The organism is Pantoea sp. MT58, from assembly GCF_014495885.1.
Taxonomy (GTDB): Bacteria; Pseudomonadota; Gammaproteobacteria; order Enterobacterales; family Enterobacteriaceae; genus Pantoea; species Pantoea eucalypti.
In genome coordinates this window covers 228,627-285,141 of record NZ_CP061084.1, presented here as the reverse complement: position 1 = coordinate 285,141, position 56,515 = coordinate 228,627, and the positions used below count along the sequence as shown (strand labels likewise).

Genomic DNA, 56,515 nt, shown 5'->3' with positions numbered 1-56,515 from the left:
CAAAAGCGGCAGAACAGCGGCAAAGAGATGTTTGTGGCCATTACTCGCGTGCTGAACGATGAAGAGTCAAAAGCGTTCTTTGAGGAGAACCGGCATAAGCATCCGAAAATGGACATCAAAATCCCGTTTTTAACCGTACGGGAAACGCTGCACTACAAACCCGCGATCAATGCCGCGAAGGTCACCTGTCCGACACTGGTCGTGGTCGCTGGTCAGGATAGCGTGAATCCGCCGGAACAAGGGCGTGCGCTGTTTGATGCGGTCGCCGCAACCAATAAGCAGCTCTTTGTAGCCGAAGAGGCCCGTCACTACGATATTTACAGCGGTCAGCACTTCGCGTCAGTGATTAAGGTGCAGACGTCGTGGTTCGCGGCGCATTTGTAACCTGAAGCAGGCTCGCTTTTGCGTGGTGTTCGCAGACCTCTGTCGCTCGCCGGCAGGAGCGAGTTGATTCCGTGCTGAACATTGCGCAGGTTCACACCCCTCTCTTCAGCCTCAAACACCTCATGCCGTTCTTTATCACGCTTTTATTCCACGACCCGCGTTGCGATTTCATGCCATTTAGCCACGATAAATCGCGCCGTTAAAACCGGTCAGCCCGGCCTCCGGATTCATGGCACAGCCGCTAATAAATGCCTGATCAGACAGAATTCCCGGGATCTGGTCGATCGCGGTTTGTCCGGCCACGCCGTCCGTGATCTTCTGTCTCTGCCCGCCCGGCATAATCCTGACGGAAACCTGATTGAGCTGGTTGCAGAGTAATAAACAAAGTCATTACTTTCCCAACTGAATCCAGCGGCGTCCGGCCAGCACCGTCAGCGCCACAATAGTAATGCCTGCGGCCAGATGCATAGAGAAATCAATAATATGCAGATGAGTGTCATGACACAGCGACAGCAGCATTGATGAGGTAAACGCGCAGCCGCAGCCGCTCAGCGCGAGACTGCGCGCGGGATAAAGTGAACGGGTGCGTTTCAGGGCGATCACCGACATCAACATCATCGGCACGCTGGCCGACAGCATAAACAGATAGCAGTGTATCCCCTCACCAAACCGACCAGCACCTGCTGGCGGGGCTTCAGGTGACATATTGATCAGATTTAGCCCCAGCCACAAAACAGCCAGCAGTAGCGGCCAGCGCGGACTGATCGGTTTCCTGCCTGCAATGCTCAACGTAAAGGCTGCCGCAAGTGTGCTTCCCGCGATGATGAGAGACAGCAGTACGGCAACCAGCGCGAAAAACGCGCCGGGCTGCGACCAGTCAGTAAACCGGCTGTGAAACGCCCAACTGGTCAACGCGCCACAAGGGAGGGCAAGCGCGATCCAGCCCGCGACGCGCCAGGCCACAGGCCAGACGCGCTGCACCGGCTGCGCAGAGGCGCTGAGCTGATCAATTAACTGGTCATGATTTCTCATGCACACCCCGTCCATATTTTCTAAGATTGACCATTGCGCGATGCAACAGGGATTTAACCGCTGAGAGAGACTGATGGGTTTCAGCAGCTGCCTGCGCCAGACTCTGCTCACGCAGATGTACGGATTCGACAATCTCCCGCTGGCGTAGCGGAAGGATATCCAGATAACCGGAGAGGATATCGTTATCAGACTGGAGTTCACTGCTTTCAGCCGGGCGTTTTTGCAGCGCTTCCTCATCCTGTACTTCCTGACGTCGACCATGCTGACGCAACGTATCAATGGTCCGTGCAGAAGCAATTGCTGCGACCCAGGGCAGTATCGGGCGCTGCGGATCGTAGGTGTGGCGAACCCGATGGATCGCCAGCAGCGTCTCCTGAATCACATCTTCGACCAGCACCTCGTCACGGATTTTTTTGCACACTAATGCACGGATGGCCGGAACCATCGCTTTCAGTAACTGGTTATAGGCTGCTCTGTCGCCCGCCTGCGCCCGTGCCATCAGGGCAGGCCACTGCTGTGCGCGTGGATCAGTCTCTGACATTCGTCATCAGCAGTTCAGCACACAGTGACAGTGGCCTGGAAACGTCCCAGGAAATCGCTTAGTCAATCGTCTCAGGTTTTCTTTCCTTTTTCCGTTGCCTGATCGAGCGCTGAAATGACAATGCCCGGCGTCAGGACCTGCGGTAGTACTACCGGTTTTCCGCCGTCAGCCGGGTAGACCACGTAGAGCGGCAATCCGCCGCGTCCGAAATCACTCAGCGCCTGTTCAACATCAGGATTATATTTGGTGGAGTCTGCAACCATGTAAATGGTATTCGTCCGCGCCATTGCGGCCTTGACCGCCTGCGTCGAAAGTGAAGTGCGATCGTTTACCTGGCAGGTAATACACCATGACGCCGTAAAATTCACCAGGATAGGCTTGCCCTGACCTTTAATAGCGTCGACATTCTGCGGCGACCAGGAGACAGTCGCTGCAGCCTGTGAAGCGGTTTCCGTTTCAGCAGGCGCGCTGGCAAAACGGTTCAGGTTCAGCAATGGCACGACGACGAGAGCCAGGAAGAACACAGTTGCAACATGCAGTACAACATGGCGCTGTCCCATCATACGGCGTTTCTGTGCCATGCCATACAGCCAGGCGGCAAAACTAAACAGCAAACAACAGACCAGAATCGCCGCCAGCGCTGCCGAGCCAGCCTGACGTTCCAGAACCCAAATCAGCCAGCCCACCGCGCCCAGCATAGGAAACGCCAGGCCCTGTTTCAGCGTGATCATCCAGGCCCCCGGTTTAGGCAATATGCGCGCCAGCACCGGGAAGAACGATATCAGGGTAAAAGGCGCAGCAAAGCCCAGCGCCAGCGAAATAAAGATAATGAGACTAATCAGCGGAGGCTGGGTGAGGGCATAACCCACCGCGCTGGCCATGAATGGCGCACTGCAGGGCGTCGCGACGATGATGGCCAGTGCACCGGTCAGGGCTGAACCCATTAACCCTGCACGATTGCCGCCCACTTCGCCCACGCGTTGAACCGACAAGCCGACTTCAAACAGACCGAGCAGATTCAGTGCTGAACCGAGCATCACCAGAATTAACGCGGCGATGACCAGCGGCGATTGCAGCTGAAATCCCCACCCAACGGACGCACCACCTGCTCTGGCCAGCAGTAATAGTGCTGCCAGGGCGACCATCGTCAGGACCACGCCCAGCAGAAATGCCAGGCCCTCTGCGCGGGCGTGAGAGGGCGATTCGTGATGGCGGATCAGGCTCAGTGCTTTCAGCGAGATTACCGGAAACACGCAGGGCATGAGGTTCAGAATAATGCCACCCAGAAAGGCAGCTGCAATCGCAGTCAGCATGATATACCTGCTCAGAAGATGAAGTTATGCCGGATTGGCCTGACGATATTTTTTAACAGCATCCATCGCTTTCTGAATATGCGTATCAGGATTTTTGTCGGTGAAGCTCAGCAGAATCTTGCCATCCGGCGCGATCACATAAGAGGTGCGGTCGGACAGTTTCTGACCTTTCATCTCCATGGTGCTTTTGTATTCAGCCGCCACTTTAGCGCCAGGATCGGCTGCCACGGTGAACTTGTCACGGCATTCCAGCTGAGAGAATTTAGCAATCTGATCGGTATTGCCGGCGGTGACACCAATCACGGTCGCCCCCTGTTTTTTAAATTCATCGGACGCTTCGGCAAAATCATGCGCTTCAAGCGTGCAGCCAGCGCTGAACGCCGCCGGGAAGAAGTAGAGTACAACCGGGCCTTTCTTCAGGGCCTGCTGCAAAGAGAAGGTGGTCGATTTACCCGCCAGTGCGGCGTCAAGTTTGAAGTCTGGCGCTTTTTCACCGACCTGTAACGCCGCAAAGGCAGATGTTGCCGGAACACTCAGTGCCAGCAGTGTAGCGACGGCCAGGGTTTTCAGGGTGTTTTTCATTGGCATTTCTCTCTCCATTGACGAACAGACGGGGTTGCCTGACGTCTCTGATAAAAGGTTCGTTCAAAAATGGAAAAAGTTGCGGGGTTTTGAAATTTTTTTACGATTTATTCGATTTAGGTGGTCTGGCTGAAAGGGTCAGGGAAATGCTCAAAAAGCTGAATCGAATACAGCTAAGTCCGGATTTAACATTAAATTGGTCGCGATTATTCCTTTTTGGCTGCTTATTTATGTGATTTAACCCGCATTTATTCCTCTGGACGCTGCCGATTTACCGGCAGGTGAGCGTCGTCACGTTTCTGGTGAGCCTCAACCAGTAAATTCCGCTTAACGTATGAAAAAACGATTCAGCAAATGAGGTAAATAATGAAAATTAAACTGGCGTTAACGGTAGTAGCGGTTCTGGTTTCTGGTTCTGCAGCCGCAAAAACATGGGTGCTGACGAGTGCTGAAGAGGGCACAGATCAGGGAAACTGGCAGATTTCCAGTAGTGAGCTGAAGTTTCAGGGCAAGCCGTTCAGCATCGAGCAAAAAGTTCTGCACGGCGGCAAACAGGAAGGCAGTAAAACGCTGACGATTCGCAGTCAGGATGGCCTGACTATCACGCTCAGTCCCACCCGTGGCATGAACCTGCTGCGCGTCGAAGGCTTTGGTACGCGTATGGGCTGGGATTCACCGGTCAAAGAGGTGGTCAATCCTGCTTATATCAATCTGGAAAGCCGCAACGGCCTGGGCTGGCTGGACGGTTTCAATGAGATGATGGTGCGCTGCGGCTACGAATGGACCGGTCATCCGGTGACTGACCAGGGCCGCATCTACACCCTGCACGGTAAAGCAGGTAACACGCCGGTTTCACAACTGGAAGTTGAAGTGGCAGATGCAGCGCCCCATGAAATCCGTATTCGTGGCCTGATTAAAGAGAGCACCTTCAAGAAAACCGATTTGCAGACGATGACCGAACTGCGTTACGTGCCGGGCAGTAACAGCTTCAGCCTGCATGATGTGTTAACTAATCACGCTGACTATCCGCACGATTACCAGATCATCTATCACAGCAACTTCGGTAAGCCTATTCTTGAAGAGGGTGCACGTTTCCTGGCACCGATGTCCGGCATCAGCCCGTTTAATGATTACGCAAAAGCCGGATTAAAAGACTGGCAGACTTACAAAGGGCCGACCAAAGACTTCGATGAGATGGTATTCAACATCAAACCCCTTTCTGACAGTAATCATCAGACCGTAGCTGCAGTGATAAATAAAGCCGGAAACAGCGGCGCATCCATTCAGTTTGATACCCGCCAGCTTCCAATGCTTACGCTGTGGAAAAATACCGACACCTTAAAACAGGGCTACGTGACCGGTATTGAGCCGGGCACCAGTTATGCTTATCCGGTCACGATTGAGCGCGAACAGAAACGCGTTAAGCAATTGCAGCCCGGTGCCAGCACCTCGTTTGATCTGACCTATACCTTGCTGCATAACAGCCAGCAGGTGAATGACGTTGAGAAACGCATTAAAACTATTCAGGGTGAGACAAAGATTGATGTGAGTGAGACGCCGATAGCGAAAGAGTAATAGCAGAACGCCCCGGCATATTGTGTCGGGGCTTTTTTCAGGAGAGGGTCAATGATTTCTGTAACTTCATAATTACTACTGCTGGAAGATTCTGACCCGCCATGGTGTATTGTCGCCGCTATCAAGTTTGGATGGCTGCATAATTAACCGCCATTTTTGCACTTTTAAAGACCTGGATCGTGTAAAAGGACGCATCGGTGCCTTGCTGCCCGTTATTAATAGGGCTCATTCATCACAGCAGGGCATTCATCATGTTGTTCAGAGCAGCGTTTATCGCATTATCGGTTTTAATCATCTCTTTGCAGGCTCATGCAACGCCAGGCTTCCGCCAGGTGACATTAAAAGGGGATCAGGGAGTGCCCCTGAACGTAGCCGTTTGGTATCCGGCGGCGGTGCAAAAAGGAGTCAGTGAAACGGTTGGAGGGAACGCCGCCTTTGTCGGCACGGACATTATCCGAGATGCTGTACCCGCATCTGGAAAACATCCACTTTTACTCATTTCACATGGGTTTAATGGCAGCTGGAGGAATCTCTCCTGGCTTGCTTCAGCAATGGCCGCGCAGGGATATATTGTGGCTGCACCTGATCATCCCGGCACGACGACTTTTAACCACAATCCCGAAGATGCCAGAAAACTATGGCGGCGCCCTGGTGAAATTTCAAGGGTAATTGATTTCGTCAGTCAATCTTCAGAATTAACTGGCACAGCAGACCCGGCGCGCATAGCTGCAGCAGGTCATTCACTTGGCGGATGGACAGTCATGTCGCTGGCTGGTGCACGTTTTGATCCGTTACGCCTCCTGCATGACTGTCAGCGACACGTACTTCGCGGAGACTGTAAACTGACAACCAGGCTTGGAATAGATGACGCTTCAGCCCGCAACGTTTTTTTATCTGACTGGCAAGATAAAAGAATTAAAGCCGTCGTGTCACTTGATGCGGGTTTAGCACCAGGTTTTACGCCCGTAAGCCTTAGCAAAATTAACATACCCGTACTTATTCTGGCGGCTGGAAACGGTATGATGGGCGAACTTCCAGCGCCTGAGGAATCTGAATATCTTGCTAATCAAATGCGTGTATCATTGCGGAAATACATCCTCATTAAAGGCGCAACACACTTCAGTTTTATGCAGATATGTAAACCCGGGGCAGAGAAAATTATTGATGATGAATCTCCGGGCGATGGCATTGTTTGCCATGACGATAAGGACGCGGACAGAACCGCGCTGCATCAGACGATAACGACTGAAATTACAGTTTTTCTGAATTCTGTACTGAATTATCAAGCGCCTGCTGGCGAAATAAACGCGGAGAAAGTCCTGAAAGCCGCTGAAACTCACGATTAAAATTCGATTTAGTCATAAATCCGGACTCCAGCATGATATGGGTAACGGGTAATGATGTGCTAAGCAGGAGTTCTTTTGCCCGTTCAACCCTGAACCCATTGATCCACTGAGAAACGTTGCATTGTTTGACAGAGTTAACCGCTGCAGAAAAATTGCGGGCGGGTACGCCGGTTTTTCTTGCCAGAAGAGCCAGGGTCAGATTGGGATCAAGATAGAGCTCAGATTCATGGATCTTTTTTTCCAGCACAATATATAACTCAGTCATATCAGCTGCTGGCGCTTTTTCATCGGTGGTATCTTTTTCCTGCCTGATATCTGGCTCAAATTGTTGATGCGAATTTATGAAGTTGTAAATAATCACACCAACAATCGGTAAGAGCAAAAGTTGAGTGATGAGAATTATTAAAGCGGCATGCTTTCCGCCACTGATATCAAAATCAATTGCGATGAGAAGATCTGTCAGTGCCGACAGGCAGAGAAAGCTTCCTGCGAAGAACGTCAGGCTAGCTTGCTGAGGGATCTCTTTCAGGCGATTGAATTTTAGTTTTTGCTCATTCACAAAAGCTTTTTTGAGCAGTCCAACGCCGTAGCTGAAAAAAAGCAGGCTGAGAATGAAGTCAGTCGCAGGAGCCCAAACCAATCTGATCGCCAGCGATACGAGGACTGGCACAATCATGACGAATAAGTCATGTTTGCGTTTGTTGTCGTTAAGTGGGACAAAACTGTGCCATGCAATCGCAGGTAATAGCATGGCCATAACAGACTGCAAATCCCTCAGAAAGTGAGAATCGTATTCCCAGCGAATGGTATTCAGTGAAACCAGGATGATGCAGGCCGAAAGGAAACGCAGTGCGCCGTTATTGCATGGTTTGCCAGAAAAGACTGTTGCCATCAGCAAAAATAAAGCAAGCAGGGTAATGACAGGAAAAGGCACTGAGAGCATAGGTACAGAACCAGAGCTGTAAATTTCCTGAATCATTACATAATCGACCACAAGTTGTCTTGTCTGGCCTCGGGTGTTAAGTAAGGTCCTGACTCAGAAGAAACCGGCCTTAGTCAGTTTTGAACGTCATTAAGCTATTCAGGTATGGAAGGGTAACAGGGGTTAAGCTGGCATCTGTAATTTAACATAAGATAGATTGTGCGCATCAATGGTATAGAGGCAAAGCTGACCTGGGCAACCTGCTGATAACCCCCGAACATGAGCTCTGAATGCCCTCTGAAAAAGATTCGTTTTTAAATCCTACTTTCTGCGTAATCTATCTGCTTTGATAAATCCGCTACTGCCTGACAAAACAAACCTCTTCTAAAACCAGAATTCTGAATCAGAGCTTTGATTTTTGCTGTTGCCTGACCTGAGCAGGCCCAGACCCTCATCCCGATTTATATCTGAAATTACCATCAGCATTAAGCAAAATTTAACGCCGTACAAAGATTCGCTAACTCACTTAATATTATAAGATTTTACTCTGGATGAATGCTGCTTATCTCTGGTGGGAAATGAACCTGCATGTTATTTGATTAAGGTGTCGTGCTTAAATTCACCAGCCTTCGGGAAATAAAACATGAAAAAGAGCTTATCTCTCGCATTACTGTTTTCGCTTACCGCGTTCACCCAGGGTGCATGGGCACAGCAAACGCTGCGCTTTGGTGTGGACCCTACATTCCCGCCGTTTGAATCTAAAGCGGCTGATGGGTCATTACAGGGTTTTGACATCGATATTGGTAATGCCATCTGTGCTCAGGCAAAGGTGAAGTGCCAATGGGTGCAAATGGGTTTTGATAGCAGCATCCCTGCTCTTCAGGCGAAGAAATTTGATGCCATCCTGTCGGCTATGTCGATGACCGATAAGCGCCGTCAGCAGGTGGCGTTTAGCGACATGTTGTATAACACGCCAAGTGCCCTGCTGGCGCCGGCTGACAGCAAGCTGACGACCGACGTTGCTTCTCTGCGCGGTAAGACCATCGGTGTGGCCCAGGGCACTATCCAGGAAACGTACGCCAAAACTAAATGGGAGTCACAAGGCGTCAAAATCGTCTCGTATCCTAATCAGATGGAAGTTTATCCCGATTTGGTCGCCGGACGTCTTGATGGCAGCCTGGCGAATGCGGTCTCCGCTGAACAGGGATTCCTTACCTCACCGGAAGGCAAGACGTACGCCATTAAAGGAACACTGGTGGATAAAGTCATTTTTGGTGATGGCGTAGGTATTGCGTTACGCAAAGGCGATGAAGCGAATCTGAAGATGATCAACACGGCACTGACTGAGCTTCATAAAAACGGAACTTATGATCAGCTCACTAAAAAGTACTTTAAATTCAAGGTTTATCCCTGATTACTGTTGTGTGACGAATTCGGGAAGGTAGAGACTATGGCATTGCCCGACTACCGCGTTCAGCGTGAACGCTTTCTGGCCGCAGTGGAGCGCAAAGGTGCTGCGATAACCTCATATCGGCATCCTCTTCCGGGTCCGCAGGGCGAAGCGCTATATACGGATGTGGCACGACTGGGACCCGCCAGCGCATCGCGTCTGATGCTGGTCGTCTCTGGCACACATGGCGTTGAAGGCTATTATGGTTCGGATTGTCAGATAGCGTGGCTCAATTCGCTGGATAAAATACCTGCTGACACCGCATTGCTGCTTGTTCATCTGCTCAATCCATGGGGTGCGGCGCATTTACGGCGCGTGAACGAAGACAACATCGACCTCAACCGTAACTTTATCAACTTCAGTCAACCGGTTCCTGATAACCCGGAATATGCGCAGTGGCACGGTATTTATCATGGCGACCGTGTCAGCGCAGACCGGCAACTGGCTGAGGCGATGGACAACGTGGGCTGGCAGTCAGTTAAACGCGTGGTGGAAGCGGGACAATATACGTTTGCAGATGGATTTTTCTTCGGCGGGCATCAGCCCGGCTGGTCTCATCTTACGATGAAGGCGATCATCGAACAGCATCTCTCGGTTGCGAAAATCATTGTCAGCTTCGATCTTCATACCGGCGCTGGCGCATGGGGCCATCCGATGCTGCTCTCAATTGCAGAGCAGCGTTATGCTGCTCACGACTGGGGCAAAGTCATTTACGGGGAGTGGCTGACGTTGTTATTCACCGGTGCCGGACGTGACAGCGTAACGGGCGTGACGGCAACGGCGACCGGATATCTGTCGCAATATCTGCTGACGTCGCTGGCGGAGACGCAAATATTGCCGCTGGTCGTGGAGTGTGGAACTTACGAGGGCCAGGATATGCATCAGCGGGTGCGTGAAGATCACTGGTTGCATCTCTATGGCGAACCCGCCAGTGCGGCAGGTCAGGCAGTGAAGCAACAACTGGTAGAGGGATTCTGGCCCGCCGATGAGGACTGGCGTGCGTTAGTGGCGTTTCGTACGCAGCAGATTTTCCAGCGTGGCTGGCGTGCCCTTACAGACACGCCCCGAGGTTATAATTTGCCGTAGAAAGTCATACGCGCAGTTTCGGATAAAGCAATGTCGGGCTGGGTATTGTAGGCCAGTACCGCCAGCATCCGGGTGACCTCGCCTTCAGTTGGGGTCACCCGGTGCAGTGAATTACGGCCACGAAACAGCACCAAATCCCCGGCATCAATCTCCAGCTCATTAACCGGCTGGCGTTCATCAAGAACGGCTTCAACCCCTGCAAAGTTCATCTCACCGGCATCGGCATCCCGCAAATCTTTCACGTATTGAAATATGCCGCCCGCCAGCGGTTTCTGGACCAGCAAGGTGATAGCAAAGGAGGAGTTGTCGAAGTGCCAGCCCAGCTCCTGTCCGTGAGGCGCATAGTGCAGGTTGATCGAGGAAAGCGGGTCAGCGTAGGGATAGAGCGCGTCCTCACCCAGCACATCGCACAGAAAACGCTGGAACAGGTCATCATTATAAAGCTGACGCAACGGCGAATCGGCAGCGATCAGATCATCAGTAATACAGCCTTTGGTGCTGAGCACATCCCGATTACGCGGGTGATTGGCTGAGAAAGCCTCATCAGGCTTCATCAGATACACATTGTGTTTGCTGCGGGTATGATAGGCCAGATGACGTTGCGCATTGCCCTCTTCGATGATCGCCTCTAAAGCCTGTGGTTTTAAAAACTGACGCAGTACCAGCGCGCCAGACTGGTTTAATTGCTCACGACAGCGTTGACGCCAGCCGTGGTCGGCCAGCGGATGAAGATCGAGACGAACAAGGGAACCAGACATAGCAACATTTCTCACGATGGGCAGGTGTAATGTTACTCTACCTGTCGCCTGCCACACTGCGTAACGATAAAAATTTACTGCCCTGATAAGGAAGCGTTAATGCCTGCCCAAATGCCAAGGTTGCCAAAAATCAGCGTCATACAGTCATTCAAGGTGGCTGCCGAGCTGGGAAGCCTGGCAAAAGCCGCCGCCCAGCTGGCCTTAACGCCGGCGGCGGTCAGTCAGCAGATTCGCCAGCTGGAGGAGCAACTCGGCAGCGCCCTGTTTTTACGCACGCAGAGCGGTGTCATGCTGACCGAAACCGGAAAAGAGTATCTGCGCTATGTCACCGAGGCCTTTGATATCCTGCATCTTGGCCAGCAAAATATTCGCCATGCGGCCAGTGCACCAAAACTCACGGTTTACGCATTACCGGCGCTGGCATCCAAATGGCTTTTGCCTCAACTGGCGAGCTGGCGCGATCATTGCCCGAATATTGATCTCTCATTACATGGCACGCATTCTCAGGTCGATTTCACCGCCATGCCCGCTGATTTCGTGATCTGTTTCGGTGAAGATCGTTACCCGCAACTGGATAAGCTGAAACTGTTTCATGATGAGGTGCTGCCGGTGGCAAGTCCGGCGCTGCTGCAACGCTTTGCGCCGGAAACGGTTCTGAGTCAGGCACCGCTGATCCATCTCGACTGGGGAAATGAAGGCCGTTTTCTGCCGGACTGGCCGGGTTGGTTTCAGACCAAAGGCATGGACGAACCGTTGCCGCAGCCCGCCTTTAGTTTTAATCTGACTTCACTGGCGATTGATGCGGCTGTTGCGGGTATGGGATTGCTGCTGGGACAACGACGCCTTATCGCGCCCGAACTGGCGCGTGGCGATTTGGTGGTAGTGGATGATCTTTGCCTGCCACTGAGCAAACCCTATTTCCTCGCCTGGCCACAACGCACGATGAGCCAGCCTGGCAGTGAAGCACTGATCGGCTGGTTAAACGAACAGGCTGCAGGTCACTGATAGCCGGTGAACGTAAATGCCTGCGCCCGCCAGAGGTAACCGCCGACGGGCGCAGGATAGGATTGTCACACCTTTATGTCACTACGCTATAAGCATTGTTACGCATTGTCCTCAGTGATGACTGCCACGCGCTGCCCTGCACGGACTGCGCTGCCTGGCTGTACGCTGACCTGCTGAACAATACCATCGCACGGGGCCAGAAGCGGGATCTCCATCTTCATCGACTCCAGCACGACCAGGACATCCCCTTCCCGAACCCTGCTGCCCGCCGTCGCCTGTACCTGCCATAAATTGCCGGATACCGGGCTTTCAACCCCCTGCTCACCCGGCTGCAGCGGTGCATCGCCGCCTTCATCCGCCACCGTTTCCTGACTGTCGAAATGCGCCTGGCCGCTGGCTATCCAGCGATCCCGTTCAGCATTGAATGCGTTTTGCTGATGATCGCGAAACTCGCCGATACTCTCCGCTTCACGCATGAGGAAGTCCTGATACTCCGCCAGCCGCAGCGTGCTGTGCTCAATACGCAGCGGATAGCGACCAAGTGGAAAATCGCGGCGAATCTGCAACAGTTCCTCCGCAGAGACCGGATAAAAACGGATCTGATCAAAGAAGCGCAATAGCCAGGGTTTGCCACCGAAATCGGCGACTTCATGATAGCGATTCCACATCTGCAGTGTGCGCCCCACAAACTGATAACCACCCGGCCCCTCCATGCCATACACACACAGGTACGCGCCGCCGATGCCAACCGAGTTTTCCGCCGTCCAGGTGCGGGCCGGATTATATTTCGTCGTCACCAGACGATGGCGAGGATCCAGTGGTGTGGCGACTGGCGCACCCAGATAGACATCCCCCAGTCCCATCACCAGATAGCTGGCGTCAAACACCGTGTTCCAGACAGCCTGCTCATCCGGCAGATCGTTTATCCGGCGGATAAACTCAAGATTACTCGGGCACCAAGGCGCGTCCGGGCGCACGGTAGTCATATATTTTTCGATGGCTTTCTGACAGGCCGGGTCGTCCCAGGAGAGCGGCAGATGCACCACGCGTGTGGGCACCTGCAGGTCATCACTCATGCAGACCGTCTCCCACTCACCCCGCACCCACGTCAGCAGTACGTCAAGCGTGAGCGTTTCCGGCTGGAAGTGGATTTGCAACGAGCGGATCCCTGGCGTGATATCAATAATGCCCGTACGGGATTGCGCTTCCAGCGCCTGCATTAATGCATGAATGCGAAAACGCAGCACCAGATCCAGCTCAGGCTCGCCGGCCTCCAGCAGCAGATGCGTATCGCCAGAGAGACGCGCCACCAGACGTTTATCCGCTTCGCCGCAGGTCATTACGATGGGCGACGTCAGCGGCGCAGGCTGCCACGCTGTCTCGTGTGGCTTAAGCGTTGCGAGCTCGCTGCGACGGCTCTGGGCCAGTCTCCGCGCGGTCGGGATATCCACCGCTACAAACTGCACTTTGTCACCGGCTTTAAGCTGCCCCAGTTGCCACAGATCCGCTTCAATGACCGTCACCGGACAGACAAACCCGCCGAGACTAGGGCCATCCGGCCCCAGGATTACCGGCATATCGCCGGTAAAATCGACTGCGCCGATGGCGTAAGGGTTGTCATGAATATTCGAGGGATGCAGCCCTGCCTCGCCGCCGCTGTCGCGGGTCCAGATCGGCTTTGGCCCAATCAGACGTACGCCGGTGCGGCTTGAGTTAAAGTGCACTTCCCATTCTGTGGCAAAGAAGGTCGCGATATAATCCGGTGCAAAGAACTCCGGTGCACCGTGAGGGCCATAAATGACACGCAGTGTGCGTACTTTGGCGAGATTTGTGCGCAGTGCAGCGGGCAGTTCTGCGCCGTCTGGGATTGCGGCTTGCGGAGCCAGATGCAGCACGTCGCCGCTACGCAGCGCACGTCCTGCGTGTCCGCCAAACTGGCCCAGAGTAAAGGTGCTTTTGCTGCCCAGATAGTCAGGCACCTGAATGCCACCACGCAGGCAGAGATAGCTTCTGACGCCCGCGGCTCTCATCGCGCCCAGCTTCAGGGTTGAGCCAGCCGGGATAGTAAATACAGAGTCCATCGCCTGTTCAACACCATCCAGCGTAACGCTCAGCGATGCGCCACAAATTACCGCCTGAATCTCTGTATTAAATTTCAGTGAGGGTCCGTTGAGGGTGATCTCCAGCGCGGCGTCCCCCTCGGCATTGCCCAGTAGTCGGTTGCCGAGACGCAGAGCACGAGCATCCATCGGTCCCGACGGCGGCACACCGACCGCCCAGTATCCCAGACGTCCGGGATAATCCTGAACACTCGTCTGGGTTCCGGCACTAAGCACTTCAACCGTTGCCGCCTGATAGCTGAGTTGCTCCAGGCAGCGGGTCCAGGGTTCCCCCGCTGTGAAGGGAGAAAAAGCTAAAATCTGTAACAGATAGAGGCGGTTGGTTTCAACGCCATAGAGACGGGTTTCCGCGAGTGCCTGTGCCAGGGTCGCGATGGCTTCATCGCGTGTCGGTCGCCAGGCGATGGCTTTTGCCAGCATCGGGTCGAAGAATGGCGGAACTTCGCACCCCGCCTCCACCCAGCGGTCAATGCGCAGGGTTTTACCGTCTGCCGCCGGAAAGGCGACCTCGGTTAACAGGCCAGGCGATGGCTGGAACTGGCGGCCCGGATCTTCCGCATAGATTCGTGCCTGAACGGCATGGCCCTGTGGATTCAGCGTGGCGGCTAAAGCAGTCAGTGAGGGGAGATCGCCCGCGGCCAGTTCAATCATCCACTTCACCAGATCAACGCCCCAGACCTGCTCTGTCACGCCATGTTCAACCTGCAGGCGCGTATTCACTTCGAGGAAATAGAATTGCTGCGCCGCGCTGTCATAAACAAACTCCACTGTGCCGGCGCTGCGGTAATTCACCGCTTTTCCCAGGGCGATGGCCGCCGAACACAAGGCCTCAGCCATGCCTGCGGGCAGATTCGGGGCTGGCGTCTCTTCAATCACTTTCTGATTACGTCGCTGAATAGAGCAGTCGCGGACGCCCAGCGCGATGACCTCGCCCTTGCCGTCACCAAATATCTGCACTTCAAGATGCCGGGCACGTTCGATATATTTTTCGAGAAACACCCCGGCATCGCTGAAGTTGTTCTGGCCCAGCCGCTGTACGGTTTCAAACGCATCTGACAGCGCCTGCGCATCACGACAGACGCGCATACCAATGCCGCCGCCGCCCGCCGTGCTTTTGAGCATCACCGGATAGCCAACACTCTCTGCGGCATGATGCGCTTCGCTGAGATCCGCCAGTAATTCACTGCCTTCCAGCAACGGCACGCCTTCTGCTTTCGCCAGTGCGCGGGCGGTGTGCTTCAGGCCAAACGTCCGCAGCTGCTGAGGCCCAGGACCGACAAAAATCAGTCCCGCAGCTTCACACGCTTCGGCAAAGGCGGCGTTTTCTGACAGGAAACCGTAGCCAGGATGAATCGCTTTGGCCCCGCTCTGCTGCGCGGCGGCGATAATTTTATCCGTCATCAGATAAGTTTGTGCGGCAGGCCCCTCGCCCAGGCTCAGCGCCACATCGGCTTCGCGGATATGTAAACTGCTCAGGTCAGCTTCGGAGTAAACAGCAACGCCTTTCACCTGCATGGCACGCAGCGTGCGCAGAATACGACAGGCGATAGCACCGCGATTGGCAATCAGTAAGGTATCAAACATAAGCGAACTCTCAGGGATGCGGGTCGTCCCGCAACATTCGATATTCCCTGGGGCCGTCCCCGGGGCTGACTGGCTCAAAACGTGCGGCCGGCAACATGCTCAGCCTCAGCAGGCTGGCTTAGTTCCAGACCAGCACTTCTGCGGGTGTCGGGTTCCAGCCGTTGCAGGGGTTGTTCAGCTGCGGACAGTTGGAGATCAGCACCATCACGTTACACGCCGCCACCAGTTCAACGTATTTGCCGGGCGCAGATAACCCATCCTCAAACGTCAGGCCGCCTTCGGGTGTCACCGGAACGTTCATAAAAAAGTTGATGTTGGCGCCGATATCGCGCTTATGCAGACGACCATCGTGCAGGCAGGCGCAAAGGAAGTTATCCCGACAGCTGTGCATATAGCGCTTATCCTGGGCATAACGCACAGTGTTGCTCTCCTGCGAACAGGCACCGCCGAGCGTATCGTGGCGACCACAGGTATCAGCAACGATCGTCAGCATCGGATTACCCAGATTTGAATAGAGTACGCTGCCGGTAGTCAGATAGACCTTTCCCTGACGACGCAGGGTACGCTGAGGATCGTAGCGTTCCCGCGGGTTATCGGTGTTGTAAAACAGGGTATCAATCGCCTGATTGCCTTCGAGATCGAGCAGGCGCAGCGTTTGCCCTTTTTTCACTTCAAACAACCACGGCTCGCCTGCCGGGATCTCGTGGCAATAGACAGCATCTTCAGGACGACGATCAGAGTGGATTAGTGTCATCGCAGCCTCCTTACAGGGCAAAAAATTGGGTATTTTGAAATGCGCGCTGGTTTTCACCGCGAGTGACCATTGCTTTGCTGACAGTCTGTATATCGTCAGCCTGATACCAGCTCAGCTGGACCGGGCGCGGAAGATAGTCAGTGGCGGGATCCTGCGGATGTGGCAGCGCAGTCAGCACCATCAGCACGTCCATCGGCGCATAGAGTTCGACGAAGTCGCCTGCCTGGCTGTTGCGTGCGCTGAACCGAAAGCGGCCCTCTTCATCCACTGTGACCTTGCTGAAAAAGTTAACGACCATCAGCAGGTCTTCCAGGCCCAGATCCCATTTGCCCATTTCCACCAGCAGATTATCTGTACCGTTGCGATAGAAGCCGTTGCGCAATTCCTGGTAGCGGCCTGCTCCATACTTATCCTGTGTTTCCGCCGCGTTGAGTACGCCGCCAAACGGGTCGTGCCAGCCGCAGCTATCCGCGACGATCGCAGCCATCACACGTCCCATGTCTGAATAGAAACAGTGACCGGTGGTCAGGTGCGCGGTGTGCTGACCTTTCAGGGTATCGGGCAGATTCAGCCGTTCACTTTTCTCGTGCGGATTGAGCATCATCATGCTGACGTTCGCGCCGCCCTCGATGTCGGTCAGGCGCAGAATCTGCCCTTTACGCAGAATCAGCGAGGTATGCGCTCCGCCTGGCAGCAGCTCTTCGCGCAGGCTCGGGGCTGAATGAAAAAGTTCTGTCATTGAGCGATCTCCTTAAGGGGATAAATGTTGTTTTTGCTGCCGGTGGCCAACTGAGAGAGGCGCGTTTCATTGAGCGGGATGTCATAAGTGATACGCGCGCCCCATGCATTGGGGGCCTGTGGATCGATTCGCACTTTGTCGAACACCAGCAGCCTGGTACCCAGATTGAAGCCTTCGGCCAGATCGTGCGTGACCATAAACACCGTCATTCGGGTTTCGCTCCAGAGCTGCAGCAGCAGTGCATGCATATCTTTGCGAATGCCGGGATCCAGTGCGCCAAACGGCTCATCCAGCAGCAGCACGCGCGGCTGCATCACAAATGCCTGAGCAATCGCCAGTCGCTGCTGCATTCCGCCGGAAAGCTGAGCCGGATATTTATCCAGTGAATGGCCCAGACCGACTTTCTCCAGCATCTGTTTTGCCTGTTCACGGGCCTGACGTTTCCCTGCGCCAAAAAGCCGCCCGGTAAAAGGTGAAGCCGGAAGTTCGAGGCCAATGGCGACGTTATCCAGCACGTTGAGATGGGGGAAAACCGAATAGCGTTGAAACACCACGCCACGGCTGCGATCGGGCTCCGCGGAAAGCTGCTCGCCATCCAGCGTGATCGACCCTCGCGTTGGTTTTTCCTGACCAAGCAGCAGGCGTAAAAATGTCGACTTACCGCAGCCGGAAGCGCCCACCAGCGAGCAGAACTCACCCTCTTTCACCTGCAGATTGATGCGTTCCAGCACCACGTGGTCGCCATACTCCTGCCAGATATTTTTGATATCGATAAAACTCATTCCCGGCCTCCTTCCGCCCAGGGGAAACAGGCTTTGTGCAGCTGACGCAGCGCGAGATCCATCAACCACGCCAGCAGCGTGATCCAGATGACATACGGAATAATGACATCCATCGCCATATAGCGGCGGACCAGGAAAATGCGGTATCCCAGCCCGGCGGTCGCGGAAATGGCCTCAGCGGAGATCAAAAAGAGCCACGCGGATCCCAGCAGCAGACGCAGTGAGGTGATCAGCCGTGATAAGAGTTGCGGCAGCACGACCCGCAGCACCACCGTCCAGCTGTTCGCCCCCAGGGTTTGTGCTTTAATAAACAGCTCCGCGGGGATTTCCCTGGCCCGATGTTCCAGATCGCGCGCCAGCATGGGTGTAATGCCGATAACGATCAGCATTACTTTTGACAGCTCATCCAGCCCGAAGACGATAAACAACATCGGCAGCAGCGCCAGCGGCGGGATCATCGACACGACGGTCATGAACGGTGACAGTGCCGCACGAGTCATCGGGAAAACGCCCGCCGCAATCCCGATGCAGAGACCAATGAGCGACGAGATCGCCAGGCCTGTCAGTAAACGACTTAAACTAATCCATGTATCCACCCACAGCAGATACTCCCCGCTGCGCTTGTCCGGGGTAAACGCCATCCGGTCTATGGCCGCAATCATCTGCGACAGGCCGGGCAGCAGTTTGTCCTGAGGATTCGCTTCCAGACGCACCGCCGAACTGATAAACCAGACGGCGATTAGCAATATAAAAGGTAACAGCATCAGCGTCAGGCGCATTCCCTGCCGGGGATAGCGGTTGATGTGGCGCATGGCAAAAACTCCTGATATCGGTGATTACAGCTTGCCCGCGGCGGCCATTTTCAGATAGCTGTCGTCGAAGCGCAGTTTGATGTTTGCTGTATCACCGACGGTGATGTTGCCGGGGAAGCTCATGCCGATGAAGTCGGCACTTTGTGCGCCCTCGCCCAGTAATCCCTTATCAAAGGAGAATGCGGCGACGCGCTGCATGGTTTTCGCCAGATCGGGAGAAGAGACAAATGTCTCGGTTTCGGCAGGCGTCCAGAACAGATGGGTGGTTTTCAGCTGCGCCTTGTATCCGGCGAGGTCAGTACCGGAATCGGCGGCCATTGCACTCAGCGCCTGCGTATCTCCAGACTGCATTTTCGCCATCATCTCAAACCAGGCGCCGGTCAGCGCCTTGCCTAGCGCGGGGTTGTCTTTCAGGGTGTCGGTATTGACTACCATCATATCAATCAATTCGCCCGGCACGGCCGAGGAGCTGAACACTTCAGTGGTTTGCGGCGTTTTCTTGATCACCGAGAGCTGCGGGTTCCAGGCCACGGCGGCTTTGACGTTGCTGGTGCCGAAAGCTGAAACGATATCTGCATCGGAGGTGTTCACAACTTTGACATCTTTCTCCTGCAGTCCGGCTTTTTCCAGCCCGCGAACCAGCAGGTAATGCGACACCGACAGCGCAGGAAGATAGACTGACATTCCTTTCAGATCGCTGAGTTTCTTATTTTCCCCTTTCAGCACCACACCGTCGTTGCCATCGGAATAGCTGCCGGTGATCAGCGCCGTCGAGTCAACGCCACCTGCCGCAGGAATGGTCAGCGCATCCATGTTCGTCATGGTGCAACCATCAAACTGTCCTGCGGTGTACTGGTTAATTGACTCGATATAATCGTTGAGCTGGGTGATATGAATTTTAATGCCATATTTGCTGGCCCATTTATCAATGATCTTCTCATTGCTGATGGTGCCCCACGGCATCCAGCCTGCGTAAATGGTCCAGCAGATGTTGAACTCTTTTTTGACTGCGGCGGAAGACGGCGCGCTGACCAGCAGCGCCAGAGACATAACAAGCGTCAGGAGTGGTGATTTCTTCATGGTTGACCTCTGGTTGGCACAAAAAAACGGGAGCAGCGCAAGACACCAGATGGTGCCGCTGTCTCCCGGGCTTTTGTCCCGCCGTGTAACCTCGCAGAGGTCGCCAGCTCTCGGACCAGCCATTCACCTGCGTGAACCGGAACCCTAGCCAGCTATTTCAATCAATTGTGTCTGACGCTGCTTACTGCTAAGAGTCAGGCAAATGGCGTGCCAGAAATTAAATACTGAAATATCAGCAAAATAGACGAGACAAAATCTATGAGGCACCGCGATGGTGAGCCAGTAACGGGCGTTGCACATAATCAGTGCTGAGATGAAAGGCACAATAAAATTTTGACGTACGCCCTTTTGATTATTCCTTCAAAATATGAGGAGTAACCCAGACGGTGACGTCTGCTACGTATCGCTATATAATTATCTGTATAACGATTTTCGAGGAGAGTTAATGAAGCGCTTCTGGCAGGCATGCACACTGAGTTTACTTATACTCCTTCCACTCTCTTCCCATGCGTCACGCCAGATAACCGATCAGACTGGCCGTCAGGTCACGATTCCAGACCATGTTGATCGCGTCGTGGTGCTTCAGCATCAGACGCTGAATCTGCTGGTGCAGATGAACGCCACGGATAAAATTGTGGGTGTAATGGCGAACTGGAAGCAGCAGCTTGGCGATAGCTATGCCCGTCTGGCACCCGAGTTAAACCAGAAAACCACGCTGGGCGATCTGACGCATGTCGATCCCGAAAAACTGGTGGCGCTGCATCCGCAGGTGGTTTTTGTCACCAACTATGCGCCACATGAGATGATCGACAGCATTACTGCACTGGGCATTCCGGTGGTTGCTATCTCGCTGCGTCATGACCAGCCGGGAGAAAAGGCCAAAATGAATCCGACCCTCAGCGATGAGGAGATAGCCTATGACAAAGGGCTGCGGGAAGGTATTACGCTTATCGGCGAGATCATCAATAAACCTGAAGAAGCGAAAGCACTGATTGAGGCTACCGATCAGGGCCGCAAAATCGTCAGCGATCGCCTCCGGGATATTCCGGTGGATAAACGTATTCGCGCTTATATGGCTAATCCGGATCTCACCACCTACGGCTCCGGCAAGTATACCGGGCTGATGATGCTGCATGCTGGTGCGGTCAACGTCGCTGCGGCGACCGTAAAAGGTTTTAAAACCGTGTCTATGGAGCAGGTGATCGCCTGGAATCCACAGGTGATTTTTGTGCAGGATCGTTATCCTTCCGTCGTTAATGAAATCAACAGTTCACTGCAATGGCAGGCGATTGACGCAGTCAAACATCATCGCGTTTATTTAATGCCGGATTACGCCAAAGCCTGGGGCTACCCAATGCCTGAAGCGATGGGGCTCGGCGAATTGTGGATGGCAAAAAAACTCTATCCGCAGAAGTTTACAGATATAAACATGAATAAGCTGGCTAACAGGTGGTATCAACGTTTCTATCGCACCACTTATCAGGGGCCAGAGTGATGCGCGTACTGGCGGCGGGTAGCCTGAAAACGGTCTGGCCTGCAATGATGGCGCATTTCCCTCATCCTGTCGAAACCCACTTTGGTCCCGCCGGCTTGCTCCGCGAACGGATCGAGGCGGGTGAGCGCTGTGACCTCTTTGCTTCAGCCAGTGAGGAGCATCCACAGAGACTTCTGGCTGCCGGACGAGCACTGGCGCTGATGTCGTTTGCGACCAATAAGCTCTGCCTCACTGTGCGCAGTGATTGCATTCAGGCGGGGGATGACTGGTATCAGCTGCTCACCCGTGACTCGCTGCGAATCGCAACTTCCACGCCATTAGCCGATCCTTCAGGCGATTATGCTCAGGTTCTTTTTGCCCGGATGGGCCCGGCTGGAGAGGCCGTGCGCCAGCGCGCACAAACGGTGGTGGGCGGACGTGACTCAGCAGCCATTCCCGCAGGCAAGCTGCCGGCGGAGTGGATTATCCAGAGTGATCAGGCGGATCTGTTTATCGGCTACGCCAGCTATCGAAAAGCCCTGAGCCAGATTGCCGGCCTGCGGGTAATTGATATCCCCGAGGCTTTTAACCCTGTTGCGCGTTATGCCTGTGCCGTAATCACGTCTGAGGCAGGACAACTGGCTGCATTTTTAAGATTGGAACCGGCAAAAGCAGTACTTCGGGAAGCGGGGTTTGGTTGTGATTGAAAGACCCCTATTGTTCGCAACCTGGAGCCTTGTCACTTTCACTTCAGGCGTGTAAGCAATCGCGAAGGCGAAATGGATTCGGTCTGCAGAGTGGCAGCATGGCAGTGTTTTACGTTGCCGTGCTGCTTCAGGATTTAAAATTCCGCTGGCTCACCCGGCAATGGCTCGGTTAACTCCTGCCCTTTTACACCCGCATAGGTAATCACCAGTTCAGCTGGCTCATTCAGGGTATAGCCCCGATGCGCGCTGTTGACCGTCTCATTGAGGGCTTCACCTGCATGGAAAGTCCGTTGCTCACCGCTCTCTTTATCTTCCACGATCAGTGTGCCGGAAAGAATAAACGCCGCATTTGGCATGGGATGGGTGTGCCACGGCAATGACGTGTGGGCAGGCAGTGACAGCCGCATGACGGTCAGTTCTGGTTCGCCAGCAGGATAGGCTTCGATAACTTCACCGTTCCACGCCTGACTGCTGCGCATCACTTCAACTGCGTTAATCCCGCTATCTTGCTTTGACATGGTTAATCCCTGTTAATAATCAATAAAATGCCAGTAACGACCCATGACTAAGCGTAGAAGAAAATCACATTGCTGCGTAATACGCGGGCACACAGAAGATTTCATCCAGCAAAATCAGTAATCCTGGCAACCCATTATTGAAAGGCAAGAAGCTGGTTAATTTATGTTCGAATTACGCGTTGTGGTTATAAGATATATTCCGGCGTCAGTACGCAACCTGTGATTTCTGTATTATCTTTGATTCCATCTACTACCTGAGGGATTTCTGATAATGAAAGGTCTGTTTACGGCATTACTTGCCAGTTCTGTTTTATTATTGTCCGCCTGCTCAAAAGATGACGATAACAAAGTTAAAGTCGCGATCAATACCGGCCCGGACGAAGCGATCTGGCAGGTGGTACAGCAGGTTGCTAAAGATAAATACAAACTTGATGTTGAAGTGCTTAACTTCAATGATTATGTGCTGCCAAATGAAGCGCTGAATAACAAAGAAGTCGATGCCAATGCGTTCCAGAGCCTGCCGTATCTTGAGTCTCAGTCTAAAGAGCGCGGCTATAAATTTGCTGTAGTCGGCAAGACATTCGTTTTCCCGATTGCGGCTTATTCGCACAAAATCAAAAACATCAGTGAACTACAGAATGGCGCCACGATCACCATTTCTAATGAAGCCACTACGCTGGGACGCAGCCTGCTGCTTCTGCAGGCGCAGGGCCTGATTAAACTGAAAGACGGAGTGGGATATTTACCGACTTCGCTGGATATCGTCGAAAACCCAAAAAATCTGAAGCTGGTTGAGGTGGACACGCCCCAGCTGACCCGCACGTTAGATGATCCCAATGTAAGCCTGTCGATTATCAATACTAACTTCTCGGCTCAGGCTGGATTATCAGCACACCGCGATGGCTTATTCATGGAGAGTGCCTCATCGCCTTACGTGAATGCACTGGTATCTCGTGAAGATAATAAAGACAGCGATAAAATTCAGAAGTTAAAGGCTGCGCTGCAGTCACCTGAAGTCGCGGCAAAAGCAGAAGAAGTTTATAAAGGTGATGCGATTAAAGGCTGGTAATTCATCCTGCAATCCATAACGTCGAAAAAGGCCGCACTCTGTCGCGGCCTTTTTTGTCTCTGTATTTCAAGCCAGGCTTCAGTTATCGGTACATTTTATATATTTGTCCCTCTGCTCCACCTGCTAAACCAAAGGCGCGGTTATGCGGCTGCGCCTTTAAGTTGAGCAGAAAGATGACCTGCCCAAAGGCTGGCGACCCATTTAACCCCTTTCGACGTAAAGCGAGCCTGAGAGAACGCGTGCTGGTTTTCGCCCGTGCCGGAGTGCAGCGTAAAATAGCCCGCCTGAAGATGGTAGTGCTGCGGGGTAAGTGTTCCCCTGGCACGATACATGATGTTTCGCTCCAGCAGGAACTGGCGGAACGCCGGTTCTTTCACTTTTAACATTTTGCAGAGCTGACGAAAGCCAAGACTCTCATCAACCTCAACGAAATTATCGAAGAACGCCGCCTTGGGTGCTGAGAGAGCCAGCTGTTGCTCAGCCGCCTGACGCTGTTCGAATTGCTCGGCCCAGGCGCGGGCAGCTTCAGCCGGGTTAGTGAAGTCAGGCAGATGTGAGGTTTTTTCGCGATCCTGCCAGCGATCCAGCACCTCAGCTGTGAAGCCTGGCGACAGGCGTGCCACGGCCAGCAGCGAGTCTCGCTTGTTGAGACGGTACTCCTGACGCACTTCCCCTTCCCGCTCATATTCATTCACGCTAAGTGGCTGGGAGAGACGCGCGGCCGTCTCCAGACTTTTGATTAAACGCTTCACTTCTCCATGTGTGATACCGGTCATCTGAGCCAGCTCACGACTGCTCATTGTGACCGATTGTTCCAGAGACCTGAGGCTTTCAGTCGATATCATCATGGATTCACCCCTCACTATCGCTTCCAATACCCGGCGGGCAGTCCATTTATTATACAAATACCTGTTCGGATATCCAGTATTTTATTTAGACAATTCCATAACTGGAAGCGGTTACGCAGATCAGGCAATAAGAGGTGGGTGTTGAACGGATAAGTGCGATGGCGTTGAGATTGTCAGCGCGTTATCCGCCTTTGCTGCAGCATATGAGGGTAATTTTCCCTTTGGTTATTTACATATAATCACAATGGTGGACACAGAATCTTTACATTACAGTATAGTGATGATTGTCAGCAGGTTAGTTGCCTGCCAGACTCACTATTTTGATTCGGGGTGCAGGGGCGCAAGCTGGCTCGTTACCACTGGATGTCACCTATAAATGGAGAAAGTCATGCAGCCGTTGAAAGTCGCCTTTATTAAAGCCAACTGGCACAGCGAAATCGTTTCGCAGGTTCTGACAGGATTTGAACAGGAACTGGAGAGCCGTGGGACCTCATACGAAATGAAAACCTGGGATGTGCCAGGGGCTTTTGAAATGCCGTTACTGGCGCAACGCCTTGCGCAGACCGGCAATTTTGATGCCATTGTCTGTGCAGCACTGGTGGTAGATGGTGGCATCTATCGTCATGATTTTGTCGCCCAGGCCGTGGTCAGTGGTCTGATGCAGGCGCAGCTGGCAACCAATGTGCCGGTTTTCTCCGTTTCCCTTACGCCACATAATTTCCAGCCTTCAGCCGAGTTTATCGACTTCTATACACAGCACTTCGTGAAAAAGGGTCAGGAAGCGGCACGTGCTGTCTGCCAGATTCACGCTCTCGAACTCTGATCATCCCGAATAATGATGGGGCTGCAGCCTGCGCGATAAAAGGAAACAACATTGGAAAATTCACGTCCGCCTCTACCGCCCTTTACCCGGCCTGAACAGGCAATTGAAAAAGTCCGTCTGGCCGAGGATGGCTGGAACAGCCGTGATGCTGAGCGGGTCTCTCTGGCCTATTCAGCGGATAGCCAATGGCGTAATCGCGATACCTTCCTGACCGGCCGGGCAGAAATTGTCGCTTTCCTTCAGCAAAAATGGCAGCGGGAGCAGGAATATCGGCTGATTAAGGAGCTGTGGAGTTTTGACCAGAACCGGATTGCGGTTCGGTTTGCTTATGAATGGCATGACGAGCAGCGTCAGTGGTATCGCTCCTATGGCAACGAGAACTGGGCCTTTGACGAGCAGGGATTAATGATGCAGCGCTTTGCCAGCATCAACGATCTTAAAATCGATGAAAAACAGCGATTGTTTCACTGGCCACAGGGGCGGCGTCCGGACGACCACCCCTCGTTGAGTGAGCTCGGTTTATAGTGTGAACGTACCAGCGGAGAGCGCGGCTCTCCGCCGTCATCAAATCAGCCCTGCACACCCTTATTTTCGACAAAGGTGGCTTTGCTGTTTGTAACCGTGTAAGCCACTTTTTTGACATCCTCAGGTGACGTGGTCACTTCTACAGGTGCGATTGTCACTCGACCCATACCAAACAGGGTTGGCACATAGCCGCCAATCTGGTGCTTTCCGGCAGGAACGTGCAGCAGCATGCTTTCGCCATTAGGTAATCTGCCGGCGTCTTTGCCATCTACGGTCAGGAACACACTGGAGCCATCATCTGCACGGGTCTTGATGTGTGAGACATCAATCTGCGTCGGACCAGCCGCAAATTCATCTGGCGCATCGCTGGCGGCATGTTTCGCACAACCAGTCAGTACAGCCGCAACCGTTACCACGGCGAGAGTAAAACGATAACGCATGGGACACTCTTTCTCCTGATCATCAGAACCCGCTATTTTAACGATTTGCCGGGTGGATGTAAGGGGTTAAGCAGTCAGCATGCTCTTAAAAAGGTAACAGGAGATCCGTTCCCGGTATATTTGCGTAAAGAATCTTTACTGAATAAATACACAGTTCTTTTCAAACGGTCCTGGACACTTTTAACTCTCTGATCATCATGAATTTACCGTCAGAATAATTACGAATAAGCGAAGCGTCACGCGGCTTTCTCGCCGATTTTACACGGCTTTTCCCTGTTAATTCGCTGTTATAAGGTTCATAGTAGCTACTCATCCCCGGTTCAATACGGCGGCCTTTCCCTCAACAGAGGGCACGATATGCATTCTTTTACTACCGATACTATTTGCGCATTAACGGGTACGCATCCGGCTAATCTTAAGCGCTGGATTAAACAGGGTTTACTGACGGCGCAGCAGAATCCCGACATCTGGAACGATGATCATCTCAGCGAAATCTATGCCTTAGTGGGATTAACCGCTACTGGCGCGACGCCTGAAGAGATCAGAGAGGGACAGCTGGCCGCATCAACGGTCACGACCTATGGCTGGGCAGCGCGTAAAGGCGACATGCTCTGGCAGCTTGAATTTGGCACACCCTTGTCGCTTGCCCGTCAGATGCACAACATGTCCAGCAACTACAGTGGTGATGATTTTATCATCAATCTTTTGCGACCTCTGAGCGTCTGGCTTCATGCCGATCAGCGTCAGGGTGCATCGCGACGCCTGGCGCGTTTTGAGCAATCTGTGCAGCAGCAGGCGGATAAAGTGATGCGCCTCTCATCGCGAAATAAATCATCAGTCCCTTTATTTCTGGAAGCGGTGAGTGTTCTGGATAAGACAGAAATCTGGCTCGAAGCGATTCGTCTTACTGCCATGGGCTTTAATGTCGAGGTGGATTCACATGCAAGTGGAGAACCTGCACTTAAGACCGAGCTTTACCAGCATCATGTCATGTGGTGTGGTGCCGGGATTTCTCAGGAAATGCAGGATTACTTTGAACAGCAGCATCAGAATGGTCACCCGGTAATGCTCAGCGGCCCGGATCGTAATCTGCATTACTTCCACTCTTCTGCATCATCAGCTGCCTGAAGCAGGCAGCCCTCCATTTCCCTTTTTTTCTTCCACCGCCGGTAAATTTTTTTTCGTTAAGAATCTCATAAGCTGGCTCCGTATACTGGTGCCACGATTCTGACTCATTGACGAGACGATAATGAAAAAGACCTTACTGACCATCTGCCTCTATCTGTTACCACTTAGTTTGACTGTGGCTCATGCGGCCACGGCCCTGACAGGGTGTGCCGCCAAAAAGCAGGCGATCGAAACTCAGCTCTCTTATGCGCGCCAGCATAATAATACCCATCAGGTTGCTGGCCTTGAAAAGGCGCTGCGCGAAGTCGATCAGCACTGTAGCGAAAGCAGCCTGTCAAAGGAACGCCACGAAAAAGTGACAGAGAAAAAGCGCGAAGTACTGGAACGGGAACAGGAACTGGCAAAAGCAAAAGCAGAAGGACGCAGCGCCAGCAAGATCCAGAAGCGTGAAGATAAACTGGCCGAAGCGCGTCAGGAACTGAATGAAGCTGAACAGGCCCTGAGCCGTTAACCATCTTTTGGGTCAGCCCTTTTACTGGCCCGCTATTTTTGTCTTTTCTGCACGACTCCCTCCCTCTTTTCTAAATCACTGATTAGCCAGCGCTATTAGCGCATGACTCATTACTTTATGTAATCCTTTGATTACTTATTCTCATGCACTTAATTGGTGCAACAAAGTCAACACAGATGCGATCAATTATTTAACTTTTTGAACATCCTCAAAGAATTGAAAGATAGCGATATTTCCCGCCCTATGCACTGAATACGCACTTAATGCGCATCATTATTCGCATTAAGCCAGTAACTATAACTAATCTATGCACTCGGGTTGCCCCAAAACAGGGCGTCGCTGCACGTCAGCATGCCTGGCACCGCATCTTATTTGTTTCAGGAGTGTTAGATTATGTCCGCGCAATACACTGCGTTTAACGTCCACGGCTCCACACAATAAATAACTTCATTAAGAAAGGTTTTTTATGGATAAGTTATCTTATGCGTCTGAAAGTAGCACATCTGCCTGGTCCACCTATCTGCAACAAATCGACCGGGTTGCGCCTTATCTGGGCGATCTTTCACGTTGGATAGATACTTTGCGTCATCCAAAACGTGCGTTGATTGTTGATATTCCTCTCCAGATGGATGATGGCTCAATTCGCCACTTCGAAGGCTATCGCGTTCAGCACAACCTGTCGCGCGGGCCAGGTAAAGGCGGTATTCGCTACCATCCGGACGTCGACCTTAATGAAGTCATGGCCCTTTCCGCCTGGATGACCATCAAGTGTGCGGCAGTTAACCTGCCCTATGGTGGTGCCAAAGGGGGTATTCGCGTTGATCCTTTCAAACTGTCCGATGGCGAACTTGAACGACTGACCCGCCGTTATACCAGCGAGATCGGCATTATAATCGGGCCGCAGAAAGATATTCCGGCACCGGATGTTGGCACCAACAGCAAAGTGATGGCATGGATGATGGATACCTACTCCATGAACCACGGTACAACGATCACCGGCGTCGTCACGGGTAAACCTATTCATCTGGGCGGTTCACTGGGACGTGAAAAAGCCACCGGTCGCGGCGTATTCATTACCGGACGCGAAGTGGCGCGTCGTGCCGGTATCGAAATTGAAGGCGCGCGCGTTGCGGTTCAGGGCTTTGGTAACGTGGGTAGCGAAGCAGCACGCCTGTTTGAAGAGGCTGGCGCACGCGTGGTCGTGATTCAGGATCATACCGCCACGCTGTTTAACGCCGATGGTATCAATATGGCCGCGCTGACTGAATGGCAGATCGCCAATAAGCAGATTGCCGGCTTCCCGGGTGCTCAGAATATTGATAAAGAGGCGTTCTGGACCACCGGGATGGATATTCTGATTCCGGCAGCACTGGAAGGACAGATTACCCGCGAGCGTGCTGAAGTCCTGAGTTGCAAAATCGTGCTGGAAGGGGCAAACGGACCAACTTATCCGGATGCCGATGACATGCTGGCAACGCGCGGCATTATCGTGGTACCGGATGTGGTCTGTAACGCGGGTGGCGTAACGGTCAGCTACTTTGAATGGGTGCAGGACATGGCGAGCTTCTTCTGGAGCGAAGATGAGATCAATCGTCGCTCAGATAAAATCATGACGGAAGCGATGGTTCACGTCTGGGAGAAGTCGAAGGAGAAAGATTGCTCGCTCCGCACCGCGGCCTATATCGTGGCGTGTGAGCGCATTCTGATGGCGCGTAAAGATCGCGGTATCTATCCAGGTTAATGTCTGAGGCGCTGTTGCCAGCAACAGCGCCGATTTCCTTGCCTACTTCATCAGCACCTGAAACTGCGGGTTAAATTCATCGAAAATCGGCAAGGCTGCAGCACCCAGCGCAGCGGTATCGCTGCCGGTCATACCAATCTTTAGCCGCATATCAAACAGATAACGACCTCGCACCGACTGATAAAGCGGTGGCAATCGTTTTATCATCTGCTCCAGCAAAGGCGCAGGCATCATCCCACCTATTATTACCGCTTCAGCATCAAACACCGACTCCAGAATATTGATCGCCTGACGCAACGGCGTCATTACACTCTCAATCCAGGCAGTAAAGCGCGGGGGGTCAATCTGCAACAAATCTTCTGGTAACGCTCGCATCGGATCGAGGCCGCAGAATTCATACGCTGCCTGCAATGAGACATACCGCTCCAGACAGCCCTGATTGCCGCAGTAACAGTCCCTACCGCCCGGCTCCACCACGATGTGTCCGATCTCGCCCGCATTTTGAGCGTGGCCGGTATAGATATGGCCATCGGTGAAGATGCCTGCACCCAGACCGGTGCCGATGTAGAGATAGATAAAGGAATTAAGATGCCGCGCCGTGCCGTGAAAGCGCTCGCCGATAGCGGCCACCGTGGCGTCATTTTCCAGCGTGACCGGTAATCCGCTGATAGTGGCGAGCTCCGCCTCGATATCGACCTGCTCCCAGCCGTTCAGTGTCGTGGGGCCTGTTGATGAAATCCCCTCCACGCCAAAAGGCCCCGGCATCACCACGCCAATACCCAGCACTTTCTGCCATTGTGTGCCAAGGAAAGCGCGCATCTCTTCCAGCACGCTGGCAATGCACGCCAGAGTGGCAGCAGGCTGAGGCTTTTGCACCATAAGGAGGCGGCGGAAATGCACTTCGCCGCTAAGATCGACCAGAACCAGTAACAGTGTCTGATGATCAAGATGAATACCGATCGACCACGCACTGGTGGGATTGAGCGTGACCGGAATCGAAGGCTGACCACGGCCGCTGCGGCGCGGCTGTCGGCTGGTCAGCAACTCGGCCTGCTCAAGCTCCGCTACGATATTCGAGACAGTCTGCGGCGTCAGCGCTGTCATGCGAGCCAGTTCGGCACGGGTCAGCTCACCGTGAAGTCGAATGGCTTCAATCACCACACGTCGGTTGTGCGCCCGCGCATGTTCAAGGTTGGTACCCGAGGTTTTCATGTTGTTTTCCATTACAGCGGGGCCTGACAGTATTGGTCCCCAGAGTCGTTCGGGCAAACAATATCTTTGATGCTGCACGCAATTTCTGCACATCAGAATAGGCAATTTTGCCATAAAAGCGCAGTCTGAGTGTTAGCGTTGTTACGGCTTTGTTGCACAGATCTTCAGCACTGTGGCATGCCGTTTGCTTAACTCCTGACAGGTCAGTTTATATGCTGACTAAATTACGCCCCCGATTAAATCAATCAAATTGATTTAATTAACCGACAGCCTGTTGCTGCATAGTGGAGAAGACCATGTCACAGCGTTATACCCCCAAACTGAAAGCCGGTTTTGCTGCCTTACTGATGTTAAGCGCAGGCAGCGCGGCGGCGGCCAGCCAGATCAATGCCCTGTTTATGACTCAGGCGGCTTACAGCGAAAACGATATCCGCGCCATGACGCAAAATTTTCAGAAGCAGCATCCGGATGTCACTGTCAATCTGGAGTTTGTTCCTTACGAAGCGCTGCACGATAAAATTGTGGCAGCGCGCGGTGCAGGCGGTAATGGCTATGATGTGGTGCTCTTTGATGCCATCTGGCCAGCAGAGTTCGCCCGATTTGACCTGCTGCAGGATGTCAGCGCACGCATTACGCCAGAGGAAAAAGAGAAGGTCTTTCCGGGCGCGATGAACACGGTGGTTTACAAGGGTAAGACGCTGGGTATGCCGTGGATTCTGGATACCAAATACCTTTACTACAACAAAGCGATGCTGGCTAAAGCGGGCATCACCACCCCGCCGCAGACCTGGCAGCAGGTGCTGGATGACGCGAAGATCATCAAAGATAAGAAGATCGTTAACTATCCACTGGTCTGGAGCTGGTCTCAGGCTGAAGCGCTGGTGTGTGACTACACCACGCTGGTGTCAGGCTTTGGTGGAAAGTTCTATCAGAACGGCAAGCTCGACTTCTCCAGTCCTGCCTCGCTTAAGGCGCTGAATCTGATGAAAAGTTCGCTCGATGATGGGCTGAGTAATCCAGCTTCCCGTGAATATCTGGAAGAAGATGTACGTAAATCGTTCTCTAATGGCGATGCGGCTTTCGCGCTGAACTGGACCTACATGTACAACATGGCGAACGATCCTAAGCAGAGCAAAGTGGCGGGCGACGTTGGCATTATGCCAGCGCCGGGCGATGCGCCTGGAAAAGTGGGCGCAGTGAACGGCTCAATGGGACTGGGTATCACCAAAGGCAGTACGCATGCCAATGAGGCGTGGCAGTACATTCAGTACATGACCTCACAGCCTGTCCAGAATCAGTATGCCAAGCTCAGCCTGCCGATCTGGAAATCTTCTTATCAGGATGAGGCGGTGAAAAAGGATCAGGAGAGCCTGATTGCCGCAGCGGATAAATCATTAAACGTGATGCTGTCACGTCCAGAGACTGCTGATTATTCTCGTCTGTCCAATCAGCTGCAGCAGCAGTTACAACAGGTCTTGCTGGGAAAAACCCCGGCGCAGGACGCGATGGCAACGGTTGATAAAAGCGCTGCCCGGCTGCGTTAAGGAGTCATGATGCTGAGTTTGCGTCAACGCGAACAGCGTCAGGCATGGGTGCTGCTTGCACCCATGCTGCTGGTGATGCTGTTGTTAACCGCCTGGCCTCTGCTGCGCACTATCTGGCTGAGCTTTACTGATGCTGCGCTGATTGGCAGCGGTGAGTCACCCGCCTGGATTGGCCTGGAAAACTATCTCTATGCGCTTAGCGATCCCGACTTTCGGGCGTCGATCTGGCGCACGCTCTACTTCACCGTTGTATCCGTCACCCTCGAAGGCATCATCGGTGTGCTGGTCGCGCTGCTTTTGAATCAGAAATTCATCGGGCGCAACGTGCTGCGGGTGCTGGTGATTCTGCCATGGGCGCTACCGACCATTGTCAATGCCATGATGTGGCGGCTGAACTTTAACCCTGATTACGGCAGTATCAACGCCCTGCTCAGTCAGCTCGGTATTATTGATGGCTATCGCAGCTGGCTTGGCTCGCCGGATGCGGCACTCAACGCGGTAATGTTCGCGGATATCTGGAAAAACTATCCACTGGTCACGCTGCTGGTGCTGGCGGCACTGCAATCGATCCCTGAGGATCTGTTTGAAGCGGCACGGCTGGATGGCGCATCCGCCTGGCGTCGTTTCCGGGCGATTACCTTCCCGGCAATTGTTGCCCCGCTTGGCGTTGCACTGGTATTACGCACCATCGATGCTTTTAAAATCTTCGACATCATCTATGTCATGACCCGCGGCGGCCCGGTGGACAGCACCAAAACCTTAAGCTTTTTCGTCTATCAGGAGTCGTTCAGCTATCTGCGTGCTGGCAGTGGTGCGGCCTACGCAATATTGATGACCCTGATGTGCGCCCTGCTTATTACGCTTTACCTGCTGATGTTATGGCATCAGCGTCGCCGGAGTTCCGCTTATGAAAACTAAACTGCGGGGTATGCTGCGTTATATGGCGGCGCTGCTGGTCGCCATCAGCATTCTGGCGCCAATGGGCTGGCTGTTTTTAATGAGCGTCAGTTCTGCCAGTGATCTTTCACGCGTTCCGCTGGAGTGGCTGCCGCGTCAGTGGGATTTCAGCCGCTATCAGGGACTGGTTTCACTGGCACCAAACCAGCCGGGCAACATTTTTCTGCATGCACTCGGCAACAGTTTGCTGGTAGCAACGGTGGCAACGGCGATTTCGTTGCTGCTGGCAATACCGGCGGCATTCAGTTTCTCACGCTACAGCGGACGTGATGCCTGGCTCTCCGGTGCACTGGCGATCTATATGGTGCCGCCGGTGGCGTTTGTTCTGCCGCTCTACTTTCTGCTGCAACAGCTGGGGTTGCTCAACACACGTCCCGGTCTGGTGATGGTCTACTGCTCGCTAATCCTGCCGTTTCTGACCTGGATGCTGAAGAACCAGTTTGACTCGCTGCCGCGTGATATCGAACAGGCAGCGCGTCTGGATGGTCTGCGCTTCTGGCAGGTTCTGCTACGCATCACACTGCCGCTGGCGAAACCAGTGCTCGGTGCCGCAGCACTGTTTGGCTGGCTGCTGGCCTGGGATGAGTTTTTCTACGCGCTGCTGTTCACCAGCAACATTTCAGCACAGACACTGCCAGTCGCGATTGCCGGTTTCACCGCCGGACGTGCCACCGATGATGGCCTGATCGCGGCGATTGGCATTCTGGCTTCGGTGCCGCCACTGTTCATTGCCATCTGGTTGCAGAAGACGCTGGTCAGCGGTCTCACCAGCGGTGGAAGTAAGGGATAATTATGGATAAGACCATTGCGTCCACACTTTATGTGGTGGGCAACATTAATGTCGATTTAATCATGGGTACGCTCGGCGACTGGCCGGCACGCGGTACGGAAGTGATGCTGCAGCACAGTGCGTTACGTCCCGGTGGCTCAGCGGGTAATTGTGCGCTGGCGCTGGAGGCAATGCAGGTGCCGCATCGGGCTATTGCCAATCAGGGTGACGATGGCTTCAGTCACTGGCTCGCCAGCCATTTTCCCCACAGCGCCGCACACTGGCCACGTTACGCCTGTGAGACCTCGCTCACGGTGGGCATAACCCATCCTGATCACGAACGTTCGTTTTTGAGCAATCACGGTCATATTACCGTGCTCACCGCTGACGATGTGCTGGCGCAGTTACCCCAGCAGGCGACGCAGGGCGATATTGTGCTGCTGTGTGGCACCTTTCTCTGTCATGAACTTTATCGCCGCTATCCGACGTTGCTGGCCGCGCTACAGCACCGAGGCTTTTGTGTCGCCGTGGATACCGGCTGGCCGCCTGCGGGCTGGAGTGATGAGCTTCGCCTGGAAATGGGTAACTGGTTGCCTGACTGTGACTGGCTGTTGCTGAATGAAGTGGAAGCGTTGGGTCTGGCGGGCGCAGACCTGCTGGAACAGAGCGGTAAACGGCTGGCGGCTCAGCTCAGTGGTCGCGGTGGTTGCGTGATTAAGTGTGGCGCAGAGGGCGCGCGTCTCTGGTCTGCGGCCTCGGTGCAATTTGCCGCCGGTCAGCCGGTGACGGTAGTCGATACCATTGGGGCCGGTGACAGTTTTAATGCCGGTTTTCTGACTGCACTGCTTTACCGCCAGTCATCGCATACCGCGCTGCGCTGGGGCATTGAAGTGGCCTCACAGGCAATAAGCAGCTCTCCGCGCCGCTATCCCAGCTGGCAACAACTCCAACTATCAAATGAGGTGCGCTGAACATGGCCAGTGTTGAACTTGTACAGGTGGCGAAGCGTTATGGTAAACAGAGCGTGCTGCACCCGCTGGATTTAACCATTCCTGATGGCAGTTTTACTGTTCTGGTCGGCCCCTCCGGCTGCGGAAAATCGACGTTGCTGCGGCTGCTTGCCGGGCTTGATACCGTCTCTGATGGGGCGATTATGCTGGATAAAAAGCGGATTAACGATCTCGATCCTGCCGACCGGGATATCGCCATGGTATTCCAGAGCTATGCGCTCTATCCGCACCTCACCGTTGCAGAGAATCTGGCGTTTCACATGCAGGTAAAAAAGGTGAAGCGCGAGGAGCAGAAAAGCAAAATCGCCCGCATCGCCGGCATTCTCGGCATCGATCAGCTCTTACAGCGTTATCCACGGGCCTTGTCCGGCGGACAGCGGCAGCGTGTAGCGATGGGACGGGCCATGGTCCGCAACCCACAGGTATTTCTGTTCGATGAGCCGCTCTCGAACCTGGATGCCCAGTTACGTATGGAGCTTCGTGCCGAAATTAAATCCCTCCATCAGCGCTTCAACACCACGATGGTTTACGTTACCCACGATCAGGTCGAGGCGATGACGCTGGCGGATCAGATTGTGGTAATGAAAGAGGGCGTGATTGTGCAACAGGGCGCGCCGCTGGCGATTTATGATCGGCCGGTTAACACCTTTGTGGCGCGGTTTATCGGTTCGCCGCCAATGAACCTGATGGATGCCTGCTTCCAGTCACGGGATGGCCTGCCTGGTGTTTGCTGTGGTAAGCAGTGGCTGCCATTGCCGCCTCGCTGGCACCGTGCCGCGCAGCAGCAGGCCGGCCAGCCGGTTACGCTGGGCGTGCGCCCTCACGATCTGATTTTTGATGTCAGCGGACAACCCGCTGCGGTAAATATTGTCGAGATCACGGGTGAATCAACGCTGTTGCATCTGAACTGGCAGGGTTTCCCGCTGCATATGCAGTTGAGCGGTCGTAGTGACGCCATGCCTGGCGGTACGCTAGCGGTCACCGTAAACCCGGAAAAAATGCACCTGTTTGATGCCAGCAGCGGTGAGCGGCTGACGGAGCAATGATTAATCTGAAGTCAGGAGTGAATGCAGGGAGCAAACCCACTTAAAGCGATGGGAGCATACGCCTGTAGCAACGCATCGCGGGCTACGGACAAAAAACTCCCGGCGCTTTTTGAACAACGTAAAGCGTTGGCCCGGCTAAGGGCGCACCTCAGGGCTGAGGTGCGTCATCGCCACGTTGAGTCGCCAGGGATGGTGCTCTTGCGTCTTTGCGTAATGCGTATGCTCCCTGAGCTGCATCCTTATGCCAGATGGAACTGCTCCACCGTCTGTGATAGCTGCTGCGCCTGATCTTCCAGTGAGCTGGCGGCCGCCGACATCTGCTGCACCAGCGCGGCGTTCTGTTGGGTCACGCCATCCATTTCATTGACGGCAATCGTCACCTGGCTGATGCCACGCGCCTGTTCGCTTGATGCAGTAACAATCTCACCAATGATGCCCTGCACTGAATTGACCGCGTGCATCATCTCCTGCATGGTTTTACCGGCATCGTTTACCAGCCTGACACCACTCTCGACTCGCACGCTCGACTCTTCAATCAGTGCGCCAATCTCCTTCACCGCGTTCGCGCTGCGCTGGGCAAGGTTACGCACTTCAGAGGCGACTACCGCAAAACCGCGGCCCTGTTCTCCGGCACGTGCGGCTTCCACCGCCGCGTTCAGCGCCAGAATATTGGTCTGAAAGGCAATGCTGTTGATCATCGTGGTAATGTCGCCGATCTTTTTCGAGCTGTCATCGATCTGCGCCATGGTCTGCACCACCTCACCCACCAGCGAGGCACCGCGACTGGCAATATGCGTCGCGTTTTCAGTCAGGCTGGTTGCCTGCTGTGCATTGTCGGCATTCAGACGAATAGTGGCGCTGATCTGCTCCATACTGGCTGCGGTCTGCTCCAGCGCAGCAGCCTGTTCCTCGGTGCGTGATGCCAGATTGAGGTTGCCGCTGGCGATCTCGCCCGCGCCCTGACGTACTGATTCACTGGAATCTTTTATCTGTCCAACAATCTGTCGGAGCTGGCTTTGCATGGTGCTAAGCGCGAAGAACAGGCTGCTGCTATCCCCCCTCTTCACCGGGATCCGGTTATCCAGCTTGCCATCAGCAACGGCCAGGGCAATATGCGCCGCTTCAACCGGCTCGCCCCCAATTGGACGCAGCACTTTACGGCTGAACAGCATGCCCAGTACCGCGCCGACCAGCAGAACGCTGACGACCATCAGGATCACCGCCCACATCAGCTGCTGGGTGGATGCGGCCATCACCTGACTGACCGGTGCAACAACGCCCAGATACCAGGCTTTGTCGCTGTTCCCAATCACTACTGGCTGCCAGGTAACCAGGGCATCTTCACCCAGCACGGCATCAAAATGCTGTACGACTTTCGACGTAAAGTCATCTTTTTCCCCTTTCCACGGTTTCCCAGCCTCATCTTTCACCGGCGAGGAGACAACGTTACCGTTACTGGAGAGTAGCAACGCATAGCCGCTGCCCTGCCAGGGTTTAATCTGATTCACTTTCTGTTGTAGTGAAGCCAGGGATATATCAGAGGTGACAACTGCTTTTAAGGTGCCCTGATCCATAATGACGGCCGCTACGGAGGTGAGCAGGGTCGGCACGCCGTTATAGGCATAACTATAGGGTTCGGTAAGCGTGTCTTTTTGTGATTTTTGCGGAACCAGATAGTAATCGCCCTGACCCGGCGTCAGATAAGAGAGCAGCGGATGCATGGCATATTTACCTGCTGCGTCACGATCCACAAAAAAGGCATAGCGCCCCTGTGGCGCCTGTCCAGGCTGTGAGGCGAACTCTGCATCACGGCCATCAAACGCATTCTGTTCAAAGATGACTGACATCGACAGATAGTCAGGATTCGCGCGTAACGCATATTCCATCACTTTATCGACCGCTTTGCGATCGGTAATACCGGCGCGGGGTAACGCGATCAGACTTTGACCGAGAAGGCTGGCAACATCGCGGGCATGGCTCAGCTCCTGCTGCACCTGCAAGGCACGGCTTTGCGCAATCTGCTGCAGATATTTTTCGGCCAGTAGTTTTTGTTCTTTACCTGATTGCCAGCTGAGGACCCCAATTGTCACGGTAAATCCCAGCACTATCGTTAAACCACCCATGATTAACATCTGCGCACGGGTACTCATTTTTTTCTTATGCGTTACCTGACCGGCCATAGTGATTCCCCTGGAATTTACCTGCCTCAATACCTCCCTGTGTTCATGGTGCTCCTGAGATCATTTATCGGCGGCGTTTTTTTGAACTTTAATGGGGCTTATCCTGCCGTGATGGGGGTCTCAACGTGCGCGGTACAGGAAAGTTGATCGCCAGGGGAAGATGGCAAAACTGCAGAACGGGCTTTTTTTGATCTGCAACAATATCGCCGTCCGCTATTACTGTCAGTTTATGTCAACAGTTGCTGTAGCCCCCTTATCGCAGTGGAGAGAGAACAATGATCGGTAAATCAGGATTGGCTGTTGGGATGGTTGTCTGGCTAGCGTATATCGCCTGGATCGTTCACTACTATTCAGACACTTTTATGCAGTTCTCCCGCTAGTAAACAGGGCCTTCGGGTCCTTTTCTTTGCCTGCCATTCCGCACGGTTGGCCTGTGAGCCAAATATCCGCTATTATCGACTCATCTCGTGAGCCGATTAACCACACTTATTCGGCTCATTCTCTTTAACCGTGAGTGGATGATGAGCGTTGACTGGATCTGGCAACAGCCAGAATGGCCCCAATTTCACTGGCAGGATAACGAGCTGCTACCACGCCTGCGCCATTTGCAGCAGCAGCGCGGTTTGCTGCTTGGCCGCGCCAGCCTGCAGTCAGACACTGAATCACAGACGCTGGATACCCTGTTGGGTAATATTCTTTCCTCTTCGGCAATCGAAGAGGAGCGGGTCAACGTGCAGTCAGTTCGCTCGTCTCTGGCGCGCCGGTTAGGCGTTACGGAAACGCAGCCCTATCCGGTCTCGGATCGGTCAGAAGGACTTGCCGCGATGATGCTCGATGCCATCAACAATCGCAGCCAGCCATTAACGCTGGAACGGTTATTTCAGTGGCACCACTGGCTCTTCCCGGCAGATGAATGGACAGTACAGCGCCTGAGCGTCGGGACGTTGCGTGGCAGTGAACCGATGCAGGTGGTTTCAGGACGCATAGATCGTCCCACGGTACATTTTGAAGCCCCACCGCGACACGGACTGGAGCAACAGCTGGCACAGTTCATCGCGTGGTTTAACAGCAGTCAGCATGATGTGATGCTGGACCCGCTACTGCGGGCCGCCATCTGCCATCTGTGGTTTGTCACGCTACACCCTTTTGATGATGGCAATGGCCGTATCACGCGAGCATTGACCGATCTCGCCCTGGCACAGGCTGACAGCCAGAGCATCCGCCTGTACGCCATGTCTCCGGCAATACTGGCGCAGCGTGCCGGGTATTACCGCATCCTTGAGCAGACGCAGAAAGGCGGCCTTGATATCACCCGTTGGCTGGTGTGGTTTCTGGATATCCTGGATGAGAGCCTGAAACAGGCATTGGATGTTATCGATCGCACACAGTTGAAAGCGCGATTCTGGTTACGACATCAGGGGATGGCATTAAGTCCGGAACAGGTAAAAGTCCTTAACCGGCTGTTAGACGGTGGCGAGCAGGGTTTCGAACAGGGGATAAGCGCCAGCCAGTATCAGAAAGTCGCGAAAGTAAGTAAAGCCACGGCGACCCGTCATCTGGCGGATCTGGTTGAAAAAGGCTGTCTGTTCCGGCTTGAGGGAGGCGGCAGAAGCACCCGCTATCAGGTTAAAACCCGCGAGATACTTACAGATTAATGGGATGAAAGCGGTGATCAAACCGTTATTCAAAAACAGCAACGCCGGAAGGTTCGCTTCCGGCATTGTGGCAATTACGCGGCTTTAACAGCGCGCACTTTCCTGGCAGCAGGCTCTTCAGCCTGATCATCCGCGCCAGCCTCTGACACGGCTTCCGGTTGAGAGACGGAGACTGCCGCTTCCGGCAATTTGTTGGTGCGCAGAATATGCTGAACCGCATCTTTCTGTTCTGCAATCAGCAGGCCCAGGGTTTCAGCCTGAGATTCATCCAGTGCAGGTTGATGCTGTAACAGCCAGTCAGTGAAAGCTTCGGCCATATCGAGCATTTTGTCGTAGGCATCGGCCTCTTTCTTATTGGCAAACGTCATCTTCTCTTCACCCTTTCTGACTACAACAAATTTTGTTTCAACAGCCATCTTTTCGCCCTCAGGTACTGTGTATACATACAGTATATCATGCCGGTTATGCTTTGCCAGCAGAGAATAGAGTTTATCGGTTATGCACCGGCTAACCTTAACCGGGCGCAGGTTTTTTTTATTTTCCTGAGACTTCTCTGCCGGAAACTGCGCTGACTAGACCAGCAGCTCTTCGAGAAACATCGCCAGCGCCTTGCGTGGATCGTCTTCTTCAGAGACGATCACCTCGATCCCCCACTGCCCCAGCACCTCTTTGGCCACCGGGTTATTACGGTTAGTGAACAGATACGATTTTGGTCGCGCCGTCGCCAGCCCGGTGCGGCCCCACATTTTGGTCAGACGGTAAAACAGCAGGCGAATGTTGAAATCACTGATGCTGTAGCCGACAAACAGCACAGAATTGCCCATCACGTCATGGGTCAGCTTAATGTCCAGCGGCGAGTCAAAATAGAGACGTTCGAAATAGCTGCTCTCATCAAGCACGATTGAGGTGTCATCATCGAAGTCACCGTGCAGTTTGATGATGTGGCGCTTATCTTCGGTCAAAGAGACCAGGTCGGCAGCATTGGCCACTTTATAATAGGGTACGCCGTGTGCGTCGTGCGCCGCCTCCAGCCAGCGATCATAGTTAGTGGTGTAAATGCGGGAGAAGTTACCCTGGGTAATCATGGTATGAATTTCAGAAGACCGGACATCGATATCCGGACGGTGCCACTCGCGATCCATCCAGCTGCGCAGCGGGCCTAACGAACCTTTCTTCTGCTTGTAATACTCCGCCAGCGACAGATGCGTGCCATAGGTATTAAAGATTTTGGGATCGTAACCCAGCTCGTTTGCAAGATGCGCAATCAGTTCGTGCCACTCGGGAAGACCAAAATTGCGCGAAATACCAGCACCAGCAAACAGAATCAGTTTGCCGGAATCATAGGCGCGCTTAAGTTCAGGTTTCATGCCACTCCCCGCGAGGTTTTTAAAAAGGTAGCGAAGCGATCCAGCGCAATGCGCCGCATCGAAATCTCATTCTTGAGTTCACCCATCTCCGCAAAGGTCTGGTCATAGCCTTCGGGAATAAACACACAGTCCCACTGAAAGCCGCGTGTCCCGGCAGGTTTCGCGGCGATGGTGCCACGCAGTTCGCCAGAAAACTGATACATTTTACGGCCATCGCAATAGCCCAGCACCGTTTTAGCCGTCACGGCCTGGCTGTCGAGCCCCTGCACCAGCGCGGTAAAGCGCTCAGCGTCCAGGCGGTTCCAGAAGATACGGGTCAGACCAGCGGGCAGACCATTGAGGCCATCCAGATAGAGGCCGGTATGCTCCACGAACAGCGGTCGCCCAATCAGCGAAAACGCCTTGGTAAGTTTGTCACGCACCAGGTCGAGCTCGTTTTCAGTCTGAATTTCTTCGATGCGACGGGCAATGGGCAGCACTTCGACCCCGATGGGTTCGAGTATCTTGCGCACCTCAGCCAGTTTTGGTTCATTGGCAGAAAGGAATCTGATTTTCATGGGGCTTCCAGGTTAATTACTCCACCAGGCACTGAATGTTAACGGAAACAGGCGGGCAGGATAAATCACTAACGCTGAAGAGTGTAGCTCAATTCGGTGAGGCGCTGCGAGCCGGGGGCGGTCAGACGAGAGAGGCGCGGGAGGAGATCCAACATTGTTCTGGCTCACTTTTTTAATGAAAAGCCGGAACAGCGCCGGCTCTGTGGACTCAGTAAACAATGCCCGGTGGATTTACTGTGGAGTGCGTAATAGCTTCATCCTGTTCGCCCCAGCGGGCCAGCACCTGCTGATACTGACCGCCCGTAATGGTGCCGTCGAGCGCAGCCTGTAGCGCCGGGGCCAGACCATTGCCCTTTTTGGTGGTCACGGCAACCCAGGCGCGAAACGGCCCACTGCCCACCAGCTTTGTCTGACCGCGTGACGCCACTTTCCAGGCCGCCATGGAGTGAGGTCCAAACATCGCATCGGCCCGCCCAGACAGCAGCGTCAGCGTCGCCGATGCATCATCAGTAAGGTAGATCGGCGTTACCGCAGGCAGACCTTTGGCCCGATTCTGCTGATCCCAGCTCAGCAATATGCGCTCCTGATTGGTGCCCGACGAGACGATAATCCGCTTGCCGGCAATATCAGCCGGGCTATTAATCCGGCTGATGTGACTGTCGCTTTTCACTGCAAAGGCGTGGTTGTCGGCGCGATAGGTCGCAAAATCGAACTTCTTCTTGCGCTCTTCAGTAACGGCTATATTGAACATCGCGACATCATAGCGTCCGGCGCTGATGCCCAGCGGCCAGTCCTCCCATGAAGCCGGAACCAGCTTCAGCTTTAAGCCCAGGCTGTCCGCCAGCAGTCTGGCAATATCCGGGTCACTGCCAATCCGTGTCACGTTGTCTGACGCCAGCAGTGACAGCGGCGGTGAGTTGGTGGCTGAGGTCGCAACCGTCAGCGTACCAGCTTCGATAAAATGAAAACCAGCGGGAATTTTAGCGATCGCCTGCGGATTAGCCGGGGCAGGGATCGGCACCTCATTTTTAAGCACATCAAGCTTCTCTGCCGCTGAACAGGTCAGCGTCGGAAGGAGCATCAGCGCGGTAAACGTTAGCCCTCTCATAACACGCGCGCCAGGAAACGGCGGGTGCGTTCATGACGCGGATGATTGAGCACCTGCGTCGTGCTGCCCTGCTCCACAATCCGGCCATCCACCATAAAGACCACGTTATCCGCCACTTCCCGGGCAAAGCCGATCTCATGCGTCACAATCACCAGCGTAGTCCCGGAACGTGCAAGCTTTTTAATCACGTCGAGGACTTCGCCGACCAGCTCCGGGTCCAGCGCCGAGGTCGGCTCATCGAACAGCATGACACGCGGATTAAGCATCAGCGCACGCGCAATAGCGATGCGCTGCTGCTGCCCGCCCGACAGATGACGTGGCCAGGCATCCGCTTTATGGCGCAGGCCCACAATATCCAGCAGTTCACCGGCGCGCTGTATCGCTTCCGTTTTCGTTAACTGCCGATGCGCAATCGGCGCTTCAATCAGGTTATCCAGCACGCTGAGGTGTGGGAATAGATTGAAATTCTGGAACACATAGCCGACGTTGATGCGCTGGCGCAGAATCGCCTTCTCTTTCAGCTCATAAAGCTTATTGCCGCGTTGCTGATAGCCGATGTAGTCACCATCAATCTGAATAAATCCCTCATCGACCCGCTCCAGATGATTAATGGTGCGCAGCAGCGTGGATTTACCGGAACCGGAGGGGCCAAGAATCACCGTTACTGAACCGGGTTCCAGCGACAGCGAAACATCATCCAGCGCTTTATGTTTACCAAAACGTTTACTGACCCCGGTGATACTGATGGCTCCGGTGGTGTGTGAAGTGCGGTAATCAATGGCTTCTGACATGGCTGATCTCCTCGGTTGGATGAAGGGGTGTGACGCGGTTGCGCCACTGTCGCCAGCGAGAGGGTTGCGGTTCACGCGTGACGCTGCGGGCCATCCAGCGTTCAGCGTTATACTGAATCACGGACAATACGGTGGTAATAATCAGATACCAGGCGGCCCCCACCATCAGTAGCGGGATCACTTCCTGATTACGGTTGTAGATCATCTGGATGGTGTAAAACAGCTCCGGCATCGCCAGCACGTAAACCACGGAAGTGCCCTTCGCCAGGCTGATGATCTCGTTAAAGGCGACAGGAATAATGGCGCGCAGTGCCTGCGGCAGAATGATGCGGAAGGTGCGGCGCGTGGCGGAGAGACCCAACGCGGACGCGGCTTCTACCTGACCGTGATCGACACCGAGGATCCCGCCACGAATAATCTCCGCACTGTAAGCCGCCTGCACCAGCGTCAGACCAATAACGGCAGCCTGAAACTGGCCCAGTACGTTAATCGTCTGATACGCGCCCCACGACAGACCGGTGAACGGAATGCCGATCGACAGGGTGTCGTAAAGATAGGAGAAGTTATAAAGAATAATCAGCACGACAATCAGCGGCAGTGACCTGAACAGCCAGATATAACCCCACGCCAGCGTGCTCAGCAGCCATGACGAGGAAAGTCGCGCCAGCGCCAGCAGACCGCCCAAAAGCAGGCTGAATACTGTGCCCAGCAGGGTCAGCAGCAGCGTCTGACCCAGGCCATGCAGGATCACAGGATCAAAGAACCAGCGGGCAAACACGCTCCACTCCCAGCGTGGGTTAAAGGCCACCGACTGCACCACGCCCGCCAGTATAAACAGCGCCACGATAGCCCCGGCGGTGCGGGCCGGGTAGCGCGCTGGCACCACCTGTAGTTGTTGATGCTTGCTCATCGTCACTCCTTAACTCGCTTCGGCGACGTTATAAACGCCGATGACTTTACTAAAACGCAGTCGTCCGTCATGGGGCGGCTGGCCGTAACGCTCCAGATCGCCGCTGAGATCAAAATGAGGCTGATAGCCGTGGCCGGTATAGAGCCGTACCGCTTCCGGCTGGCGAAAGCCGGTGGTGAGAAACAGCCGCTGATAACCTGCCTGCAGCGCACGCCGCTCCAGCTCCTGCAACACCACCAGTGCCAGCCCCTGACGACGCAGATCGCTGCGTGTCCAGATACGTTTCAGCTCGGCGGTTTGTGGATCACAGGGTTTGTAAGCGCCCATCGCGATAATCTCGCCGTCACGCTCCAGCACAATAAACAGCCCCTGCGGCGGCAGATACCATTCGGTCAGTTCCTGCTCTTTATGCCGGGAAAAGTAGTCACCGTAGCGCGCGGAATATTCATCAAATAGCCCGCCGAGAATCGGCTGGAGCGCTGGTGCATCGGGTGAAACATCGCGAAAAGTGGATTCACTCATGGTCAGCTCCTTAGTCGCCCAGCCCGGCGGGATTGATTTCTGAACGGTCGATCTTCTCAACACCTTCACCCCAGCGGTTCAGCACCTTCTGATAGTCGCCATTGCCGATCACGCCGTTCAGCGCAGTGCTGATCGGTTCCGCCAGGCCGCTGCCTTTCTTCACGGTAACGGCGATGTGTGCCGCTTTTGGCCAGCCACCATCGACACTGCCCACCAGGCGGGTTTTACCCGTCAGTGCCGCTTTCCAGGCTCCAATCACGTTGGGACCGAAGTATGCATCTGCGCGGCCCGCCTGCAGCGCCAGCGTTTGAGCCGCATCATCTTTGGCGTAGATCGGCGTAAAGGCTTTTAGTCCCTTTGCCTGATTCTCTTTATCCCATGCCAGCAGAATCGCCTCCTGATTGGTGCCGGATCCCACGATGATCCGCAGCCCGGCGATATCCTCTGCTTTAGTCAGTGATTTTATCGGGCTGCTGGTTTTGACATAAAAACCCAGGGAGTCTTTACGGTAGGTAGCAAAGTCAAACTTCTCTTTGCGATCTTTGGTCACGGTGATATTGGAGATTGCCGCGTCATACTTGCCTGAGGCCACACCCAGTGGCCAGTCTTCCCACGACGCAGGCACGACGTTGAGTTTCAGTCCCAGGCTGTCAGCGACAAGCCGGGCAATGTCCACTTCACTGCCGAGCAGGGTTTTGTTGTCGTCGGAAAACACGGTGAGCGGTGGCGAATTCAGTGCCGCAACCGCCACGGTAAAGGAACCTGGCACCACAAAGTGATGACCGGCAGGCAACTGAGCGATGGCATCCGGATTCTTCACGGTATTGACTGGCGCTTTATTCGCTTCAAGACTGACCCGCTGGCCGTTATAGGAAACGCGGGTATCTTCCGCCAGCGCATGGCTGCTGGCCGCCAGAATAAGCAGGGCGAGAAGAGGTGATGTTTTTTTCATGGCCTGTGCCCTATTGTGAGGTGAACTGATTAACGGGTTGTTTCAGGGCAAAGCTGTCGCGCAGGGTGCTGCCCGGATAGTCGCGACGCGTCAGCCCGCGAGCCTGCAGAATCGGCACCACGCGGTCGACAAAGCGTTCAAAGGTATCGGGCGTACCGCCATTGATGATGAAGCCGTCAGCGGCCTGGGTCTCAAACCACTGCTGAAGACCATCGGCGACCTCTTCCGGTGTACCGTGGAACAGCGGGCGCGGCGTGGCGGCTTCCAGCGCCGCCTGACGCAAGGTGTGACCGTGCTCTCTGGCTTTTCGTTTGATCTCGTCGGTGGTGCTGCGGAAACTGTTCTGACCTATGTCGCCAATGTCCGGAAACGGCTGATACAGCGGGTATTGTGAAAAGTCGTGATGGTCGAAGAAACGCCCCAGGTAATTGAGCGCATCGGTAATTGATACCAGCGCCGCCGTGGTCTGATACTGGCGCTCCACATCCTCTGCATCATCGCCAACAATCACGCTGACACCCTGGAAGATGTGCAGATCCTCTGGATGACGGCCATTCGCCTCCAGTTGCTGCTTCACATCCTGATAAAACGCCTGCGCCTCTTCGCGGGTCGGCTGATGGGTAAAGATGGCGTCAGCGTGGCGCGCCGCCAGCTTTTTACCGTCCTCAGAGGCCCCGGCCTGGAAGATAATCGGACGGCCCTGCGGCGTGCGGGCAATGTTCAGCGGCCCCTGCACCTGGAAGAAGTCACCGTGATGATCGAGCGTATGTAACTTTGCCGGATCGAAGAACTGCCCACTCTCTTTGTCGCGCACAAAAGCATCCTGCTCCCACGAATCCCATAAACCTTTCACCACCTGCAGATACTCATCGGCAATGCGGTAACGCAACGCATGCTCAGGATGTTTCTGGCGGGAAAAGTTTTTTGCGGAACCTTCCAGCGGCGAGGTCACCACATTCCACCCCGCGCGACCGCCGCTGAGGTGATCGAGGCTGGCAAACTGACGCGCCACGGTGAACGGCTCGCTGTAGGAGGTGGAAACGGTGCCGACCAGTCCCAGATGTTCCGTAACGCCCGCCAGGGCAGACAGGAGTGTCAGCGGTTCAAAGCGATTGAGAAAGTGTGGTATCGATTTCTCATTAATAAATAATCCGTCGGCGACAAACAGGAAGTCGAGCTTGCCCTGCTCCGCTTTACGGGCGATTTTTTTGGCGTAATCCAGGCTGATGCTGGCATCAGCCTGTGCCGCAGGATGGCGCCAGGCGGACATGTTTCCCGATGCGCCATGCAGAATAGTGCCCAGACGAAGTTGTCTTGTGGTCATGATGCTCTCTCTTTTTTAGTCGTAGTGGTGCCCGACGACGGTGTTCAGAACCGTCGTGCGTTAGCGGGCTGCAGATGAATTCAGTTCAGAATGGATTCCCGACATCGCGCATTAAGATGTTGCAGCGCCTGGCGGGCCAGTCGGGCAAAGTAGTCGGCGGCGGGGGCAATCAGCGCCTCATCCGGGGTAAAACTGGCGTGATGCAGACCAAAATCACTGGCGCTGCCAATGCTGACAAACGCACCGGGCACCTGTTGCAGATAAAAGGCAAAATCTTCGCCCAGCAGATGCAGATCGGCCGTCTGCACCCGATAACCCGCCTGCTGCGCCACTTCACTGCTGAAGTTCGCCCAGTGCGCGTCATTGATCAGCACCGGCGGGCCAGGATGCCAGCTCAGGGTTGCCTGCGCGCCATTGGCTTCGGCAACGTGTTCAACCAGCACCCGCACCCGCTGCTCCAGTTCCGCGCGCACCCGTAAATCATGGGTTCGGGCCGTGCCGCCAAACTCAACGCCGCCGGGTAACACGTTCCAGCTTTTACCGCCGTCGATACGCGTAATACTCAGCACCAGACTGTCCAGGGCACTGAAGCTGCGGCTGGTGAGTCCCTGTAACGCCTGAATGATCTGGCTGGCGGTGACAATGCTGTCGACGCCCTGTTCCGGATACGCAGCGTGTGCGCCTTTGCCAGTCACGCAAATAATAAATTTATCCGTATTGGCGTAGAACGGCCCGCTGCGGGTAGCGAATGAGCCAATGGGCAGCGAGGGTTCATTGTGCATGCCGAAAATGGCCTGTACCTCATCAAGTACACCCGCCTCAATAAACTGTCTGGCTCCTCGCGCGATCTCCTCTGCGGGCTGAAACAGAATACGTACCCGGCCAGGTAATTGATCGGACAGCGTATTGAGCTGCAACGCTGCGCCCAGCATCACCGCGCTGTGCAGGTCGTGACCGCAGGCGTGCATGACGCCAGGATGACGGGAATGAAACCGCACGCCGCTCGCCTCATGGATCGGCAGCGCATCGATATCCGCGCGCAGCGCAATCACCGTCTCTCCACTGCCAATCTCCGCCACCACGCCCGTCTCGAGGGGATAATCCAGAATCCTGATGCCCGCTGCGGCTAACCATCCCCGCAGTCGCGCCGTGGTCGCAAACTCCTGACCCGACAGCTCTGGCCAGGTATGCAGTTCGCGTCGCCATTCGATCAGTTGTGACTCATGGTTCATGATGACTCTCCACTGAGATTCAGGCTGCGACCAGATGATGCGTAGCCAGCAGTTCAAGTGACGTCAGGCGGGCAACCGGCTCGGTAATCGGCGTGTCGATCACGAACTCATCAATATCAAAATTATGATGCAGTGCATCCAGTTGAGCATGAACCTGCGGAGCTGTGCCCTTTAGCAATGACGGTGTGCGCGGCTCTATTTTGTAATCCTTGTAACCGCCCTGACGCACATAGCGTTCGGCCTGCTCAAGACTGGCGACATTGACGCCTGGGCCCTCTTTCACTGCGACGTGATAATGGCGCAGACCGGAAACCAGCAGGTCTGCGCCGGCGGGTGAATCGGCCACCACCACCTGTACAGCCACCAGTGCGCGCTGACCGTGACTCAGGCGGGAGAAAGTACTTAACGCGCGCTCCAGTAACTGACGATCGCCATTGAGATGGGCCGCAAACACAAACTGCCAGCCCAGACTGGCCGCGAGCCGGGCGCTCTCTTCACTGGCACCCAACAGAAAACGATTGGCCGGACGTGACGGCAGTGGCGTGGCGGCTAAGCCTTCGTCATCAACATGAGGTTGAGCGGCCGTGAGCCAGCTATCCAGCAGCTGAAGCTGATTAGCAAAGCTCCCTTTTTTAGCGGCATCGACACCCTGTTGCAGTGCATGGGTTGAGAGCGGTAATCCACCTGGCGCTTTGCCTACACCGAGATCGATACGTCCGGGAGCCAGAGAGGCGAGCAGATTAAAGTTTTCTGCCACTTTATAGGGGCTGTAATGCTGCAACATCACTCCGCCCGATCCGACGCGAATATGACGGGTCTGGGCAACGATCCACGCAATTAACACTTCCGGTGAAGGACTGGCGAGCTGCGCGGTGTTGTGATGTTCTGCCAGCCAGAAACGGTGATATCCCCACTCCTCTGCCAGCTGGGCCAGCTGCAGGGTGCGCTGCAGCGCCGCGGTGGGCGTCTCGCCCTGCAGCACGGGTGCTTTATCTAACAGACTCAATCGATATGCCATTCACCTGGTCCTTGTTAATTCCGGTTGCTGACCAGTGTGCTGCGCAGGTGATTATTGGTAAAACATCATATTGTTTTATGCTTTATTGAATTCGTCATAATGGGAGGGATGAAAGGATAAATGACGATAACGGCGCTGAAACAGGGTTTGATAGTAAGATCTCACGGATAAAACGGCCTGTTACCTGAAAAAAAGCGATTGAAACCAGCGAGCCGGCAAAGTTATGCAGAAAATCGTCTTAAGTATGGAAAGCTGTTATGCGTTCTGCCGCGGCGCTGCCTTGATAACAGACATCGGGAATACAACACACTGAAGTCCATTCTGTACTGGAGGAAGAAAGCGCAGAACGTCAGGCAATTAAATAAGCATACTGAGCTTTCAATTGAGGAAAGATAAGTGACTAAAACATTATTTTAGTTAAGGTCGCTGCGAGTTTTGTTTCAGAGGAAAATACCGGGTATTGATAATCGCCACATTGACTTCACAGGGAATGCCGTCGTCGAGATAAACCGTTTCATTAAGCTGAATGACCGCATCGCCTTCCGCTAAATTAAGTAACGTAAGTGATTGTGTATCCGCAAGATTGACGGCTGTTAAATGCTGGTCTCTGAGCTGGACTTTTTTACCTGTCACCTCTTCAATATAGGCATATTTGGAGATTTCCAGCTTGCTGAATTCCATGCTGTTGAACAGGTTTACTGGCAGGTGGATATGCTCCAGTGCCACCGGAATATCGTCAAAACACATCAGACGTAAAATTTTATAAATCTGATCGCTGCTCTTGATACGCAGTGCCTGGGCCATGTCCGCTGAAGGAACCCTGACGATACTGACAGAGATAATTTTTCTGACACCTTTATGGCCATTTCTCTGAGCCTGATAATCAAAAGGTGAAAGCACATGATATCGGTGAGCCTGGCTACTTATCTCCGCGGAACCCACAAAAATACCCGATCCTTTTACCCGATATATTCTCTGCTGCTCTACCAGAATACGTGTCGCCTCACGCACCGTTGCGCGTGTAATGCCGATATTTTTGGCAATTGATATTTCGGTGTCCAGCTTTTCTCCGGGTTGAAGCCCATCATCCTTAATTTTATTGAGGATGTAATTAACCACCTCTTTTTGCTTTTCAGTAATGCCATCAGCCATTGGCTTTCTTCCCATTTGCGTGAAGGACGGTCTCCCTCTAATCCGTGTCAGTACAGTTCTGCCTGACATTGCCGGATGAGTACCACTACGGCTCGCTGAATATGTGATCAACTTATCAAATTGGCACTGATGTTAAGCCTGCTCAGCCAAATTTTAACTTTACATGTTGTGTCCGTACACGTCGAAGGACATTATCCAGATGACTAGACATCTTTAACATGTACAGATGTACCGGTTAAAGTGAAATTTAATTTTATGTGCACGCTAAGAAACGCGTTATTTCTTAACGGCTTGATAAAACGTTCTTTTACGAATCGGACTGCCTTTATTTTCCCGCACAGTGAGTGGACGCAGGTTGCCTGCAGGTTCAGTCAAAAAGGGATGAAAGGCGTTTTAATAAAAAATGACTGTACATATTCAGGCATTTTCAGCAGGAGCAAGGCGATGTCACACCTGGCTAAGTGGTTAAACAACGAGAAAATCCAGTACGTCGAAAGCGTTGCTGACTGGCAGGAAGCACTCGTCATTGCGGGGCGTCCTCTGCTCAGTGAGGGCACAATCTCGCAGGATTACATTGATGCGATCATTCAGCAAAAAGAGGAGATCGGGCCCTTTTTCGTCATCGCTCCGCAGATTGCAATGCCTCACGCCCGTCCGGAACAGGGCGCGCACAAACTGGGGCTCTCGATTGTGCTGCTGGGCACAGCGGTGAAATTTGACTCTGAAGAGAACGATCCGGTAAAGGCCATTTTTATGTTTGCCGCGCCGGACAGCAATAGCCATATCGAAATGATTTCCGAGCTTGCAGAAGTTCTGTCTGATGAAGCGATCATGACACAACTCTTCAGGGCGACCAGTAAAGAAGCGCTGATAACAATTTTATCGGGCGTCTGAACTGCCCGCTAAAACACGACATGTGATCAACAGTGAATGAGGTGAGATATGAAAATTATGGCGGTTTGTGGTTCAGGTCTGGGCAGCAGCTTCATGATGGAAATGAACATTAAGAAGGTGCTTAAAACTATTGGTGTTGAAGCGGAAGTTGAACATTCTGATCTCGGCTCTGTTACGCCCGATGTGGCGGATGTTTTTGTGATGGCAAAAGATATTGCCTACAGCGCCAACCTTCCTGAACAGAAGGTTATCATCATTAACAACATTATTGACCTGAAAGAAGTGGAACAAAAAATACGCGAGTATTTTGAGAAAAACTGACGCTAATAATTAGATAAACACCTTACCCTCGAGGTTAATATGTTTACTCAAAATCTTTTGCAGTTCGTCGTCGACGTGCTGAAAGTGCCCTCAATATTAGTCGGACTGGTGGCATGTTTCGGACTGATTGCGCAGAAGAAGCCGTTTCCTGACGTTATTAAGGGCACGGTTAAAACCATTCTGGGCTTCCTGGTGCTGGCAGGCGGAGCGACCGTTCTGGTTGGTTCCCTGACACCACTTGGCGACATTTTTAAACATGCATTTGATGTTCAGGGCATCATTCCTAATAACGAAGCAATGGTCTCTATCGCACTGGCAAAATATGGTGCGCCAACCACGATGATCATGGCCTTCGGCATGGTCGCCAACATCGTTGTTGCCCGATTTACCCGACTTAAATATATCTACCTTTCCGGCCATGTGACCTTCTATATGGCCTGTATGATCGCGATTATTTTATCAGTTGCCGGTTTTGAAGGTGTGCAGCTTATTTACACCGGCTCACTGCTTCTGGGTATTCTGATGGCCACCTTCCCGGCAATTGCACAGCCTTATATGCGTAAGATCATCGGGGGCGACCATGTCGCGCTGGCGCATACCGGGACCATTGGCTATGTCTTATCTGGCTGGATCGGCTCTTTAGTGGGTAAAGGTTCTAAATCCACCGAAGAGATGAACATGCCAAAAAACCTCAGTTTTTTGCGCGACAGCACGATCTCCATCTCGCTAACGATGATGATTATTTACTTAATCCTGTCGGTGTCAGCAGGTAAAGAGTATGTAGAGGCCAACTTCAGTCATGGTCAGAACTACCTGGTTTACTCGTTTATTCAGGCCATAACTTTTGCGGCGGGCGTATTTATTATTCTGCAGGGGGTGCGCTTAATCCTGGCTGAGATCGTTCCGGCCTTTACCGGCTTTTCAGAAAAACTGGTACCGGATGCAAGACCCGCGCTGGATTGCCCGATTGTTTTCCCTTATGCCCCGAATGCGGTGCTGGTCGGCTTTATCTCCAGCTTTGTTGGTGGCCTGGTTGGGCTGTTTGTCCTCGGTCAACTGCATTGGGTATTAATTCTGCCGGGTGTTGTGCCCCACTTCTTCTGTGGCGCTACGGCGGGCGTATTTGGTAATGCCACCGGTGGCAAACGCGGGGCGATTTGCGGTGCCTTTGCCCATGGCCTGCTGATTACCTTCCTGCCTGTCGCCCTGCTACCGGTGCTGGGACAGATTGGCCTGACCAATACGACCTTCTCGGATACCGACTTCGGCGTGACCGGCATTCTGCTTGGCAATATGGCTCACTTTATGGACAAAGGAACCATCACAATGATCATCACCGGTATTTTTGGCTTGTTAGTGATTTATAACTTCATGGCCAAAAAGAAGGCACCTGCTGAAACGAATGCAGGGTAAAAAGAAAGTGTACTAACCCAGAAAGGGCGATTAGCCCTTTCTGGGCGTGTGTTTCATCGGCTCTTCATTCCCCTCCTGGTCCTTATCAGAATCCCCCTCACCTGTGCCGACAATAGCCGTAATTTACGCTCGTTACGCTCATCCCTGACCTGAAACGCCTCATCGTCACACAGATTCACTGACATCTTCTGGCACTAATCACACTAAAAAAGGACTATTCCGAACACAAAATGTGATCTATATCACATTTACAACATTAGTCCGGCTAATAGATAAAATTTAACAATAAAAAAATTGAATGATAATGATTAACATTTACACTCTCATCCGCATATAACAAAGCGTTAAACGCTGCAAAGTCCACAAATAATATGCGGTATTTATTTTTTTAAGGTTAAAACCCTGGCGTCTTTGGTTGTCAGGATTTTTATCTGGTTAGTCAGATTTATGTTTACTGGAGTTGTTGAGCGCACATCCAACGCTGCTGGCTTAATGCCGGCAGGGTCACTGGTATTAACGCACAGGAACTGAACATGCTTTTACGCTCATCCACACAGGCGGCTCTGGATCTCGCGCCAGCCTCCAACGCCAGCGGTGCCGAAACGGCCATTTTTAACGATCAGCAACTGGCGGCCTGGTCGCAGCAGACTCAGGAAGTGCTAACGCTGATGACGCGCACCGTTACCGGCGTAGAGAAGCCCTTCAGCGGCATTCTGCCCCACGAACTGGCGGCGGAGTTCAGCGAGGTCAATCTCGATCACCCACTCGGCAACAACGAGGATGCACTGGCGGAGCTGAGCCAGCTCTATCTTCGTGACGCCGTCTGGTTTCACCATCCTAAATACCTGGCGCACCTGAACTGCCCGGTGGTGCTGCCCTCGCTGATGGCAGAGCAGATTATGGCGGCAGTCAACAGCTCGGTCGATACCTGGGATCAGAGCGCAGGCGGCACCCTGATTGAGCAGAAGGTGATCGACTGGACGCTTGGCCGTATCGGTCTGCCAGCCGGATCGGATGGGATCTTCACCAGCGGCGGTACCCAATCCAACCTGATGGCAATGCTGCTGGCGCGTGACAGCTGGTGTGCCGCACATCATCCGGGACATTTGATTAAGCATCGTGGCCTGCCTGAAACTGCCTCGAAATGGCGGGTGTTTACCTCGAAACTCAGCCACTTCAGCATCCAGAAATCGATGGCGATTCTCGGTCTGGGCTATGACGCGGTTATCGCCGTCGATCACGATGACCATTACCGCATGGACGCGGGATGTCTGGCACAGGAGATCGCGCGTTGCCGCAGTGAAGGGCTAATCCCGATTGCAGTGGTCGCCACCAGCGGCACCACAGACTTTGGCAGCATCGATCCACTGCCGGAAATCGCCCGTCTCTGTGACGATTACGGTTTATGGATGCACGTTGACGCCGCGTATGGCTGTGGCCTGCTGGTCTCTGAAAATCATCGTTCCCGCCTGAATGGCATTGAGCGCGCGGACTCCGTGACCGTTGATTATCACAAATCGTTCTTCCAGACCGTCAGCTGTGGCGCCTTCTTTGTGCGGGACAGCCAGAATCTGAAGCATGTCACGCACCATGCGGACTACCTCAATCCGCTCAGCGCCCAGCAGGAAGGCACGCCGAATCTGGTCAACAAAAGCATTCAGACCACCCGCCGTTTTGATGCGCTGAAAATGTGGCTGACACTGCGCGTCATGGGCCCGGCGGCGCTGGGTGATGCCTTCGATACCCTGATCGATCTGACACAGGCTGCGCACCAGCTATTAACGGCGCATCCGGCCATTGAAGTGCTGCACGCGCCTGAGCTGACTACCCAGATTTTCCGCTACATTCCCGGCAAACATGCCAGTGACGCGCAGATCGACGAGATCAACGCCGCCATCCGTAAAGCGCTATTCCGTTCCGGTAATGCGGTGATTGCCGGAACCAAAGTGGATGGACGTCAGTATCTGAAATTCACCCTGTTAAATCCCACTACCACCATTGCCGACCTCGAAGATGTGTTGAGCCTGATTGCGCATTACGGCCGCGAACAGGTTCGTGCCTCTGCGCTGAGCGCGGCTAATCAGGGAGCGATCTGAAATGAATAATCCTGTTTACGATTTTATTGGCATCGGCATTGGCCCTTTCAACCTGAGCCTGGCCTGTCTGAGTGAGCCGGTTGAGGGACTGAATGGTATTTTCCTGGATGAGAATCCCGGCTTTGACTGGCACACCGGCATGATGCTGGAAAACGCCCATCTGCAGACGCCGTTTATGGCCGACCTGGTGACACTTGCCGATCCCACCAGCCCGTACAGCCTGCTTAACTACATGAAGGAAAAAGGAAAACTATACTCTTTTTATATCCGTGAAGACTTCTTCCTGATGCGCAAAGAGTATAACCAGTACTGTCAGTGGGCCAGCTCGCGTCTGTCTAATCTGCGCTGGAACAGCCATGTGGAGTATGTCAGCTACGATGAAGCGACCGGCATTTATCACCTCCAGGTGACCGACACCCGAAGCGGAGAGAAACAGCGCTATCAGGCGCGTCATCTGGTGCTCGGCACCGGGCCAAAAGCCTGGATGCCGGCGTGCAGCCAGCCGCACCGCCAGCGCCTGACCCACTCCAGCCATTATCTGGCCAACAAAGCGGAGTTGCAGCAGAAGCGTTCGATTACCGTGCTGGGGAGCGGCCAGAGTGCAGCGGAAATCTACTACGATCTGCTGACCGATATCGACCGCTTTGGCTATCAGCTCAACTGGATCACCCGCGCGCCGCGCTTCTATCCGCTGGAGTACACCAAGCTGACGCTGGAGATGACCTCGCCGGAGTGGGTGGACTATTTCCACGCCCTGCCCGCCAGCACACGTGACGAGCTGAATGCCCGTCACAAGAATCTCTACAAGGGAATTAACAGCAGCTTAATCAATGACA

At 53.8% G+C, this 56,515-nt stretch carries 55 protein-coding genes and 1 riboswitch (2 of these 56 only partly in view); of the genes, 25 read left to right on the top strand and 30 right to left on the bottom strand.

Going from position 1 to position 56,515, the window contains the following annotated elements; genetic code table 11:
- Nucleotides 1-384, top strand: the final stretch of a protein-coding gene (locus IAI47_RS20255) for an alpha/beta hydrolase (protein WP_008924686.1). The gene continues 477 nt to the left of window position 1, outside the view; the window shows 384 of its 861 coding nt (coding positions 478-861); its start codon lies off the left edge, out of view; the stop codon is at nt 382-384.
- 177 nt (nt 385-561) lie between these two features.
- Here IAI47_RS20255 and IAI47_RS20250 read toward each other — a convergent pair whose 3' ends face one another.
- From IAI47_RS20250 to IAI47_RS20230, 5 genes are all read right to left on the bottom strand, one after another.
- Nucleotides 562-687, bottom strand: coding sequence for a DeoR family transcriptional regulator (locus tag IAI47_RS20250; RefSeq protein WP_223296432.1), 126 nt, complete (start codon nt 685-687; stop codon nt 562-564).
- 87 nt (nt 688-774) lie between these two features.
- The gene (locus IAI47_RS20245; RefSeq protein WP_003855164.1) at nt 775-1,416 is read right to left on the bottom strand and encodes a DUF1109 domain-containing protein; all 642 of its coding nucleotides are present in this window, start codon (nt 1,414-1,416) and stop codon (nt 775-777) included.
- Entirely contained in the window at nt 1,403-1,957 is a 555-nt protein-coding gene (locus IAI47_RS20240; protein WP_008924684.1) for a sigma-70 family RNA polymerase sigma factor, read from the bottom strand. The genes IAI47_RS20245 and IAI47_RS20240 overlap by 14 nt, the downstream gene beginning before the upstream one ends.
- Nucleotides 1,958-2,028: 71 nt before the next feature.
- Nucleotides 2,029-3,270, bottom strand: a complete 1,242-nt coding sequence (locus IAI47_RS20235; protein WP_008924683.1) for a protein-disulfide reductase DsbD — start codon at nt 3,268-3,270, stop codon at nt 2,029-2,031.
- 24 nt (nt 3,271-3,294) lie between these two features.
- Entirely contained in the window at nt 3,295-3,858 is a 564-nt protein-coding gene (locus IAI47_RS20230) for a peroxiredoxin (RefSeq protein WP_003855159.1), read from the bottom strand.
- Between the two features lie 360 nt (nt 3,859-4,218).
- Between IAI47_RS20230 and IAI47_RS20225 the strand changes: the two genes are divergently transcribed.
- Together IAI47_RS20225 and IAI47_RS20220 are read left to right on the top strand one after the other, a co-directional pair.
- Nucleotides 4,219-5,427 (top strand): aldose 1-epimerase family protein, encoded by a 1,209-nt coding sequence (locus IAI47_RS20225; RefSeq protein ID WP_008924682.1) that lies wholly within the window; start codon nt 4,219-4,221, stop codon nt 5,425-5,427.
- A 251-nt stretch (nt 5,428-5,678) separates the two neighbouring features.
- On the top strand, nt 5,679-6,773 hold the full coding sequence (locus IAI47_RS20220) for an alpha/beta fold hydrolase (protein ID WP_008924681.1): 1,095 nt from the start codon (nt 5,679-5,681) through the stop codon (nt 6,771-6,773).
- On the opposite strand, the gene IAI47_RS20215 is transcribed toward IAI47_RS20220, so the two are convergent.
- Nucleotides 6,679-7,752 carry an AraC family transcriptional regulator gene (locus IAI47_RS20215; protein WP_008924680.1) on the bottom strand — a complete coding sequence of 358 codons (1,074 nt, stop codon included), beginning with the start codon at nt 7,750-7,752 and terminating at the stop codon, nt 6,679-6,681. The two genes, IAI47_RS20220 and IAI47_RS20215, sit on opposite strands and share 95 nt — an antisense overlap.
- A gap of 586 nt (nt 7,753-8,338) precedes the next feature.
- Here IAI47_RS20215 and IAI47_RS20210 point away from each other — a divergent pair.
- Together IAI47_RS20210 and IAI47_RS20205 are read left to right on the top strand one after the other, a co-directional pair.
- Nucleotides 8,339-9,109 (top strand): ABC transporter substrate-binding protein, encoded by a 771-nt coding sequence (locus IAI47_RS20210; RefSeq protein WP_008924679.1) that lies wholly within the window; start codon nt 8,339-8,341, stop codon nt 9,107-9,109.
- Nucleotides 9,110-9,145: 36 nt separating this feature from the next.
- Entirely contained in the window at nt 9,146-10,231 is a 1,086-nt protein-coding gene (locus IAI47_RS20205; RefSeq protein WP_008924678.1) for a DUF2817 domain-containing protein, read from the top strand.
- On the opposite strand, the gene IAI47_RS20200 is transcribed toward IAI47_RS20205, so the two are convergent.
- Entirely contained in the window at nt 10,216-10,989 is a 774-nt protein-coding gene (locus tag IAI47_RS20200; RefSeq protein ID WP_008924677.1) for a 2OG-Fe(II) oxygenase, read from the bottom strand. The two genes, IAI47_RS20205 and IAI47_RS20200, sit on opposite strands and share 16 nt — an antisense overlap.
- Nucleotides 10,990-11,088: 99 nt before the next feature.
- On the opposite strand from IAI47_RS20200, the gene IAI47_RS20195 reads away from it, so the two are divergent.
- Nucleotides 11,089-11,994, top strand: coding sequence for a LysR substrate-binding domain-containing protein (locus tag IAI47_RS20195; RefSeq protein ID WP_003855149.1), 906 nt, complete (start codon nt 11,089-11,091; stop codon nt 11,992-11,994).
- A gap of 98 nt (nt 11,995-12,092) precedes the next feature.
- Here the strand turns inward: IAI47_RS20195 and uca are convergent, their stop codons facing one another.
- From uca to IAI47_RS20165, 6 genes are all read right to left on the bottom strand, one after another.
- Entirely contained in the window at nt 12,093-15,698 is a 3,606-nt protein-coding gene (uca, locus tag IAI47_RS20190) for an urea carboxylase (RefSeq protein WP_008924676.1), read from the bottom strand.
- Between the two features lie 118 nt (nt 15,699-15,816).
- On the bottom strand, nt 15,817-16,452 hold the full coding sequence (locus IAI47_RS20185) for an urea amidolyase associated protein UAAP2 (RefSeq protein ID WP_008924675.1): 636 nt from the start codon (nt 16,450-16,452) through the stop codon (nt 15,817-15,819).
- Between the two features lie 10 nt (nt 16,453-16,462).
- On the bottom strand, nt 16,463-17,191 hold the full coding sequence (locus tag IAI47_RS20180; RefSeq protein WP_008924674.1) for an urea amidolyase associated protein UAAP1: 729 nt from the start codon (nt 17,189-17,191) through the stop codon (nt 16,463-16,465).
- The gene (locus tag IAI47_RS20175) at nt 17,188-17,973 is read right to left on the bottom strand and encodes an ABC transporter ATP-binding protein (protein WP_008924673.1); all 786 of its coding nucleotides are present in this window, start codon (nt 17,971-17,973) and stop codon (nt 17,188-17,190) included. The genes IAI47_RS20180 and IAI47_RS20175 overlap by 4 nt, the downstream gene beginning before the upstream one ends.
- Nucleotides 17,970-18,785, bottom strand: a complete 816-nt coding sequence (locus IAI47_RS20170) for an ABC transporter permease (protein WP_008924672.1) — start codon at nt 18,783-18,785, stop codon at nt 17,970-17,972. The genes IAI47_RS20175 and IAI47_RS20170 overlap by 4 nt, the downstream gene beginning before the upstream one ends.
- 24 nt (nt 18,786-18,809) lie before the next feature.
- A complete protein-coding gene (locus IAI47_RS20165) occupies nt 18,810-19,865 on the bottom strand; it encodes a putative urea ABC transporter substrate-binding protein (RefSeq protein WP_008924671.1) in 1,056 nt (351 codons plus the stop codon).
- Nucleotides 19,866-19,925: 60 nt separating this feature from the next.
- Nucleotides 19,926-20,024: riboswitch (guanidine-I (ykkC/yxkD leader) on the bottom strand.
- A 286-nt stretch (nt 20,025-20,310) separates the two neighbouring features.
- Between IAI47_RS20165 and IAI47_RS20160 the strand changes: the two genes are divergently transcribed.
- Nucleotides 20,311-21,360, top strand: coding sequence for an ABC transporter substrate-binding protein (locus tag IAI47_RS20160; protein ID WP_008924670.1), 1,050 nt, complete (start codon nt 20,311-20,313; stop codon nt 21,358-21,360).
- On the top strand, nt 21,360-22,046 hold the full coding sequence (locus IAI47_RS20155) for a molybdate ABC transporter substrate-binding protein (RefSeq protein WP_187961299.1): 687 nt from the start codon (nt 21,360-21,362) through the stop codon (nt 22,044-22,046). The genes IAI47_RS20160 and IAI47_RS20155 overlap by 1 nt, the downstream gene beginning before the upstream one ends.
- A gap of 134 nt (nt 22,047-22,180) precedes the next feature.
- On the opposite strand, the gene IAI47_RS20150 is transcribed toward IAI47_RS20155, so the two are convergent.
- Nucleotides 22,181-22,564, bottom strand: a complete 384-nt coding sequence (locus tag IAI47_RS20150; RefSeq protein WP_003855134.1) for a cupin domain-containing protein — start codon at nt 22,562-22,564, stop codon at nt 22,181-22,183.
- Nucleotides 22,565-22,835: 271 nt separating this feature from the next.
- Here IAI47_RS20150 and IAI47_RS20145 point away from each other — a divergent pair, with 271 nt between their 5' ends.
- Complete coding sequence (locus tag IAI47_RS20145) at nt 22,836-23,633, top strand: MetQ/NlpA family ABC transporter substrate-binding protein (protein WP_003855132.1); 798 nt, start codon at nt 22,836-22,838, stop codon at nt 23,631-23,633.
- Between the two features lie 140 nt (nt 23,634-23,773).
- Here IAI47_RS20145 and IAI47_RS20140 read toward each other — a convergent pair whose 3' ends face one another.
- On the bottom strand, nt 23,774-24,481 hold the full coding sequence (locus IAI47_RS20140; protein ID WP_008924668.1) for a phage antirepressor KilAC domain-containing protein: 708 nt from the start codon (nt 24,479-24,481) through the stop codon (nt 23,774-23,776).
- Nucleotides 24,482-24,869: 388 nt separating this feature from the next.
- On the opposite strand from IAI47_RS20140, the gene IAI47_RS20135 reads away from it, so the two are divergent.
- Nucleotides 24,870-25,304 (top strand): 6,7-dimethyl-8-ribityllumazine synthase, encoded by a 435-nt coding sequence (locus IAI47_RS20135; RefSeq protein WP_008924667.1) that lies wholly within the window; start codon nt 24,870-24,872, stop codon nt 25,302-25,304.
- A gap of 51 nt (nt 25,305-25,355) precedes the next feature.
- Nucleotides 25,356-25,829, top strand: coding sequence for a nuclear transport factor 2 family protein (locus IAI47_RS20130; protein WP_008924666.1), 474 nt, complete (start codon nt 25,356-25,358; stop codon nt 25,827-25,829).
- Nucleotides 25,830-25,873: 44 nt separating this feature from the next.
- Here IAI47_RS20130 and IAI47_RS20125 read toward each other — a convergent pair whose 3' ends face one another.
- Nucleotides 25,874-26,269, bottom strand: a complete 396-nt coding sequence (locus IAI47_RS20125; RefSeq protein WP_003855127.1) for a hypothetical protein — start codon at nt 26,267-26,269, stop codon at nt 25,874-25,876.
- A 357-nt stretch (nt 26,270-26,626) separates the two neighbouring features.
- On the opposite strand from IAI47_RS20125, the gene IAI47_RS20120 reads away from it, so the two are divergent.
- The 3 genes from IAI47_RS20120 (at nt 26,627) to IAI47_RS20110 (ending at nt 29,649) form a co-directional block, all read left to right on the top strand.
- Complete coding sequence (locus IAI47_RS20120; protein ID WP_008924665.1) at nt 26,627-27,397, top strand: transcriptional regulator; 771 nt, start codon at nt 26,627-26,629, stop codon at nt 27,395-27,397.
- 121 nt (nt 27,398-27,518) lie between these two features.
- Nucleotides 27,519-27,908 carry a DUF1090 domain-containing protein gene (locus IAI47_RS20115; RefSeq protein WP_008924664.1) on the top strand — a complete coding sequence of 130 codons (390 nt, stop codon included), beginning with the start codon at nt 27,519-27,521 and terminating at the stop codon, nt 27,906-27,908.
- 466 nt (nt 27,909-28,374) lie between these two features.
- Entirely contained in the window at nt 28,375-29,649 is a 1,275-nt protein-coding gene (locus IAI47_RS20110; protein WP_003855119.1) for a Glu/Leu/Phe/Val dehydrogenase, read from the top strand.
- A gap of 42 nt (nt 29,650-29,691) precedes the next feature.
- Here the strand turns inward: IAI47_RS20110 and IAI47_RS20105 are convergent, their stop codons facing one another.
- Nucleotides 29,692-30,861 (bottom strand): ROK family transcriptional regulator, encoded by a 1,170-nt coding sequence (locus tag IAI47_RS20105; RefSeq protein WP_033742911.1) that lies wholly within the window; start codon nt 30,859-30,861, stop codon nt 29,692-29,694.
- A 296-nt stretch (nt 30,862-31,157) separates the two neighbouring features.
- Between IAI47_RS20105 and IAI47_RS20100 the strand changes: the two genes are divergently transcribed.
- From IAI47_RS20100 to IAI47_RS20080, 5 genes are read left to right on the top strand one after another with little or no spacing between them, the layout of a single operon-like run.
- Complete coding sequence (locus IAI47_RS20100; RefSeq protein ID WP_008924662.1) at nt 31,158-32,405, top strand: extracellular solute-binding protein; 1,248 nt, start codon at nt 31,158-31,160, stop codon at nt 32,403-32,405.
- 9 nt (nt 32,406-32,414) lie between these two features.
- Nucleotides 32,415-33,323, top strand: a complete 909-nt coding sequence (locus IAI47_RS20095; protein WP_008924661.1) for a carbohydrate ABC transporter permease — start codon at nt 32,415-32,417, stop codon at nt 33,321-33,323.
- Nucleotides 33,313-34,152, top strand: coding sequence for a carbohydrate ABC transporter permease (locus tag IAI47_RS20090; protein WP_003855111.1), 840 nt, complete (start codon nt 33,313-33,315; stop codon nt 34,150-34,152). The genes IAI47_RS20095 and IAI47_RS20090 overlap by 11 nt, the downstream gene beginning before the upstream one ends.
- Before the next feature lie 2 nt (nt 34,153-34,154).
- Nucleotides 34,155-35,102, top strand: a complete 948-nt coding sequence (locus IAI47_RS20085) for a carbohydrate kinase family protein (protein ID WP_008924660.1) — start codon at nt 34,155-34,157, stop codon at nt 35,100-35,102.
- A 2-nt stretch (nt 35,103-35,104) separates the two neighbouring features.
- Nucleotides 35,105-36,187 (top strand): ABC transporter ATP-binding protein, encoded by a 1,083-nt coding sequence (locus IAI47_RS20080; protein ID WP_008924659.1) that lies wholly within the window; start codon nt 35,105-35,107, stop codon nt 36,185-36,187.
- Between the two features lie 239 nt (nt 36,188-36,426).
- Here the strand turns inward: IAI47_RS20080 and IAI47_RS20075 are convergent, their stop codons facing one another.
- Nucleotides 36,427-38,367, bottom strand: a complete 1,941-nt coding sequence (locus tag IAI47_RS20075; RefSeq protein WP_008924658.1) for a methyl-accepting chemotaxis protein — start codon at nt 38,365-38,367, stop codon at nt 36,427-36,429.
- A 521-nt stretch (nt 38,368-38,888) separates the two neighbouring features.
- Here IAI47_RS20075 and IAI47_RS20070 point away from each other — a divergent pair.
- Nucleotides 38,889-40,022 carry a Fic family protein gene (locus IAI47_RS20070; RefSeq protein WP_008924656.1) on the top strand — a complete coding sequence of 378 codons (1,134 nt, stop codon included), beginning with the start codon at nt 38,889-38,891 and terminating at the stop codon, nt 40,020-40,022.
- A gap of 74 nt (nt 40,023-40,096) precedes the next feature.
- Here the strand turns inward: IAI47_RS20070 and IAI47_RS20065 are convergent, their stop codons facing one another.
- From IAI47_RS20065 to IAI47_RS20010, 12 genes are all read right to left on the bottom strand, one after another.
- Nucleotides 40,097-40,438, bottom strand: a complete 342-nt coding sequence (locus IAI47_RS20065) for a YebG family protein (RefSeq protein ID WP_008924655.1) — start codon at nt 40,436-40,438, stop codon at nt 40,097-40,099.
- A gap of 156 nt (nt 40,439-40,594) precedes the next feature.
- A complete protein-coding gene (locus IAI47_RS20060; protein ID WP_003855101.1) occupies nt 40,595-41,389 on the bottom strand; it encodes an SIR2 family protein in 795 nt (264 codons plus the stop codon).
- On the bottom strand, nt 41,386-41,946 hold the full coding sequence (locus IAI47_RS20055; RefSeq protein WP_003855100.1) for a non-canonical purine NTP pyrophosphatase: 561 nt from the start codon (nt 41,944-41,946) through the stop codon (nt 41,386-41,388). Before IAI47_RS20055 ends, IAI47_RS20060 begins: the two co-directional genes overlap by 4 nt.
- 208 nt (nt 41,947-42,154) lie before the next feature.
- Nucleotides 42,155-43,054, bottom strand: coding sequence for an ABC transporter substrate-binding protein (locus tag IAI47_RS20050; RefSeq protein ID WP_008924654.1), 900 nt, complete (start codon nt 43,052-43,054; stop codon nt 42,155-42,157).
- Nucleotides 43,051-43,845 (bottom strand): amino acid ABC transporter ATP-binding protein, encoded by a 795-nt coding sequence (locus IAI47_RS20045; RefSeq protein WP_008924653.1) that lies wholly within the window; start codon nt 43,843-43,845, stop codon nt 43,051-43,053. Before IAI47_RS20045 ends, IAI47_RS20050 begins: the two co-directional genes overlap by 4 nt.
- Nucleotides 43,829-44,755 (bottom strand): amino acid ABC transporter permease, encoded by a 927-nt coding sequence (locus tag IAI47_RS20040; protein WP_008924652.1) that lies wholly within the window; start codon nt 44,753-44,755, stop codon nt 43,829-43,831. The genes IAI47_RS20045 and IAI47_RS20040 overlap by 17 nt, the downstream gene beginning before the upstream one ends.
- A gap of 9 nt (nt 44,756-44,764) precedes the next feature.
- Nucleotides 44,765-45,277, bottom strand: coding sequence for a GNAT family N-acetyltransferase (locus IAI47_RS20035; RefSeq protein WP_008924651.1), 513 nt, complete (start codon nt 45,275-45,277; stop codon nt 44,765-44,767).
- A 10-nt stretch (nt 45,278-45,287) separates the two neighbouring features.
- A complete protein-coding gene (locus IAI47_RS20030) occupies nt 45,288-46,229 on the bottom strand; it encodes an ABC transporter substrate-binding protein (protein ID WP_008924650.1) in 942 nt (313 codons plus the stop codon).
- 10 nt (nt 46,230-46,239) lie between these two features.
- On the bottom strand, nt 46,240-47,553 hold the full coding sequence (locus tag IAI47_RS20025; RefSeq protein ID WP_008924649.1) for an LLM class flavin-dependent oxidoreductase: 1,314 nt from the start codon (nt 47,551-47,553) through the stop codon (nt 46,240-46,242).
- Nucleotides 47,554-47,633: 80 nt separating this feature from the next.
- Entirely contained in the window at nt 47,634-48,785 is a 1,152-nt protein-coding gene (locus IAI47_RS20020; RefSeq protein ID WP_008924648.1) for an amidohydrolase, read from the bottom strand.
- A gap of 19 nt (nt 48,786-48,804) precedes the next feature.
- Nucleotides 48,805-49,803, bottom strand: coding sequence for an MsnO8 family LLM class oxidoreductase (locus tag IAI47_RS20015; RefSeq protein ID WP_008924647.1), 999 nt, complete (start codon nt 49,801-49,803; stop codon nt 48,805-48,807).
- Between the two features lie 417 nt (nt 49,804-50,220).
- Entirely contained in the window at nt 50,221-50,955 is a 735-nt protein-coding gene (locus IAI47_RS20010) for a GntR family transcriptional regulator (protein ID WP_003855087.1), read from the bottom strand.
- A 444-nt stretch (nt 50,956-51,399) separates the two neighbouring features.
- Between IAI47_RS20010 and IAI47_RS20005 the strand changes: the two genes are divergently transcribed.
- From IAI47_RS20005 to IAI47_RS19985, 5 genes are all read left to right on the top strand, one after another.
- Nucleotides 51,400-51,849: a PTS sugar transporter subunit IIA gene (locus IAI47_RS20005; RefSeq protein WP_008924646.1), complete on the top strand. Its 450-nt coding sequence runs from the start codon at nt 51,400-51,402 to the stop codon at nt 51,847-51,849.
- Nucleotides 51,850-51,897: 48 nt separating this feature from the next.
- Nucleotides 51,898-52,170 (top strand): PTS sugar transporter subunit IIB, encoded by a 273-nt coding sequence (locus IAI47_RS20000; protein WP_003855084.1) that lies wholly within the window; start codon nt 51,898-51,900, stop codon nt 52,168-52,170.
- Between the two features lie 39 nt (nt 52,171-52,209).
- Nucleotides 52,210-53,583 (top strand): PTS ascorbate transporter subunit IIC, encoded by a 1,374-nt coding sequence (locus IAI47_RS19995; RefSeq protein ID WP_008924645.1) that lies wholly within the window; start codon nt 52,210-52,212, stop codon nt 53,581-53,583.
- Nucleotides 53,584-54,116: 533 nt separating this feature from the next.
- Nucleotides 54,117-55,679 carry an aspartate aminotransferase family protein gene (locus IAI47_RS19990; RefSeq protein ID WP_008924644.1) on the top strand — a complete coding sequence of 521 codons (1,563 nt, stop codon included), beginning with the start codon at nt 54,117-54,119 and terminating at the stop codon, nt 55,677-55,679.
- Nucleotide 55,680: 1 nt separating this feature from the next.
- On the top strand, nt 55,681-56,515 hold the 5' portion of the coding sequence (locus IAI47_RS19985; RefSeq protein WP_008924643.1) for a lysine N(6)-hydroxylase/L-ornithine N(5)-oxygenase family protein. The gene runs 458 nt beyond the window's last position; the window shows 835 of its 1,293 coding nt (coding positions 1-835); the start codon lies at nt 55,681-55,683; its stop codon lies off the right edge, out of view.

Bases quoted from the DNA above. Each gene is read 5' to 3' on its own strand.
- IAI47_RS20245 (WP_003855164.1), bottom strand. From the start codon at position 1,416: ATGAGAAATCATGACCAGTTAATTGATCAGCTCAGCGCCTCTGCGCAG.
- IAI47_RS20240 (WP_008924684.1), bottom strand. From the start codon at position 1,957: ATGTCAGAGACTGATCCACGCGCACAGCAGTGGCCTGCCCTGATGGCA.
- IAI47_RS20235 (WP_008924683.1), bottom strand. From the start codon at position 3,270: ATGCTGACTGCGATTGCAGCTGCCTTTCTGGGTGGCATTATTCTGAAC.
- IAI47_RS20230 (WP_003855159.1), bottom strand. From the start codon at position 3,858: ATGCCAATGAAAAACACCCTGAAAACCCTGGCCGTCGCTACACTGCTG.
- IAI47_RS20225 (WP_008924682.1), top strand. From the start codon at position 4,219: ATGAAAATTAAACTGGCGTTAACGGTAGTAGCGGTTCTGGTTTCTGGT.
- IAI47_RS20220 (WP_008924681.1), top strand. From the start codon at position 5,679: ATGTTGTTCAGAGCAGCGTTTATCGCATTATCGGTTTTAATCATCTCT.
- IAI47_RS20215 (WP_008924680.1), bottom strand. From the start codon at position 7,752: ATGATTCAGGAAATTTACAGCTCTGGTTCTGTACCTATGCTCTCAGTG.
- IAI47_RS20210 (WP_008924679.1), top strand. From the start codon at position 8,339: ATGAAAAAGAGCTTATCTCTCGCATTACTGTTTTCGCTTACCGCGTTC.
- IAI47_RS20205 (WP_008924678.1), top strand. From the start codon at position 9,146: ATGGCATTGCCCGACTACCGCGTTCAGCGTGAACGCTTTCTGGCCGCA.
- IAI47_RS20200 (WP_008924677.1), bottom strand. From the start codon at position 10,989: ATGTCTGGTTCCCTTGTTCGTCTCGATCTTCATCCGCTGGCCGACCAC.
- IAI47_RS20195 (WP_003855149.1), top strand. From the start codon at position 11,089: ATGCCTGCCCAAATGCCAAGGTTGCCAAAAATCAGCGTCATACAGTCA.
- uca (WP_008924676.1), bottom strand. From the start codon at position 15,698: ATGTTTGATACCTTACTGATTGCCAATCGCGGTGCTATCGCCTGTCGT.
- IAI47_RS20185 (WP_008924675.1), bottom strand. From the start codon at position 16,452: ATGACACTAATCCACTCTGATCGTCGTCCTGAAGATGCTGTCTATTGC.
- IAI47_RS20180 (WP_008924674.1), bottom strand. From the start codon at position 17,191: ATGACAGAACTTTTTCATTCAGCCCCGAGCCTGCGCGAAGAGCTGCTG.
- IAI47_RS20175 (WP_008924673.1), bottom strand. From the start codon at position 17,973: ATGAGTTTTATCGATATCAAAAATATCTGGCAGGAGTATGGCGACCAC.
- IAI47_RS20170 (WP_008924672.1), bottom strand. From the start codon at position 18,785: ATGCGCCACATCAACCGCTATCCCCGGCAGGGAATGCGCCTGACGCTG.
- IAI47_RS20165 (WP_008924671.1), bottom strand. From the start codon at position 19,865: ATGAAGAAATCACCACTCCTGACGCTTGTTATGTCTCTGGCGCTGCTG.
- IAI47_RS20160 (WP_008924670.1), top strand. From the start codon at position 20,311: ATGAAGCGCTTCTGGCAGGCATGCACACTGAGTTTACTTATACTCCTT.
- IAI47_RS20155 (WP_187961299.1), top strand. From the start codon at position 21,360: ATGCGCGTACTGGCGGCGGGTAGCCTGAAAACGGTCTGGCCTGCAATG.
- IAI47_RS20150 (WP_003855134.1), bottom strand. From the start codon at position 22,564: ATGTCAAAGCAAGATAGCGGGATTAACGCAGTTGAAGTGATGCGCAGC.
- IAI47_RS20145 (WP_003855132.1), top strand. From the start codon at position 22,836: ATGAAAGGTCTGTTTACGGCATTACTTGCCAGTTCTGTTTTATTATTG.
- IAI47_RS20140 (WP_008924668.1), bottom strand. From the start codon at position 24,481: ATGATGATATCGACTGAAAGCCTCAGGTCTCTGGAACAATCGGTCACA.
- IAI47_RS20135 (WP_008924667.1), top strand. From the start codon at position 24,870: ATGCAGCCGTTGAAAGTCGCCTTTATTAAAGCCAACTGGCACAGCGAA.
- IAI47_RS20125 (WP_003855127.1), bottom strand. From the start codon at position 26,269: ATGCGTTATCGTTTTACTCTCGCCGTGGTAACGGTTGCGGCTGTACTG.
- IAI47_RS20120 (WP_008924665.1), top strand. From the start codon at position 26,627: ATGCATTCTTTTACTACCGATACTATTTGCGCATTAACGGGTACGCAT.
- IAI47_RS20115 (WP_008924664.1), top strand. From the start codon at position 27,519: ATGAAAAAGACCTTACTGACCATCTGCCTCTATCTGTTACCACTTAGT.
- IAI47_RS20110 (WP_003855119.1), top strand. From the start codon at position 28,375: ATGGATAAGTTATCTTATGCGTCTGAAAGTAGCACATCTGCCTGGTCC.
- IAI47_RS20105 (WP_033742911.1), bottom strand. From the start codon at position 30,861: ATGAAAACCTCGGGTACCAACCTTGAACATGCGCGGGCGCACAACCGA.
- IAI47_RS20100 (WP_008924662.1), top strand. From the start codon at position 31,158: ATGTCACAGCGTTATACCCCCAAACTGAAAGCCGGTTTTGCTGCCTTA.
- IAI47_RS20095 (WP_008924661.1), top strand. From the start codon at position 32,415: ATGCTGAGTTTGCGTCAACGCGAACAGCGTCAGGCATGGGTGCTGCTT.
- IAI47_RS20090 (WP_003855111.1), top strand. From the start codon at position 33,313: ATGAAAACTAAACTGCGGGGTATGCTGCGTTATATGGCGGCGCTGCTG.
- IAI47_RS20085 (WP_008924660.1), top strand. From the start codon at position 34,155: ATGGATAAGACCATTGCGTCCACACTTTATGTGGTGGGCAACATTAAT.
- IAI47_RS20080 (WP_008924659.1), top strand. From the start codon at position 35,105: ATGGCCAGTGTTGAACTTGTACAGGTGGCGAAGCGTTATGGTAAACAG.
- IAI47_RS20075 (WP_008924658.1), bottom strand. From the start codon at position 38,367: ATGGCCGGTCAGGTAACGCATAAGAAAAAAATGAGTACCCGTGCGCAG.
- IAI47_RS20070 (WP_008924656.1), top strand. From the start codon at position 38,889: ATGAGCGTTGACTGGATCTGGCAACAGCCAGAATGGCCCCAATTTCAC.
- IAI47_RS20065 (WP_008924655.1), bottom strand. From the start codon at position 40,438: ATGGCTGTTGAAACAAAATTTGTTGTAGTCAGAAAGGGTGAAGAGAAG.
- IAI47_RS20060 (WP_003855101.1), bottom strand. From the start codon at position 41,389: ATGAAACCTGAACTTAAGCGCGCCTATGATTCCGGCAAACTGATTCTG.
- IAI47_RS20055 (WP_003855100.1), bottom strand. From the start codon at position 41,946: ATGAAAATCAGATTCCTTTCTGCCAATGAACCAAAACTGGCTGAGGTG.
- IAI47_RS20050 (WP_008924654.1), bottom strand. From the start codon at position 43,054: ATGAGAGGGCTAACGTTTACCGCGCTGATGCTCCTTCCGACGCTGACC.
- IAI47_RS20045 (WP_008924653.1), bottom strand. From the start codon at position 43,845: ATGTCAGAAGCCATTGATTACCGCACTTCACACACCACCGGAGCCATC.
- IAI47_RS20040 (WP_008924652.1), bottom strand. From the start codon at position 44,755: ATGAGCAAGCATCAACAACTACAGGTGGTGCCAGCGCGCTACCCGGCC.
- IAI47_RS20035 (WP_008924651.1), bottom strand. From the start codon at position 45,277: ATGAGTGAATCCACTTTTCGCGATGTTTCACCCGATGCACCAGCGCTC.
- IAI47_RS20030 (WP_008924650.1), bottom strand. From the start codon at position 46,229: ATGAAAAAAACATCACCTCTTCTCGCCCTGCTTATTCTGGCGGCCAGC.
- IAI47_RS20025 (WP_008924649.1), bottom strand. From the start codon at position 47,553: ATGACCACAAGACAACTTCGTCTGGGCACTATTCTGCATGGCGCATCG.
- IAI47_RS20020 (WP_008924648.1), bottom strand. From the start codon at position 48,785: ATGAACCATGAGTCACAACTGATCGAATGGCGACGCGAACTGCATACC.
- IAI47_RS20015 (WP_008924647.1), bottom strand. From the start codon at position 49,803: ATGGCATATCGATTGAGTCTGTTAGATAAAGCACCCGTGCTGCAGGGC.
- IAI47_RS20010 (WP_003855087.1), bottom strand. From the start codon at position 50,955: ATGGCTGATGGCATTACTGAAAAGCAAAAAGAGGTGGTTAATTACATC.
- IAI47_RS20005 (WP_008924646.1), top strand. From the start codon at position 51,400: ATGTCACACCTGGCTAAGTGGTTAAACAACGAGAAAATCCAGTACGTC.
- IAI47_RS20000 (WP_003855084.1), top strand. From the start codon at position 51,898: ATGAAAATTATGGCGGTTTGTGGTTCAGGTCTGGGCAGCAGCTTCATG.
- IAI47_RS19995 (WP_008924645.1), top strand. From the start codon at position 52,210: ATGTTTACTCAAAATCTTTTGCAGTTCGTCGTCGACGTGCTGAAAGTG.
- IAI47_RS19990 (WP_008924644.1), top strand. From the start codon at position 54,117: ATGCTTTTACGCTCATCCACACAGGCGGCTCTGGATCTCGCGCCAGCC.